General features: G+C 71.2%; 46 protein-coding genes and 1 pseudogene. 10 read left to right on the top strand and 37 right to left on the bottom strand.

Features of this window, described 5'->3' with window-relative positions:
- Positions 1 to 65: 65 nt before the first annotated feature.
- The 5 genes from IE241_RS00945 to IE241_RS00925 form a co-directional block, all read right to left on the bottom strand.
- Positions 66 to 1,307, bottom strand: coding sequence for a zinc metalloprotease (locus tag IE241_RS00945; RefSeq protein WP_190019616.1), 1,242 nt, complete (start codon positions 1,305 to 1,307; stop codon positions 66 to 68).
- 110 nt (positions 1,308 to 1,417) lie between these two features.
- Positions 1,418 to 1,762, bottom strand: a complete 345-nt coding sequence (locus tag IE241_RS00940; protein WP_190019615.1) for a hypothetical protein — start codon at positions 1,760 to 1,762, stop codon at positions 1,418 to 1,420.
- A 33-nt stretch (positions 1,763 to 1,795) separates the two neighbouring features.
- Positions 1,796 to 2,065, bottom strand: a complete 270-nt coding sequence (locus IE241_RS00935) for a hypothetical protein (RefSeq protein WP_190019614.1) — start codon at positions 2,063 to 2,065, stop codon at positions 1,796 to 1,798.
- Between the two features lie 350 nt (positions 2,066 to 2,415).
- Entirely contained in the window at positions 2,416 to 5,130 is a 2,715-nt protein-coding gene (gene acnA, locus IE241_RS00930) for an aconitate hydratase AcnA (RefSeq protein WP_190019613.1), read from the bottom strand.
- A gap of 219 nt (positions 5,131 to 5,349) precedes the next feature.
- Positions 5,350 to 6,297, bottom strand: a complete 948-nt coding sequence (locus IE241_RS00925) for an alpha/beta fold hydrolase (RefSeq protein WP_229898657.1) — start codon at positions 6,295 to 6,297, stop codon at positions 5,350 to 5,352.
- A gap of 143 nt (positions 6,298 to 6,440) precedes the next feature.
- Here IE241_RS00925 and IE241_RS00920 point away from each other — a divergent pair, with 143 nt between their 5' ends.
- On the top strand, positions 6,441 to 7,040 hold the full coding sequence (locus IE241_RS00920; protein WP_190019612.1) for a Uma2 family endonuclease: 600 nt from the start codon (positions 6,441 to 6,443) through the stop codon (positions 7,038 to 7,040).
- On the opposite strand, the gene IE241_RS00915 is transcribed toward IE241_RS00920, so the two are convergent.
- Both IE241_RS00915 and IE241_RS00910 read right to left on the bottom strand, forming a co-directional pair.
- Entirely contained in the window at positions 7,006 to 7,368 is a 363-nt protein-coding gene (locus IE241_RS00915; protein WP_190019611.1) for a GntR family transcriptional regulator, read from the bottom strand. The two genes, IE241_RS00920 and IE241_RS00915, sit on opposite strands and share 35 nt — an antisense overlap.
- Before the next feature lies 1 nt (position 7,369).
- Positions 7,370 to 8,401, bottom strand: a complete 1,032-nt coding sequence (locus tag IE241_RS00910) for a DUF1648 domain-containing protein (RefSeq protein WP_190019610.1) — start codon at positions 8,399 to 8,401, stop codon at positions 7,370 to 7,372.
- A gap of 103 nt (positions 8,402 to 8,504) precedes the next feature.
- Here IE241_RS00910 and IE241_RS00905 point away from each other — a divergent pair, with 103 nt between their 5' ends.
- The 5 genes from IE241_RS00905 (at position 8,505) to IE241_RS00885 (ending at position 15,723) form a co-directional block, all read left to right on the top strand.
- Positions 8,505 to 10,034 (top strand): helix-turn-helix domain-containing protein, encoded by a 1,530-nt coding sequence (locus IE241_RS00905; protein WP_190019609.1) that lies wholly within the window; start codon positions 8,505 to 8,507, stop codon positions 10,032 to 10,034.
- Positions 10,035 to 10,089: 55 nt separating this feature from the next.
- A complete protein-coding gene (locus IE241_RS00900) occupies positions 10,090 to 11,382 on the top strand; it encodes an arginine deiminase (protein WP_229898656.1) in 1,293 nt (430 codons plus the stop codon).
- Between the two features lie 94 nt (positions 11,383 to 11,476).
- On the top strand, positions 11,477 to 12,478 hold the full coding sequence (gene argF, locus IE241_RS00895) for an ornithine carbamoyltransferase (protein WP_190019608.1): 1,002 nt from the start codon (positions 11,477 to 11,479) through the stop codon (positions 12,476 to 12,478).
- A gap of 168 nt (positions 12,479 to 12,646) precedes the next feature.
- A complete protein-coding gene (locus IE241_RS00890; RefSeq protein WP_190019607.1) occupies positions 12,647 to 13,474 on the top strand; it encodes an enoyl-CoA hydratase family protein in 828 nt (275 codons plus the stop codon).
- Entirely contained in the window at positions 13,459 to 15,723 is a 2,265-nt protein-coding gene (locus IE241_RS00885) for a bifunctional salicylyl-CoA 5-hydroxylase/oxidoreductase (protein ID WP_190019606.1), read from the top strand. The genes IE241_RS00890 and IE241_RS00885 overlap by 16 nt, the downstream gene beginning before the upstream one ends.
- A gap of 1 nt (position 15,724) precedes the next feature.
- On the opposite strand, the gene IE241_RS00880 is transcribed toward IE241_RS00885, so the two are convergent.
- The gene (locus IE241_RS00880) at positions 15,725 to 16,564 is read right to left on the bottom strand and encodes a PaaX family transcriptional regulator (protein ID WP_190019605.1); all 840 of its coding nucleotides are present in this window, start codon (positions 16,562 to 16,564) and stop codon (positions 15,725 to 15,727) included.
- Entirely contained in the window at positions 16,557 to 18,218 is a 1,662-nt protein-coding gene (locus IE241_RS00875; RefSeq protein WP_308433600.1) for an AMP-binding protein, read from the bottom strand. The genes IE241_RS00880 and IE241_RS00875 overlap by 8 nt, the downstream gene beginning before the upstream one ends.
- Before the next feature lie 209 nt (positions 18,219 to 18,427).
- Between IE241_RS00875 and IE241_RS00870 the strand changes: the two genes are divergently transcribed.
- Positions 18,428 to 19,564 (top strand): acyl-CoA dehydrogenase family protein, encoded by a 1,137-nt coding sequence (locus IE241_RS00870; protein WP_190019603.1) that lies wholly within the window; start codon positions 18,428 to 18,430, stop codon positions 19,562 to 19,564.
- Entirely contained in the window at positions 19,561 to 20,028 is a 468-nt protein-coding gene (locus IE241_RS00865; protein ID WP_190019602.1) for a RidA family protein, read from the top strand. Before IE241_RS00870 ends, IE241_RS00865 begins: the two co-directional genes overlap by 4 nt.
- Positions 20,029 to 20,067: 39 nt before the next feature.
- Here the strand turns inward: IE241_RS00865 and IE241_RS00860 are convergent, their stop codons facing one another.
- The 8 genes from IE241_RS00860 to IE241_RS00825 form a co-directional block, all read right to left on the bottom strand.
- On the bottom strand, positions 20,068 to 20,523 hold the full coding sequence (locus tag IE241_RS00860) for a hypothetical protein (protein WP_190019601.1): 456 nt from the start codon (positions 20,521 to 20,523) through the stop codon (positions 20,068 to 20,070).
- Positions 20,524 to 20,754: 231 nt separating this feature from the next.
- Positions 20,755 to 23,445 (bottom strand): polynucleotide kinase-phosphatase, encoded by a 2,691-nt coding sequence (locus IE241_RS00855; RefSeq protein WP_190019600.1) that lies wholly within the window; start codon positions 23,443 to 23,445, stop codon positions 20,755 to 20,757.
- Positions 23,442 to 24,944 carry a 3' terminal RNA ribose 2'-O-methyltransferase Hen1 gene (locus tag IE241_RS00850; protein WP_190019599.1) on the bottom strand — a complete coding sequence of 501 codons (1,503 nt, stop codon included), beginning with the start codon at positions 24,942 to 24,944 and terminating at the stop codon, positions 23,442 to 23,444. Before IE241_RS00850 ends, IE241_RS00855 begins: the two co-directional genes overlap by 4 nt.
- Before the next feature lie 34 nt (positions 24,945 to 24,978).
- Positions 24,979 to 25,701 (bottom strand): NUDIX hydrolase, encoded by a 723-nt coding sequence (locus tag IE241_RS00845; protein ID WP_190019598.1) that lies wholly within the window; start codon positions 25,699 to 25,701, stop codon positions 24,979 to 24,981.
- Positions 25,702 to 25,748: 47 nt separating this feature from the next.
- The gene (locus IE241_RS00840; RefSeq protein WP_190019597.1) at positions 25,749 to 27,269 is read right to left on the bottom strand and encodes a hypothetical protein; all 1,521 of its coding nucleotides are present in this window, start codon (positions 27,267 to 27,269) and stop codon (positions 25,749 to 25,751) included.
- 150 nt (positions 27,270 to 27,419) lie between these two features.
- Positions 27,420 to 27,848: a nuclear transport factor 2 family protein gene (locus IE241_RS00835; RefSeq protein ID WP_190019596.1), complete on the bottom strand. Its 429-nt coding sequence runs from the start codon at positions 27,846 to 27,848 to the stop codon at positions 27,420 to 27,422.
- Positions 27,849 to 27,971: 123 nt separating this feature from the next.
- The gene (mmuM, locus tag IE241_RS00830) at positions 27,972 to 28,925 is read right to left on the bottom strand and encodes a homocysteine S-methyltransferase (protein WP_190019595.1); all 954 of its coding nucleotides are present in this window, start codon (positions 28,923 to 28,925) and stop codon (positions 27,972 to 27,974) included.
- Positions 28,926 to 28,993: 68 nt separating this feature from the next.
- Positions 28,994 to 29,917, bottom strand: coding sequence for an LLM class F420-dependent oxidoreductase (locus tag IE241_RS00825; protein WP_190019594.1), 924 nt, complete (start codon positions 29,915 to 29,917; stop codon positions 28,994 to 28,996).
- A gap of 248 nt (positions 29,918 to 30,165) precedes the next feature.
- Between IE241_RS00825 and IE241_RS00820 the strand changes: the two genes are divergently transcribed.
- The gene (locus IE241_RS00820; RefSeq protein ID WP_190019593.1) at positions 30,166 to 30,402 is read left to right on the top strand and encodes a hypothetical protein; all 237 of its coding nucleotides are present in this window, start codon (positions 30,166 to 30,168) and stop codon (positions 30,400 to 30,402) included.
- Positions 30,403 to 30,419: 17 nt separating this feature from the next.
- Here the strand turns inward: IE241_RS00820 and IE241_RS00815 are convergent, their stop codons facing one another.
- The 11 genes and pseudogenes from IE241_RS00815 to IE241_RS00765 form a co-directional block, all read right to left on the bottom strand.
- Positions 30,420 to 30,878: a DUF6099 family protein gene (locus IE241_RS00815; RefSeq protein WP_190019592.1), complete on the bottom strand. Its 459-nt coding sequence runs from the start codon at positions 30,876 to 30,878 to the stop codon at positions 30,420 to 30,422.
- A 353-nt stretch (positions 30,879 to 31,231) separates the two neighbouring features.
- Positions 31,232 to 31,585 (bottom strand): annotated as a pseudogene (locus IE241_RS00810) (nucleotide pyrophosphohydrolase); the annotation flags it as partial.
- Entirely contained in the window at positions 31,575 to 32,873 is a 1,299-nt protein-coding gene (locus IE241_RS00805; protein WP_229898655.1) for an AAA family ATPase, read from the bottom strand. The gene IE241_RS00805 and the pseudogene IE241_RS00810, both read right to left, overlap by 11 nt.
- A gap of 24 nt (positions 32,874 to 32,897) precedes the next feature.
- Positions 32,898 to 33,311, bottom strand: a complete 414-nt coding sequence (locus tag IE241_RS00800) for a cell division protein SepF (protein WP_190019591.1) — start codon at positions 33,309 to 33,311, stop codon at positions 32,898 to 32,900.
- Positions 33,312 to 33,519: 208 nt separating this feature from the next.
- Positions 33,520 to 33,933, bottom strand: coding sequence for a DUF2000 family protein (locus IE241_RS00795; RefSeq protein ID WP_190019590.1), 414 nt, complete (start codon positions 33,931 to 33,933; stop codon positions 33,520 to 33,522).
- A 4-nt stretch (positions 33,934 to 33,937) separates the two neighbouring features.
- Positions 33,938 to 34,519 carry a type 2 periplasmic-binding domain-containing protein gene (locus tag IE241_RS00790; RefSeq protein ID WP_190019589.1) on the bottom strand — a complete coding sequence of 194 codons (582 nt, stop codon included), beginning with the start codon at positions 34,517 to 34,519 and terminating at the stop codon, positions 33,938 to 33,940.
- Between the two features lie 168 nt (positions 34,520 to 34,687).
- Positions 34,688 to 35,983 carry an ATP-grasp domain-containing protein gene (locus IE241_RS00785; RefSeq protein ID WP_229898654.1) on the bottom strand — a complete coding sequence of 432 codons (1,296 nt, stop codon included), beginning with the start codon at positions 35,981 to 35,983 and terminating at the stop codon, positions 34,688 to 34,690.
- Positions 35,984 to 36,250: 267 nt separating this feature from the next.
- Positions 36,251 to 37,339: a histidinol-phosphate transaminase gene (gene hisC / locus IE241_RS00780; RefSeq protein WP_190020378.1), complete on the bottom strand. Its 1,089-nt coding sequence runs from the start codon at positions 37,337 to 37,339 to the stop codon at positions 36,251 to 36,253.
- A gap of 292 nt (positions 37,340 to 37,631) precedes the next feature.
- Positions 37,632 to 39,650, bottom strand: coding sequence for a glycosyltransferase family 2 protein (locus IE241_RS00775; protein ID WP_190019588.1), 2,019 nt, complete (start codon positions 39,648 to 39,650; stop codon positions 37,632 to 37,634).
- A gap of 2,265 nt (positions 39,651 to 41,915) precedes the next feature.
- Entirely contained in the window at positions 41,916 to 42,902 is a 987-nt protein-coding gene (locus IE241_RS00770) for a tyrosine-type recombinase/integrase (RefSeq protein ID WP_190019587.1), read from the bottom strand.
- 127 nt (positions 42,903 to 43,029) lie between these two features.
- Positions 43,030 to 43,296, bottom strand: a complete 267-nt coding sequence (locus IE241_RS00765; protein WP_190019586.1) for a helix-turn-helix domain-containing protein — start codon at positions 43,294 to 43,296, stop codon at positions 43,030 to 43,032.
- A gap of 935 nt (positions 43,297 to 44,231) precedes the next feature.
- Here IE241_RS00765 and IE241_RS00760 point away from each other — a divergent pair.
- Positions 44,232 to 45,269: a pentapeptide repeat-containing protein gene (locus IE241_RS00760; RefSeq protein WP_229898770.1), complete on the top strand. Its 1,038-nt coding sequence runs from the start codon at positions 44,232 to 44,234 to the stop codon at positions 45,267 to 45,269.
- A 610-nt stretch (positions 45,270 to 45,879) separates the two neighbouring features.
- Here IE241_RS00760 and IE241_RS00755 read toward each other — a convergent pair.
- The 9 genes from IE241_RS00755 to IE241_RS00715 all read right to left on the bottom strand — a co-directional run bounded on the left by IE241_RS00755 (position 45,880) and on the right by IE241_RS00715 (position 57,582).
- Positions 45,880 to 47,208 carry a class I SAM-dependent RNA methyltransferase gene (locus IE241_RS00755; protein ID WP_190019584.1) on the bottom strand — a complete coding sequence of 443 codons (1,329 nt, stop codon included), beginning with the start codon at positions 47,206 to 47,208 and terminating at the stop codon, positions 45,880 to 45,882.
- A gap of 121 nt (positions 47,209 to 47,329) precedes the next feature.
- On the bottom strand, positions 47,330 to 49,381 hold the full coding sequence (locus IE241_RS00750) for an APC family permease (protein ID WP_190019583.1): 2,052 nt from the start codon (positions 49,379 to 49,381) through the stop codon (positions 47,330 to 47,332).
- Between the two features lie 127 nt (positions 49,382 to 49,508).
- The gene (locus tag IE241_RS00745; protein WP_229898653.1) at positions 49,509 to 50,612 is read right to left on the bottom strand and encodes a cytochrome P450 family protein; all 1,104 of its coding nucleotides are present in this window, start codon (positions 50,610 to 50,612) and stop codon (positions 49,509 to 49,511) included.
- Positions 50,609 to 52,123 carry a cytochrome P450 gene (locus IE241_RS00740; RefSeq protein WP_229898769.1) on the bottom strand — a complete coding sequence of 505 codons (1,515 nt, stop codon included), beginning with the start codon at positions 52,121 to 52,123 and terminating at the stop codon, positions 50,609 to 50,611. The genes IE241_RS00745 and IE241_RS00740 overlap by 4 nt, the downstream gene beginning before the upstream one ends.
- Positions 52,124 to 52,626: 503 nt before the next feature.
- Entirely contained in the window at positions 52,627 to 53,244 is a 618-nt protein-coding gene (locus tag IE241_RS00735) for a GTP-binding protein (RefSeq protein WP_190019581.1), read from the bottom strand.
- Entirely contained in the window at positions 53,222 to 53,584 is a 363-nt protein-coding gene (locus IE241_RS00730; protein ID WP_058042179.1) for a DUF742 domain-containing protein, read from the bottom strand. The genes IE241_RS00735 and IE241_RS00730 overlap by 23 nt, the downstream gene beginning before the upstream one ends.
- The gene (locus IE241_RS00725; RefSeq protein WP_373300572.1) at positions 53,581 to 54,027 is read right to left on the bottom strand and encodes a roadblock/LC7 domain-containing protein; all 447 of its coding nucleotides are present in this window, start codon (positions 54,025 to 54,027) and stop codon (positions 53,581 to 53,583) included. Before IE241_RS00725 ends, IE241_RS00730 begins: the two co-directional genes overlap by 4 nt.
- Before the next feature lie 29 nt (positions 54,028 to 54,056).
- A complete protein-coding gene (locus IE241_RS34870; protein ID WP_373300529.1) occupies positions 54,057 to 55,970 on the bottom strand; it encodes an ATP-binding protein in 1,914 nt (637 codons plus the stop codon).
- 220 nt (positions 55,971 to 56,190) lie between these two features.
- The gene (locus tag IE241_RS00715) at positions 56,191 to 57,582 is read right to left on the bottom strand and encodes a nitrosuccinate lyase (RefSeq protein ID WP_190020377.1); all 1,392 of its coding nucleotides are present in this window, start codon (positions 57,580 to 57,582) and stop codon (positions 56,191 to 56,193) included.
- Between the last annotated feature and the right edge of the window lie 89 nt (positions 57,583 to 57,671).

The raw sequence follows: 57,671 nt of genomic DNA, 5'->3' as shown, positions 1-57,671 counted from the left end.
TGTTCGCCGGCAGAAAGCCCGGGGCTGAGGGAACAGCCCCGGGCGTTCTGCCGGCCATTCGGCGATCAGGAAAACCGGCGCCCGACGCCACGGGCGAGGGAGCGCAAAAGCCTCCCCAGAACCAGCGCCAGTCCGGCCAGCGGCAGCGTGAGCAGGACGATCTGCAGGCACGTCGCCACCGTGCCGAGGACGGGGTAGCCGGCCGTACCGGCGTTCTCCACCAGCAGGTTGACGGTGCGCCAGTCCGAGCGGAGCAGCTGCGGCAGGTTGGCCAGCACCATGCCCAGCTGCAGCGTGAGCGCGGGCACCAGGAACAGGACCCACGCCGCGACGACGATCTGCGGCCACCGCTTCAGGGCCTTCAGGCGCTCGTCCTCCGGGCGGCGCAGGACGACCCGCTTGAGGATCGGCCCGATGTACTTGAACAGATCGGGGATCCCCACCAGATCCGCCACGATGTAGTAGCCGTCGAACCGCAGCGTCGGCAGGAGCTGCTGGATCATCTCCAGGTGGACGGAGAAGATCGCCACCAGCAGCAACGGGCTGCCGGTCGCGCCGTACAAGGCCAGCAGGCCCAGCACGAACAGTGCGTTGAAGTAGACGCCGCCCAGGTCCGCGCGGATGCGCCCCCCGCGGCCGAGCCGGTACGAGCTGGTGATGTCGGTGTAGAAGGCGGGCCACACCAGGTAGATGCCGCAGCCCATCGCACCGGGCCGCACACCGCCGTAGCGGCAGGCCGCACCGTGGCCCATTTCGTGGAACACGCAGGAGGCGACGGCCAGCAGGACGACGAGGAGCACGTCAGGCGGGGACGAGAGCACGGCCCGCAGCGCGGCTCCCGTGTCCTGGGTCATCCACAGCCACACCTCGCCGAAGGCGAAGGCGCCCAGGGCGAGCAGGACCAGCACCGGCCGGAACAGCCACGCGAACAGGCCGGCCAGCAGCCACGTGGCGCGCTCCGGCAGAACGGCCAGCCGGAAGCGGAAGGCCAGGAACGGGTCCGCCTTCGCCGTGGGCGGAGGCGGCGAACCGTCGCTGTAGGTCGTCAGTCCCAGCGGTGCGAGCTTCTTGTCGATGAGGAAGACGACGTGCTCCGCGGCGAACTGCCGCCCTGTCTCCCGGCTGAGCTGCTCGGCGACCCGCTCCACGGGACGGCCGTCGAGCGCCCGGGCGACCTGGTAGAGCACGGCGGGGAGGCGGACGATCTGCCCGTCGGGGCGGCAGACCAGGTGCGGCGGCTCGCGGTAGCCGGAGTCCTCGAACTCGCCGACCAGTTCCGTACCGGCCACCAGGGCGGGCAGGGCCATGAACACTCTCCGTGGGGAGGGAGAAGAGGGGCAGGAGGGGACGAGGAGAAGGGCCGGACACGTCCGGCCCTTCCCAGGGTGCGTATGTCAGCTGACAGCGCGATACGCGGTCAGTGGCTGGCGACGGCCGCCGGGATGCACGTGATGCTCGTGGTGGGGTTGGTGGACGGCAGGCCGAGCGAGCCGAAGAGGCCCGGCGTGCCCTGACGGTCCACGGCCTGGCAGGCCGAGAGCGCCACGGTGCCGTGGTCGTGCGGAGCCGGGGCGTTCACCACGCCGCCGCCCGAGGACGCGGAGCTGCTGCTGGAGCTGCCGGCACCGGCGCCCGCGCCGCCGTCACCGTCCCCGGCGGGGCCGTAGGCGAGCGGGGCGGCCACGATGCCCATGACCGTACGCTCGGGCAGCACCTCGCCCGCGATGGCGTCGAGTTCCTCGAAGCTGATGGCGTTGTCCATTCCATTCCCCTTCTCTGATTGCGATTCAGTGCCTCAATGGCTGGAGATGGCCGCGGGAATGCACGTCGTCGTATAGCCGGGGTCCTGGGAGGCGAGTCCCAGGAAGACGAGGAGCGGAGGACTTCCCGCGTTCTGCCGGTACTGGCAGGCGTAGGCGACCGTGGTGCCGTGGTCGGTCTTCACCATCGCCGGGTAGACCGGCTGATCGGTACCCGCCGGCAACACGCTCGACAGCGCGAGTCGCGGGGGAAGCTCCTCGCCGGAAAGGCGTTCGAGCTCCCCGAAAGTGACGGCGGATCCCATGGTTGTTCCCTCCCTAGGGGACGACATCGTCCCGGCGTCGATCCCCGCCGGAGACTAACCAGGAACGGAAAGTCCGACACTTCGCCAATCCTCTGATCACCCGAATGGGTTGGAAACCGCCCCGGGAGGGTGCAGGGGCGAACGCGCGTCCCGGGCCAAGGGCACGCATGAGTCAATTGGCGTGAATAGCAACTTACTTACCACCTTGTTGAACTTGGCGGCTTCCGGCCCCTTTTGCAGACTCTGCTGCAGGCTCTTCTGCAGAATCGCGGCCCCACAATGCAGCAGGGCCGCACCCCGTACGAGACGGGGTGCGGCCCTGGACCGCTCGGCTGTGCCGCCGGAACCGCTTACTTGCGGATCAGCGAGCGCAGCACGTACTGCATGATGCCGCCGTTGCGGTAGTAGTCCGCCTCACCGGGGGTGTCGATGCGGACGACCGCGTCGAACTCCACGCCGGTGTCGGTGGTGACCTTGACCGTGCGGGGCGTGCGGCCCTCGTTGAGCTCGGTCACACCGGTGAAGGTGAAGGACTCCTCGCCGGTCAGGCCCAGCGACTCGGCCGAGGCACCCTCGGGGAACTGCAGCGGGAGGACGCCCATGCCGATGAGGTTCGAGCGGTGGATGCGCTCGTAGGACTCGGCGATGACGGCCTTGACGCCGAGGAGCGCGGTGCCCTTGGCGGCCCAGTCGCGGGACGAGCCGGAGCCGTACTCCTTGCCGGCCAGGACGACCAGCGGGATGCCCTGCTCGATGTAGTTGCGCGAGGCGTCGTAGATGAAGGAGACGGGAGCGTCTTCCTTCGTGAAGTCGCGGGTGAAGCCGCCCTCGGTGCCCGGCGCGATCTGGTTGCGCAGACGGATGTTGGCGAACGTACCGCGGATCATGACCTCGTGGTTGCCGCGGCGCGAGCCGTAGCTGTTGAAGTCACGACGCTCGACGCCGTGCTCGGTGAGGTACTTGCCGGCCGGGGTGTCGGCCTTGATGGCGCCGGCCGGGGAGATGTGGTCGGTGGTGACCGAGTCGCCCAGCTTCGCCAGGACGCGGGCGCCGGCGATGTCGGAGACCGGGGTGGTCTCCATCGTCATGCCCTCGAAGTAAGGGGGCTTACGGACGTAGGTGGACTCGGTGTCCCACTCGAAGGTGTTGCCGGTCGGGATCGGCAGCGCCTGCCACTGGGCGTCGCCCGCGAAGACGTCCTGGTAGGACTTGTTGAACATGTCCTCGCCGATGGCGTTGGCCACGACGTCGTTGACCTCGGCCTCGGACGGCCAGATGTCCTTCAGGAAGACCGGGTTGCCCTCGGTGTCCGTGCCCAGGGCGTCCCGCGTGATGTCCACCTTCATGGAGCCCGCGATGGCGTACGCGACGACCAGCGGCGGGGAGGCCAGGTAGTTCATCTTGACGTCGGGGTTGATGCGGCCCTCGAAGTTGCGGTTGCCCGACAGGACGGACGTGACCGCGAGGTCGTGCTCGTTGACGGCCTTGGAGACCTCCTCCGGCAGCGGGCCGGAGTTGCCGATGCAGGTGGTGCAGCCGTAGCCGACGAGGTTGAAGCCGACCTTGTCGAGGTAGGGGGTCAGGCCCGCCTTGTCGAAGTAGTCGGTGACGACCTTGGAGCCCGGGGCGAGGGTGGTCTTGACCCACGGCTTGCGGGTCAGGCCCTTCTCGACCGCCTTCTTGGCCACGAGCGCCGCGGCGACCATGACGTAGGGGTTCGAGGTGTTGGTGCAGGAGGTGATCGCGGCGACGGTGACGGCGCCGTGGTCGATCTCGTACGTCGTGCCGTCGGGGGCCGTGACCGTGGTCGGGCGGGTCGGCACGCCGTTGGCGGCGGCCGGGGCGTCGGAGGCCGGGAAGGACTCCTCGCCCGCCTCGTCGGCGGTGGAGACGTAGTTGAGGACGTCACGCTCGAACTGGGCCTTGGCGTCGGCCAGGACGATGCGGTCCTGCGGGCGCTTCGGGCCGGCGATGGAGGGGACGACCGTTGCGAGGTCGAGCTCCAGCTTCTCGGAGAAGTCGGGCTCGGCGGCCGGGTCCAGCCACAGGCCCTGCTCCTTGGCGTACGCCTCGACGAGCGCAACCTGCTGCTCGGAGCGGCCGGTGAGCTTGAGGTACTTCAGCGTCTCGCCGTCGATCGGGAACATCGCGGCGGTGGAGCCGAACTCCGGCGACATGTTGCCGATGGTGGCGCGGTTGGCCAGCGAGGTGGCGGCGACGCCCTCACCGTAGAACTCGACGAACTTGCCGACGACGCCGTGCTTGCGCAGCATCTCGGTGATCGTGAGGACCAGGTCGGTGGCGGTGGTGCCGGCCGGGAGCTCGCCGGTCAGCTTGAAGCCGACGACGCGCGGGATGAGCATGGAGACCGGCTGGCCGAGCATCGCGGCCTCGGCCTCGATGCCGCCGACGCCCCAGCCCAGCACGCCGAGGCCGTTGACCATCGTGGTGTGCGAGTCGGTGCCGACCAGGGTGTCGGGGTAGGCCTGGCCGCCCCGGACCATGACCGTGCGGGCCAGGTGCTCGATGTTCACCTGGTGGACGATGCCGGTGCCCGGGGGGACGACCTTGAACTCGTCGAAGGCGGTCTGGCCCCAGCGCAGGAACTGGTAGCGCTCCTTGTTGCGGCCGTACTCCAGCTCGACGTTCTGGCCGAAGGCGTCCTTCGTGCCGAACTTGTCGGCGATGACGGAGTGGTCGATGACCAGCTCGGCCGGGGCCAGCGGGTTGATCTTCGCCGGGTCGCCGCCGAGCTCCTTGACGGCCTCACGCATGGTGGCGAGGTCGACGACGCAGGGGACGCCGGTGAAGTCCTGCATGATCACGCGGGCCGGCGTGAACTGGATCTCCTGGCTGGGCTGGGCCTGCGAGTCCCAGTTGCCCAGCGCACGGATGTGATCGGCGGTGATGTTCGCGCCGTCCTCCGTGCGGAGCAGGTTCTCCAGCAGCACCTTCAGGCTGTAGGGAAGGCGCGCGGAGCCCTCGACCTTGTCCAGCCGGAAGATCTCGTACGACTCGTCGCCCACCTGCAGCGTGCTGCGGGCGTCGAAGCTGTTCGCCGACACGACAGTCTCCTTCATGCATGAATTCGCGTACTGCGGCCATCCTGCCGCCCCACGGTCCCGCCAATCCGATAAGGTGTGCCTTAGTTAGGCATGCCTTACTGGCGCGACAGCGGTACGCCTCTCGGCAGATATCTCGATGTCGAGATAACTCTAGTACATCGCCGGGGAACGGTCATGTCCTGACAGGGCCGTATCCCTCCGGGCCCCGGCAGGCGTGCCTCAGGCGCGCCCGCCCTGCGCGGCCTCCGCCTCGCGCCAGAACTCCGGCACGCGGCTGTTCAGCACCTTTACCGGGATGCCGTGCCCGGCGCCGGGCACGATCTCCGCCCGCACGTCCGGGATCAGGCGGCGCGCCCGCTCCGCGGCACGCGTGGAGTCCATGGCCCGGTTCGCCCCGCCGAGCAGGATCAGGGCGGGCGCCGTCACGGAGCGCAGTTCCTCGTCGGTCATGCGCGGCGGCGGCAGCAGGCGTACGCGGAAGCCGCGCAGGGCCTCCAGCGACAGGCGCATCTGCGCCTCGGCCTCCTCGGGGGCGGCGCCCGTGTCGCCGATGAGCCCGGTGAACCAGCGGCGCTGGAACTTCTCCGAGCCGCTGACCATGGCGGCGACGGCGCCCAGGAGGAAGCCCGGCCGCAGCGGGGCGAGGGCCCGGGGCGGCTCGTAGGCGGCGACCGAGGCGACGCGGGCGGGTCTGCGAGCCGCGTGATTGAGGGCGACCCAGCCGCCGTACGAGTGACCGACCAGGTGCGCCCGCTCCAGGCCGAGGCCCGCAAGGACCTCTTCCAGCCAGTTCGCGGTGTCCTGCGCCGTGGTGACGGGGGCGCTCTGCGTGCTGTACCCCGGGTCGCCGACGCGGTCGACGGCCAGCACGGGGCGCCCCTCGCCGAGCACGGCCACGTGCGGCGCCCATTCGGCGGGGGTCGCGCTCTGGCCGTGCAGCAGGACGACCGGGGTGCCCGGGCCGCCGCCGTAGGTGTGGACGCGGGTCGTCCCGAAGGACGTGCTGACGTCCCGCTGCCCGCGCGGCTCCGGCCAGAAGGCCATCGCCTTGTCGTAGGCGCCGAGTATCCGCGCCCGGGCGGCCTCGTCGGCGAAGGAACTGAGCTGCGCACCCATCGAGGCGACCTCCCCCTGCGACGGCACCCCCGGCCGCCGCGTTTCGATCATGGCAGGGGGCGGATCGCGGGGCACAAGCGGCCCTAGTTCACCAGTACGAGTGAGGGTTGGGCCGAATGGGCGGGTTGGCGGCGCCGATTGCCGTAGACCTTGGACGGTCGTCATGCTGCAGTCACGATCCGCGGGAGGACCGAATGAGCGCACGACCCCACGCTTACGCAGCCGACGACCCCGAAACCGCACTGAAGTACGCGGTCCAGTGCGTCAGGGGTCACCGGGCGCAGATCGTCGAGGGGGTCATCCAGCTCATGTCTGCGACATGGGGCCACGAAAAGGTCATCAAGAAGATCCGCAGGCAGATGGAGCCGACGACCGACAAGCTCGGCTGCGTGATCGGCGCCGGCAATGTCGACCTGCCAGGAACCCCCAACTGGTACATCCCCGATATGGCCGTCATCCCAGAGCACCTCGAAGACGCCAACGCGGTACTGGCCGACCAGACCCTGCTCGTCGTCGAAGTCACCTCCGAGTCCAGCGGGGACACCGACCGCATCGTCAAGCGCCGCCGCTACGCGGAGTTCGTCGCCCCGCTCTACCTTCTCGTGGACCGCCAGGAGCACTCCTGCACGCTCTTCAGCAAGCCGGGGAAACTCGGCTACACGCGCACAAACGGCCCCCTCCCCTTCGGAACTCCCGTCCGGCTCCCCGAGCCCTTCGACCTCGACATCGACACCTCCGAGTTCCGACCTGACCGCGGCCCTACGACCCCGCCAGCCCTCCCCGTACGAGGTTGACGACCTCCTCGTCCGACATGCCCAGTGCCCGCGCGTCCGCGACCAGGGCGCGGACGCCGTCCGTCAGGCGGGCGCGGCCGGGCGCGGCGGCGTCGGCCGTGACCACCGCGCCGCGGCCCCGCCGGAGTTCGATGAGGCCCTCCTCGCGCAACTGCTGGTAGCCGCGCAGCACGGTGTGGACGTTGACGCCGAGGGAGTCGGCGAGGGCGCGGGCGGCGGGGAGGCGTTCGCCCGGGTGGACGGTGGCGTCGGCTATGGCGCCGCGCACGGCGGCGGCGATCTGGTCGCCGAGCGGCACCGGGGAGCCGTGGTCGAGGCGGACGAGCATCTCAGCCTCCTCCGGGTGTCGTGCCGGCCGCCGCGTGCCGGCGCTCGCGCTCACGCTCGGCCAGGGCGCCGAGGAGCGCGGCGGCCGTCGCGGCGTCGTCGACGGTGACGATGAACTCGCTGCCGGTCGTCAGCCGGACCACCACGGCGGGGCCGGAGCGCAGGCCGAAGCCGCTGCGGCCGGGTACGGCACGGTAGCCCCAGCCGCCGAGGTCGCGCAGCGGTTCGACGTGGCGGTGCCCGGCCTCCGCGATCCGGTCGAGGGGGATGCGGACGCGCGGGCGGGGCAGGCCGAGCACGTTCACGGTGAGGCCGTGCCGGTCGACGGTGACGCGGACGGCGAAGCAGGCGCACAGCACCACTCCCCCGGCCGCGAGTCCCAGGCCCGCGGCCCAGCCGGCGAGCGGGACGAGGAGGGCGCCGGCCGCCAGGAGGGACGCGCCGCCGACGAGCACGGGGCGCGAGCCTGCGCCGCGGGTCCAGAGCGCGCTCTCGCCCTCGCGGAGCACGAAGCGGGGCGCCGGTTCCACGGTGGCATCCGGCTTCGCCTGCGGCGCCGCGGGGCCCCGGCCGCCGGCCGGCACGCCGAGGCCCGCGGCCGCGGCGGCGACGGCGAGGGCGGCGCCCAGCGTCCCCGGGCCGAGCCGGACCCCGTCGGCCGTCTCCGCCCCGGCGTTGTTCAGGACGACCGCCACGACCACGGTGCCGACGAGCCCCGCGACGGCGCAGCCGAGGCCGACGAGCACGCGGTGGCCGCGCGTCGCGTACACGAGCCCCGTGCAGAGCAGCGCCATGATGAGCAGGATGCCCAGCGCCCCGTACGGGAAGGCGTCGCGGGTCGTGAAGTCGTCGGCGCCGCCGGAGCCGGAGAAGTGGGTGGCGACGGGGTCGGGCAGGCGGTCGCGGTGGGTCAGAAAGACCGTCAGGAAGGCGGCGCAGGCCAGCAGATGGGCAGCGGCCACGACGAGGGGCGCACGAAGCCCGCTCGCCGGGCGCGGGGACACGGCCGGCGGCGCGGCCGGGGACACAGTCATGGCACCTCCGTGGCACCTCCGAGTTGTACGCATCGTAATAGAACAACCAATGGCCAGAACCGCCATGCGGATGAAATCTCATATGTGAGATAACGTTTAGGGCATGACAGACGCATACCTCGCCCGCATCGGCAAGCTGATCCGCGACGCCCGTCAGCACCGAGGCTGGACCCAGTCGCAGCTCGCGGAAGCCCTCGGCACCAGCCAGAGCGCCGTGAACCGCATTGAGCGAGGAAATCAGAACATCAGCCTTGATATGATCGCCAGGATCGGTGAGGCACTGGACAGCGAAATCGTCTCCCTCGGTTACGCGGGTCCCATGCACCTCAGGGTGGTCGGCGGACGCCGGCTCTCCGGCGCCATCGACGTCAAGACCAGCAAGAACGCGTGTGTCGCACTGCTCTGCGCCACCCTGCTCAACGCGGGCCGCACGACCCTGCGCAGGGTCGCCCGGATCGAGGAGGTCTACCGGATCCTGGAGGTGCTGGGCAGCATCGGCGTCCGCACCCGCTGGATCAACGACGGCAACGACCTGGAGATCGTGCCGCCGGCGGAGCTGAACCTGGCCGCCATGGACACCGAGGCCGCCCGCCGCACGCGCAGCGTCATCATGTTCCTGGGCCCGCTGCTGCACCGTATGGACCACTTCAAGATTCCGTACGCGGGCGGCTGCGACCTCGGCACCCGCACCGTGCAGCCCCACATGACGGCCCTGCGCCACTTCGGCCTGGAGGTCACCGCGACCGACGGGACGTACCACGCACAGGTCGACCGTTCGGTCGCACCCACTCGGGCGATTGTGCTGACCGAACGGGGTGACACCGTCACCGAGAACGCCCTCCTCGCGGCCGCCCGCCACGACGGCGTGACCGTCATCCGGAACGCCAGTTCGAACTACATGGTCCAGGACCTGTGCTTCTTCCTGGAGGAGCTCGGCGTGCGCGTCGAGGGCATCGGCACGACCACCCTCACCGTGCACGGCGTCGCCACCATCGACCGCGACGTGGACTACGCGCCCTCCGAGGACCCGGTGGAGGCCATGAGCCTGCTGGCCGCCGCCGTCGTCACCGAGTCCGAACTGACCATCCGGCGCGTGCCGGTGGAGTTCCTGGAGATCGAGCTCGCGGTCCTGGAGGAGATGGGCCTCGACCACGAGCGCAGCCCGGAGTACCCGGCGAACAACGGCCGCACGCGCCTGCTGGACCTGACCGTGCGCCCCTCCAAGCTGCGGGCCCCGATCGACAAGATCCACCCCATGCCGTTCCCGGGCCTGAACATCGACAACGTGCCCTTCTTCGCGGCCATCGCCGCGGCCGCCCAGGGCCAGACCCTCATCCACGACTGGGTCTACGACAACCGCGCCATCTACCTCACCGACCTCAACCGTCTCGGCGCGGACGTCAAGCTCCTCGACCCGCACCGCGTCCTGGTCGAGGGCCCCACCCGCTGGCGCTCCGCCGAGATGATGTGCCCGCCGGCGCTGCGGCCGGCCGTGGTCGTCCTGCTGGCCATGATGGCCGCCGAGGGCACGTCCGTCCTCCGTAACGTCTATGTCATCAACCGCGGTTACGAGGACCTTGCGGAGCGCCTCAACTCGATCGGCGCCCAGATCGAGATCTTCCGCGACATCTGACCCCGCAACCCTCCTGCTCCGGGTCATCGCGAGTGATCCGGGACAGGATGGGGGGATGGGATTCCATGTCGATTCCGAGGCCGGGCGGCTGCGCCGCGTCATACTGCACCGCCCCGGCCTGGAGCTGAAGCGGCTCACGCCCTCCAACAAGGACGCTCTCCTCTTCGACGACGTGCTGTGGGTGCGGCGGGCCCGCGCCGAGCACGACGGCTTCGCGGACGTGCTGCGCGAGCGCGGGGTCGAGGTGCACTTCTTCCAGGACCTGCTGGAGGAGAGCCTGACGGTGCCGGAGGCCCGGGCGCTGGTGCTGGACCGGGTCTTCGACGAGAAGGAGTACGGGCCGCTGGCCACCGGCCACCTGCGGGCCGCGTTCGAGCGGCTGCCGGCGGCGGAGCTGGGCGAGTGGCTGGTCGGCGGGATGACCAAGCGCGAGTTCCTGGAGCGCTGGAGCGAGCCGGTCTCCGTGCGCTTCCACGCCATGGAGCTGGACGACTTCCTGATCAACCCGCTGCCCAACCACCTGTTCACCCGGGACACCTCCGCCTGGGTCTACGACGGGGTGTGCGTCAACGCGATGCGCTGGCCCGCGCGTTGGCACGAGACCGTGCACTACGAGGCCCTCTACCGCTACCACCCGCTCTTCTCGGACGGCGGCTTCCACGTCTGGTCGGAGGGCCAGGCCGCCTACCCGTCCACGATCGAGGGCGGCGACGTGCTCGTCATCGGCGAGGGCGCGGTGCTGATCGGAATGAGCGAGCGGACCACGCCGCAGGCGGTGGAGATGCTCGCCCACCGGCTCTTCGCGGCCGGCTCGGCCCGCACGATCGTGGCGCTGGACATGCCCAAGCGGCGCGCGTTCATGCACCTGGACACCGTGATGACCATGGTGGACGGGGACACCTTCACCCAGTACGCCGGGCTGGGGATGCTCCGCTCGTACACGATCGAGCCGGGCGTGGGCGAGCGCGAGCTGAAGGTCACCGACCATCCGCCGGAGCACATGCACCGCGCGATCGCCGCAGCTCTCGGCCTGGACTCGGTGCGGGTGCTGACCGCGACGCAGGACGTGCACGCGGCGGAGCGGGAGCAGTGGGACGACGGCTGCAACGTGCTGGCCATCGAGCCGGGCGTGGTGGTGGCCTACGAGCGCAACGTCACGACCAACACCCACCTGCGCAAGAACGGCATCGAGGTGATCACGATCCCGGGCAGCGAGCTGGGCCGGGGGCGGGGCGGGCCGCGCTGTATGAGCTGTCCGATCGAGCGGGATCCGGTGGCCGGCCGGCCTCCGGGGCCCGCCGCGGCGCCCTTCGCAGCCCCCGCCGAGGGTGGCCCTTCGCACACTTGATTGCATAGCAATGCGGAAGCATGTATAGAATTCCATCTTTCCGCAGTCATGAGCACGCGAGCCAGAGCGCCAGAGCCAGCTAGGAGTCCATCCCATGACGACAGACCTCAAGGGCCGTCACTTCCTCAAGGAGACGGACTTCACCGCCGAGGAGTTCCACAGCCTCGTCGAGCTGGCGGCCGAACTCAAGGCGGCCCGGCAGACCGGCACCGAGGAGCAGCGCCTCCTCGGGCGGCACATCGCCCTCGTCTTCGAGAAGACCTCGACACGGACCCGCTGCGCCTTCGAGGTCGCGGCCGGCGACCAGGGCGCCCGCACGACCTACCTCGACCCGGCGGGCTCCCAGATCGGGCACAAGGAGTCGGTCAAGGACACCGCGCGCGTCCTCGGCCGGATGTTCGACGCCATCGAGTACCGGGGCCACGGCCAGGACGTCGTCGAAGAGCTCGCCGCGCACGCCGGGGTGCCCGTCTACAACGGCCTGACCGACGAGTGGCACCCCACCCAGATGCTCGCCGACATCCTCACCATGTCCGAGCACACCGCCAAGTCCCTGGACCACGTCGCCTTCGCCTACCTCGGTGACGCCCGCTACAACATGGGCAACTCCTACCTCGTCACCGGCGCCCTCCTCGGCATGGACGTGCGCATCGTGGCCCCGGAGGAGCTGTGGCCCGACGCGGAGATCGTCGCGATGGCGCGGCAGCTCGCCGAGGTGAGCGGGGCGCGGATCGCCCTCACCCCGGACGTCGCCGAGGGCGTGAAGGGCGCGGACTTCGTCGCCACCGACGTGTGGGTGTCCATGGGCGAGCCCAAGGAGGTGTGGGACGCCCGCATCGCGCTGCTCGCACCGTACGCCGTGACCATGGACGTGCTGCGCGCGACCGGCAATCCGGCGGTGAAGTTCCTGCACTGCCTGCCCGCCTTCCACGACCTGGAGACCACGGTCGCCCGCGAGATCCACGAGCGGCACGGGCTGACGTCCCTGGAGGTCACCGACGAGGTCTTCGAGTCGCAGCACTCGGTCGTCTTCGACCAGGCCGAGAACCGGATGCACACGATCAAGGCGGTGCTGGTGGCGACGCTCGCCGGCTGACGGCGCAGTCGCCCCGGGCGGGCGGCGGGCCCCGGGACGGCCGCCGGCCGCCGACCGCCCCGGGGCAACTCCCCTTCTATCGCGCACTCGTGACGACAGTCACGCACCGGTGATAACTTCACAGCGCAGGCACGCACCAGCCCCACCGGCTGAAGGAGGCCGCGCTCCATGAGTCCGTTCACCGGCTCCGCGTCCCGTACCGAGGAGTGGCGGCACCTGCGCCTGACCCTCGACGCGGGCGTCGCGACCGTCACCCTCGCCCGCCCCGGCAAGCTCAACGCCCTCACCTTCGGCGCCTACGCCGACCTGCGCGACCTCCTGCCCGAGCTGGCCCGCGACGGCTCCGTGCGCGCCCTCGTGCTCGGCGGCGAGGGCCGCGGCTTCTGCTCCGGCGGCGACGTCGACGAGATCATCGGCGCGACCCTGGCCATGGACACCGGGCAGCTCCTCGACTTCAACCGGATGACCGGCCAGACCGTACGGGCCCTGCGCGAGTGCCCCTTCCCCGTCGTCGCCGCCGTGCACGGGGTCGCCGCGGGCGCCGGGGCCGTCCTCGCGCTCGCCGCCGACTTCCGCGTGGCCGACCCGACCGCCCGCTTCGCCTTCCTCTTCACCCGCGTCGGCCTCTCCGGCGGGGACATGGGCGCCGCCTACCTGCTCCCCCGCGTCGTGGGCCTCGGTCACGCCACGCGGCTGCTGATGCTCGGCGAGCCCGTACGCGCCGACGAGGCGGAACGCATCGGTCTGATCAGCCAGTTGACGGAGGAGGGCCGGGCGGGTGACGCGGCGCAGGCCCTCGCCCGCCGCCTCGCCGACGGGCCCGCCCTCGCCCACGCGCAGACCAAGGCCCTGCTCACCGCCGAGCTCGACATGCCGCTCGCGGCCGCCGTCGAACTCGACGCCGCCACCCAGGCCCTGCTCATGAACAGCGCCGACTACGCCGAGTTCCACGCCGCCTTCACCGAGAAGCGGCCCCCGAAGTGGCGCGGCCGGTGACCGCCGCCGAGCGGGTCGCCGTCATCGGCGGCGGGCCCGGCGGCCTCTACGCCGCGGCCCTGCTGAAACGTCTCTCCCCGGAGCGCGACGTCACCCTCTGGGAACGCAACGCCCCCGACGACACCTTCGGCTTCGGCGTCGTCCTCTCCGACGAGACCCTCGGCGGCATCGAGAGCGCCGACCCCGAGGTCTACGCCGCCCTGCGCCGCGAATTCGTCCGCTGGGACGACATCGACGTCGTCCACCGCGGCACCGCCCTGCGCTCCGGAGGCCACGGCTTCGCCGCCCTCGGCCGCCGCCGGCTCCTGGAGATCCTCCACGAGCGCTGCGCCGGGCTCGGCGTCCGGCTCCGCTTCCGCGCGGAGGCGCCGCCCGCCGAAGAGCTCGCCCGCACCCACGACCTCGTCATCGCCGCCGACGGCGTCCACAGCCGCACCCGCGACGCCCACGCCGACCACTTCCGCCCCACCGTCACCGCCCACCGCTGCCGCTACATCTGGCTCTCCGCCGGCTTCGCCTTCGACGCCTTCCGCTTCGAGATCGCAGCGACCGAGCACGGCCTGATGCAGCTCCACGGCTACCCGTACCGGCGCGACGCCAGCACCGTCGTCGTCGAGATGCGCGAGGAGGTGTGGCGCCGCGCCGGTCTCGACCGCGCCGACGAGGACGGCACGCTGGAAGCCTGCGGCAAGTACTTCGCCGACGCCCTCGGCGGCCGCCCCCTGCGCTCCAACCGCTCCGCCTGGACGGCCTTCCGCACCGTCGTCAACGAGCAGTGGCACCACGGCCGTACGGTCCTCCTCGGCGACGCCGCCCACACCGCCCATTTCTCCATCGGCTCCGGCACCAAGCTCGCCGTCGAGGACGCCCTCGCACTGGCCCGGAGCCTGGAGCGGCACCCGGACGTCCCGGATGCGCTCGCCGCCTACGAGGCCGAACGGCGCCCGGCCGTCGCCTCCACCCAGCGCGCCGCCCGCGCCAGCCTGGAGTGGTTCGAGGACCTCGCCGTGCACGTGGACCAGCCGCCGCGCCGGTTCGCCTTCAACCTCCTCACCCGCAGCCGCCGCGTCACCCACGCCAACCTCCGCCTGCGCGACGCGGACTTCGTCGCCTCCGTGGAGGACGAGGCCGGCGTCCCGCCCGGCACGCCCCCCATGTTCACCCCCTTCCGGCTGCGCGGCCTGACCCTGCGCAACCGCGTCGTCGTCTCCCCCATGGACATGTACTCCGCCGTCGACGGCACTCCCGGCGACTTCCACCTCGTCCACCTCGGCGCGCGCGCCCTCGGCGGGGCCGGGCTCGTCATGGCCGAAATGGTCTGCGTGAGCGCACAGGGCCGGATCACGCCCGGGTGCTCGGGAATGTACGCGCCCGGACACGAGCGGGCCTGGCGCCGCATCACCGATTTCGTACACGCCCAGGCGCCGGGCACGGCGATCGGCCTCCAGCTGGGGCACGCGGGCCGCAAGGGCTCCACCCGCCGCATGTGGGAGGGCATCGACCAGCCGCTCCCGGAGGGCAACTGGCCGCTCGTCGCCCCGTCCCCGCTCCCGTACCGCCCCGGCGTCAGCCAGACGCCGCACGCGCTGTCGGTGGCTGAAATGACTGCCATACGCGATCAGTTCGTACGGTCGGCCGAGGCCGCCGCCCGCGCCGGATTCGACCTGCTCGAACTCCACTGCGCCCACGGCTACCTGCTGTCCGGCTTCCTCTCCCCGCTGACCAACCGCCGCGACGACGCCTACGGGGGCGCCCTGGACGGGCGGCTGCGCTACCCCCTGGAGGTCTTCGACGCGGTACGGGCCGTGTGGCCCGCCGACCGGCCCATGACCGTACGGATCTCCGCGACCGACTGGGCCGACGGCGGCACCACCGCGCAGGACGCCGTCGCCGTCGCGCGCGCCTTCGCCGCCCACGGGGCCGACGCGCTCGACGTCTCCACCGGCCAGGTCGTCGCCGACGAGCGGCCCGCCTTCGGCCGCTCGTACCAGACGCCCTTCGCCGACCGCATCCGCCACGAGGCGGGCGTCCCCGTGATCGCCGTGGGCGCGATCTCCTCCTGGGACGACGTCAACTCCCTGATCCTGGCGGGCCGCGCCGACCTCTGCGCGCTCGGGCGGCCGCACCTGTACGACCCGCACTGGACGCTCCACGCGGCGGCCGAGCAGGAGTACGCGGGGCCGGGGGTGTGGTGGCCCGCACCGTACCGGGCGGGGAGCCGGCGGCCGCCGACCGGGCGGGGGGCTTAGGTCACGCCAACTCCCCCGCCACAAACCGCGCCCCCGCCTCCCGCAACCGCGAATGCAGCGCCCCGAACACCCGCGCCGCCCGCACCCCGGGCCAGTCGGCCGGCAGCAGGCCGCCCGGCAGGCCGGGGTCCGCGTACGGCAGGTGCCGCCACGAGTCCAGCGCGAGGAGATAGTCGCGGTAGGCGTCGCGCGGCGGCACCACCCGCCGCCGCGCCCAGCGCCGCAGCACCGGCTCGTGGGCGGCCAGGAAGGCGCGGTGCTGCCCGGCCAGGGCATCGAGGTCCCACCAGCGGCCCACGGCCTCCGCGGTCGGCTCGAAGCCGAGGTGGGAGCCCTTGAACAGGTCGACGTACGAGGCGAGTCCGAGCCGCTGCAGCGTGTGCCGCGTCTCGTCGTGGACGTGGGCGGGAGCGATCCACACCCCGGGGGCCGCGGTCCCGAAGCCGAGCCGGGCCAGCCGCGAGCGCAGCAGGTGCCGCTTGTGGCGCTCCTCCTCGGGCACGGAGAACACGGCCAGCAGCCAGCCGCCGGCCGTCCGCGTGGCGGCCCGGCCGTAGATGCGCCGGTCGCCGTCGTCGAGGAGCTGCCGGGCGGCTTCCGAGAGCCCGTAGCCCGCGGCGCCGTCGGGCGTACGGTCCGCGACGAGCAGGCCGCGCCGTTTGAGGCGCGAGACGGCCGACCGCACCGAGGGCGAGTCCACGCCCACGGCACCCAGCAACCGGATCAGGGACGCGATCGGCACGGGCCGTCCGCCCGTATGGCGGGCGCCGCCGCGGCCGTACGCGCCGTAGAAAGTGACGATGAGGGACCGAGGAGTATGGAGTGGTTGCTGGTCAGTCACGGGGAAACTGTAAAGCGCCGTGACGCAGCCGGAAGCGCTGCAGCTTGCCGGTGGGCGTGCGGGGAAGGGCCTTTGGGAACTCGATCTCGCGAGGGCACTTGTAGGGAACGATCTCCTTTTTGGTGAACTCCCGCAGCGCCGCCGCCGTTTCCGCGGTGCGCGGCACCCCCGCCCGGAGCACCACGTAGGCGACGACGATCTCGCCGCGCCGCTCGTCCGGGCGCCCGACGACGGCCGCCTCCAGGACGTCGGGGTGGCGCAGCAGGGCCTCTTCCACCTCCGGCCCGGCGATGTTGTACCCGGCCGAGATGATCATGTCGTCGGCGCGGGCGACGTAGCGGAAGTGGCCGCCGGGCTCGCGGACATAGGTGTCTCCGGTGAGGTTCCAGCCGTCGCGAACGTACGCGCGCTGCCGTTCGTCGGCGAGGTAGCGGCAGCCCGTGGGGCCGCGCACGGCCAGCAGCCCCGGTTCGCCGTCCGGCAGCGGCCGGCCGTCGGGGCCGACGACGCGTGCCTCGTAGCCGGGGACGGGAAGGCCGGTGGTGCCGGGGCGGATCGCGTCGTCGGCGGCGGAGATGAAGATGTGCAGCATCTCGGTCGCGCCGATGCCGTTGATGACGCGCAGCCCGGTGGCCTGCCGCCAGGCGTGCCAGAGGCCCGCGGGCAGGTGTTCGCCGGCGGAGACGCAGCGGCGCAGCGACGAGACGTCGTACGTGGCGGGCTCGGTGTCGAGCCGCTCCAGCATCGAGCGGTAGGCGGTGGGTGCGGTGAAGAGCACGGAGACGCGGTGGCGCCGGACGTCGGCGAGGAGCTGTTCGGGGCCGCGCCAGTCGGTCAGCAGGGTGGCGGCGCCCGCCCGCAGGGGGAAGATCACCAGGCCGCCGAGGCCGAAGGTGAACCCCAGGGGCGGGCTGCCGGCGAAGACGTCGTCGGGGCGGGGCCGCAGGACGTGCGCCGAGAAGGTGTCGGCTATGGCGAGGACGTCGCGGTGGAAGTGCATGCAGCCCTTGGGGCGTCCGGTGGTGCCGGAGGTGAAGGCGATGAGGGCGACGTCGTCCGCGGAGGTGTCCACCGCCGCATACGATGAGGGTTTGTCCGCGGCCAGGTGCAGCAGGTCGCCCGGGGTGTCGCCGCCGTACGGGGTGACGCGCAGGGGCTCCGGGGCCTGCGCGAGGGCGTCGAGGCCGTCGAGCGACCGGGCGTCGCACAAGGCGTGCCGTATGCGGGCGAGTTCGCAGATCGTGGCGAGTTCCTGCGGGCGCTGGGCCGCCAGGACGGTGACGGCCACGGCCCCGGCCTTCATCACGGCGAGCCAGCAGGCGGCGAGCCAGGGGGTGGTGGGGCCGCGCAGCAGGACGCGGTTGCCGGGGACGACGCCGAGGTCGTCGGTGAGGGTGTGGGCGATGCGGTCGACGTGGGCGGCGAGCCGGCCGTAGGTCCACAGACCGCCGGCGCCGTCGTGCACGGCGGGGCGGTCCGGGCCCAGCCGGGCCACGGTGGCGTCGAGGAGCTCGGCGCCGCAGTTGAGGCGGGGCGGGTAGGCCGGCAGGGCGCCGCTCCGGTGCTGCAGGTCGGGCCATTGGTCTGCGGGCGGGAGGTGGTCGCGCGGGAAGGTGTCGACGTGGGCCGACGGCTGAAGCTCGGTCGCTGCCATCGCTGATGCGCCCCCTCGCGCCGGTGACATGGAGGTGAACGGGGGTCTTGCCAGCCGTGCGGATCCGCTGTCAGCGTAGCGACTTGGTGACGGCAGTCAACAGATCGCGATAAGCACGCCACGCGGCCGCGAGCGTCCACGAACACCACCGTGGACACGGCCGCGAACACGACCGCGCGAGACCACGAAGGACCACGAAGGGGCCGCCCATGGTCACCCCGTTCGCCCTCGACCCGCAACAACGCGCCTGGTGCGCGGATCTGCGCACGCTCACGGCGGAGCGGCTGCGCCCGCTGGCGGCCGGCGGTGAGCCGGGCCGTGTCAACCGGCCCCTCGTCGCCGCCCTCGGCGAACACGGCCTGCTGGCCCGGCTCTTCCCCGCGGACGAACCGGTGCGCGCCATGGACCTGTGCCTGCTGCGGGAGTCCCTCGCGCGGGAGTGCACGGAGGCCGAGACCGCGCTCGCCCTGCAGGGGCTCGGCGCGTACCCCGTCGTGCAGTCCGGCTCCGCGCGGCAGCGCGCCCGCTGGATGCCGGAGGTCGTCGCGGGCCGGGCCGTGGCCGCGTTCGCGCTGAGCGAGCCGGCGGCCGGGTCCGACGCGGCGGCGCTGGAGCTGTGCGCCGAGCCGGACCCGTCCGGCGCCGGGGACGGCTGGCGGCTCTCGGGCGAGAAGACGTGGATCTCCAACGCCCCCGAGGCCGACGTCTACACCGTCTTCGCCCGCACGGGGCAGGCGCCCGGCTCGCGGGGCGTGACCGCGTTCCTCGTGCCGGGCGACAGTGCGGGGCTCTCCGGCCGGAGCCTGGACATGCTCAGCCCGCACCCCATCGGCACGCTGACGTTCGACGGCGTGCCGGTCGGCGCAGGGGACGTGCTCGGCGTGCCGGGCGGCGGCTTCCGCGTCGCCATGCGCACGCTCGACCTCTTCCGGCCGAGCGTGGGGGCCTTCGCCGTCGGCATGGCGCGCGCCGCCCTCGCCGCGGCCGTCGCCCACGCCGGGGAGCGGCGCGCGTTCGGCGGCCCCCTGAAGGACCTGCAGGCCGTCTCCCACCAGCTCGCCGAGATGGCCACCCGCACGGAGGCCGCGGCGCTGCTGGTGTACGCGGCGGCCGCGGCGTACGACGCGGGCGAGCCCGGCATCGCGGCCCGCTCGGCGATGGCCAAGCTCTTCGCCACCGAGACCGCGCAGTACGTCGTGGACGCGGCCGTCCAGCTGCACGGCGCCCGCGCCCTGCGCCGGGGTCACCTGCTGGAGCACCTGTACCGGGAGGTACGTGCGCCGCGGATCTACGAGGGCGCGAGCGAGGTCCAGCGCACGATCATCGCGAAGGAGCTGTACCGGTGAACGAGACGACTGCGCCGGGCCGCGAGGAGAGCGGGAGCACGGCGGCGCCGGGCGGGACCGGAGAGCTCCGGCGGGTCAACCCGCCGGAGCTCTCCCCGCCCACCGGCTTCTCGCACGCGGTCACGGCCGGCGTCACCGGAGGCCGGCTCGTCTTCCTCGCCGGGCAGACAGCACTCGACAGCGCCGGCCGTATCGTGCCCGGAGGCATGCCGGAGCAGTTCGAGCGGGCCCTGGGCAATCTGCTGGCCGCCCTGCGCGCCGCGGGCGGCACTCCGCAGCACCTCGCACGCGTCACCGTCTACACCACCGACGTCGCCGCCTACCGGACGCACTCGCGGGAACTGGGCGCCATCTGGCGGCGGCTGGCCGGGCGGGACTACCCGGCCATGGCCGTCATCGGCGCGGTGCGGCTGTGGGACGAGGAGGCGCTGGTGGAGCTGGACGGCATCGCGATGCTGCCGTGAGCTCCGTCCCGCGCCCGCCGAGCTCCCTACCGGGCCCGCTCAGAAGCCCGAGCAGGTCGCCGTCGCCTCCGGGCCGGACGCCGTGGCGGTCCACGGCCTGCGGTCGTTCACCGTCACGGAGCAGGAGACCGTACCACCGCCCTTCCCCGTCGTGACGGCCAGCAGCCCGCCCTTCACGAAGCCCTTCGTCTCCAGCTCCTTGCGCCAGGGCAGCTCCCGGTGGCTCTCCTTCTGCGTCACCAGGGCCCCGCCCTGCCAGGTGGTGTACGCGATGGCCACGTCCTTGGCGCTGCCGGTGACCTCGTACCGCACCCGGACCGTCTTGTCGCTCTCGCCGGCGAGCCCGACGACGAGCGCCGCGCACCCGCCGGCCAGCAGGAGCACGGCGGCGAGCAGCACCCACGGCCACTTGCGGCGCCCCTTGCGGGCGTGGGCATGCGGCGGCGCCCACTGGCCGTGCGCAGGCTCGCCGCCGCCCGGATGCGGGGTACTCATGCGGCCAGCATGCCGTCGCCCCTGCGGGGTGGCGAGCGGAGGCCGCCCGTACGGGCGGAAACCCGGAACTGCCCCGGGCGCGGCCCCCCGCCCCGGGCGCAATCGCCGTCCCCGCCTGCGGGTGCCGTTGTGCCCACCCGTGCCGCCCCAGCGGCACGATTGCCCACAACGCGGGAAAGGCGGGGCCGTAAACACCCGGCCCCGGACCCCGGGCGCACCCGGCCCGCGGCGCTACAGCCGCGGGTCGACCGGCTCCGACTCCAGGGCGAGGACCCCGAAGACCGCCTCGTGCACCCGCCACAGCGGCTCGCCCTCCGCCAGCCGGTCCAGCGCCTCCAGCCCGAGCGCGTACTCGCGCAGGGCCAGCGAGCGCTTGTGGCCGAGGTGGCGTGCGCGCAGCCGCGTCAGGTTGTCCGGGCGGGTGTACTCCGGACCGTAGATGATCCGCAGGTACTCCCGGCCGCGGCACTTGACGCCGGGCTGCACGAGCCGCCCGCCTTCCGTCCGTACGAGCGCCTGCAGCGGCTTGACGACCATGCCCTCGCCGCCGGCGCCGGTCAGGTCCAGCCACCACTGCACGCCGGCGGCCACCGACGCCTCGTCCTCGGTGTCGACGACGAGCCGGCGGGTCGGGGCGAGCAGGCGGTTCATGTACACCGGGGTGTACGCGCAGAGGCCGTTGTTCGCCTCCGTGCCGTGCGTCTCCGCCTTGATCATCCGGTCGATCAGGGCGAGCTGCTGGTCGTGCGGAAGTGCGGCCAGGCTGCGGCCCTGCACCGCCAGGATCTGGAACGGCGCCATCCGGATGCCGTCCAGGCCGTCCGTGCCCCTGGCGCCGACCCGGCGCAGGGAGTGCGTCTCCGCCTGCTCCCCCGGCCAGCCCTGCGCGCTGTCGCCGGTGGTCCAGCAGTAGCGGCGGTACGCCTCGGTGAAGGCGGCGGCGTCCGCGGCCCGCTCGCGCTGCCGGTCCAGCAGCCCGGACACGTCCACCCCGCGCTCCGCCGCCGACTCCAGCGCGGCGATCGCACCCGGGAAGACCGCACCGGACGCGGCCCCCACGGCCGCGTACTGGTGGCGCAGGAGCCCCTGTGCCTTGAGGGACCAGGGCATGAGCTCGGTGTCCAGCAGCAGCCAGTCGGTCTCCAGCTCCTCCCACAGCCCGGCCGCACCGGCCGTCGTGCTCAGCCGGCGCAGGATGCGCTCGGTCATCGCGGGGTCGTCGAAGAACGGCCGGCCGGTACGGGTGTACAGCGCGCCGCTCACCCCGCCGCCGACGCCGAAACGCTCCCGGGCGACATCCGCGTCACGGCACACCAGCACCACGGCCCGCGAGCCCATGTGCTTCTCCTCGCAGACCACCTGCCGCACCCCGTCGGCCCGGTAGGCGGCGAAGGCCTCCGCCGGGTGCTCCAGGTAGCCCTCCTCCTGGGAGGTCGCGCACGGCGCCATGGTCGGCGGGAGGTAGGGCAGCAGCCGCGGGTCGACGGAGAAGCGGCTCATGACCTCCAGCGCTGCCGCGGCGTTCTCCTCCTTCACGGCGACGCGGCCCATGTGCCGGGTCTCGACGACGCGGCGGCCGGTGACGTCGGACAGGTCGAGCGGACGGCCGTCCTCCCCGCCGGGCGCCTCGCTCGCCAGGGGCCGCGCCGGCTCGTACCAGACCTGCTCGGCCGGTACGTCCACCAGCTCGCGCTCGGGCCAGCGCAGCGCGGTCATCTTCCCGCCGAAGACGGCGCCGGTGTCCAGGCAGATGGTGTTGTTCAGCCATGTGGCCGACGGGTTGGGGGTGTGGCCGTAGACCACGGCGGCGCTGCCGCGGTAGTCCTCGGCCCAGGGGTAGCGCACGGGCAGGCCGAACTCGTCGGTCTCGCCCGTCGTGTCCCCGTACAGCGCGTGCGAGCGGACGCGGCCCGAGGTGCGGCCGTGGTACTTCTCCGGCAGGCCCGCGTGGCAGACCACCAGCTTGCCGCCGTCGAGCACGTAATGGCTGACGAGCTCTTCGATGAACTCCTGGACCTGCGCGCGGAAGGCGGGGTCGCGGGCGTCCTCGCGCTCCAGCTGCTCGATGGTCTCGGCCAGCCCGTGGGTCGGCTGGACCTTCTTGCCCTTGAGCCAGCGGCCGAGCTTGTTCTCGTGGTTGCCGGGCACGCACAGGGCGTTGCCGGAGGCGACCATGCCCATGACGCGGCGCAGCACGCCGGGGCTGTCGGGGCCGCGGTCGACGAGGTCGCCGACGAAGACGGCCGTGCGGCCCGCGGGGTGGACGCCGTCCTCGTACCCCAGCGTCGCGAGGAGCGTCTCCAGCTCGGAGCTGCAGCCGTGGATGTCGCCGATGATGTCGAAGGGGCCGGTGAGGTGCCTGAGGTCGTTGTAGCGGCGCTCCAGGACGACCTCGGCGGACTCGACCTCCTCGACGCTGCGCAGGACGTGCACCTTGCGGAAGCCCTCGCGCTCCAGGCCGCGCAGCGAGCGGCGCAGCTCGCGGCGGTGGCGCTGGATGACGTGGCGGGGCAGGTGGGCGCGGTCCGGGCGGGCGGCGTTGCGCGCGGCGCACACGCCCTCGGGCAGGTCGAGGACGATCGCGATGGGCAGCACGTCGTGCTCCCGGGCGACGCGGACCAGCTGACGGCGGGCCTCGGCCTGGACGTTGGTCGCGTCGATCACGGTGAGACGGCCCGCGGCGAGGCGCTTGCCCGCGATGTAGTGCAGCACGTCGAAGGCGTCGCCGCTGGCGCTCTGGTCGTTCTCGTCGTCGGCGACGAGGCCGCGGCAGAAGTCCGAGGAGAGCACCTCGGTGGGCTTGAAGTGCTTGCGGGCGAAGGTCGACTTGCCCGAGCCCGTCGGGCCGACCAGCACCACGAGGGAGAGGTCGGTGACGGGGAGAGTGCGCTTGGCGGCCGCGGGGGCGGTTGCTGTGGTCATGCGGCCTTCTCCTGCCTCTTGTCGTTCTTTTCTGCGTGCTTCTCTGCGTGCTTCTCTGCGTGCTCGGTGCGGGTGAAGACACCCATCTGGGTCGGCGGCCCGACCTCCGGGTCGTCCGGCCCCACGGGCGCGTACGTCACCTCGTAGCCGTACTGCTGCGCGATGCGCGAGGCCCAGGCGCGGAACTCCTCACGGGTCCACTCGAAACGGTGGTCCGCGTGGCGCACGTGCCCGGCGGGGAGGGTCTCCCAGCGCACGTTGTACTCGACGTTGGGGGTCGTCACGACGACCGTCGCGGGGCGGGCCGCGCCGAACACCGCGTGCTCCAGGGCGGGCAGACGGGGCAGGTCGACGTGCTCGATCACCTCGCTGAGCACCGCCGCGTCGTACCCGGCCAGCCTGCGGTCGGTGTACGCGAGCGAGCCCTGGAACAGCGCGACCCGCGCCGCCTGGCGCTCGGTCATGCGGTCCAGGCGCAGCCGCCGCGCGGCCACCGCGAGGGCGCGCGCCGAGACGTCCATGCCGGCCACCTCGGTGAACCGCGGGTCCTTCAGCAGCTCGCCCACGAGCTGGCCCTGGCCGCAGCCGAGGTCGAGTACGCGCGCGGCGCCCGAGGCGCGCAGGGCGCCCAGGATCGCCTCGCGGCGCTGGACGGCCAGCGGGGTGGGCCGCTCCTCGGTGTCCGTCTCCTCGTCGACGGCGTTGTCGAGCTCCTCGGCCTCGCTGTCGTCGGCCTCGGCGAGGCGGGCGAGGGCCAGGCGCTCCAGGGCGTCGCGCGTCAGCGACCAGCGGCGGCCGAGGTAGCGGCCGGCGATCAGGCGCTGCTCGGGGTGGCCCTCCAGCCAGCCCTCGCCGGAGCGCAGGAGCTTCTCCACCTCGTCGGGCGCGACCCAGTAGTGCTTGGAGTCGTCCAGCACCGGCAGGAGGACGTAGAGGTGGCGCAGGGCGTCGGCGAGCCGCTGCTCGCCCTCCAGCACCAGCCGTACGTAGCGCGAGTCGCCCCACTGCGGGAAGTGCTCGTCCAGCGCGACCGGCTCGGCGGACACCGTCCAGCCCAGCGGTGCGAACAGCCGCTCCACGAGCGCCGCGCCGCCGCGGGCGGGCAGCACGGGCACCTCGATGCGCAGCGGGCGTGCCGCTTCGGGCAGCTCGGGCCGGGCGGCGCACTGGCCCTTGAGAGCGGTGGAGAAGACGCTGCTGAGGGCGACGGCGAGCAGCGAGCACGCCGCGTACGGGCGGTCGTTGACGTATTGCGCGAGGGCGGAGTCCGGCGCGCCGCCGCGGCCCTTGCCCTTGGAGCGCCGCACCAGCGCGACCGGATCGATCTCCAGCAGCAGCGCGGCGGTGCAGCGCTCGGCCGTGGCCTCGGGGTAGAGGACGTGCGCGGTGCCGTGGGAGGTCGAGAACCGCTGCGCCTTGTCGGGATGCTTGTGCAGCAGGAATCCGAGGTCGGTCGCGGGGGATCCGGTCGTGCCGGTGGTGGATATCGTCAGGAACACGCGATCGAGTATCCCCGGTGACGTGCACCCGCTGCTAATTCTTTTCGCCCGCCGTATTCCCCTTCTCCCTTCCCGGGTTTCCCAGGAGCCCCTTCAGGAGGGCGCGGGTGAGGACGGCGATGGTGAACGCGCAGGTGATCGACCCTTCCGCAATCATCTCGGCCACCTCGGGCCAGGGGCGGGTGACGATTTTGCGGATGCCTTCGGAGGTCTCCGGGGAACCGAAGCCGTCGATACGGGCGGCGAACAGCTCGACATGGTCCCCGAGCAGACCGCTGTCGGGGTGCAGCCGGCCCAGGGAAATCAATTCGGCGGCCTCCGCGCCGATTTCCTCCGCGAGTTCCCGGACGGCGTTCTCCGCGCCGGTGGCGCCCGGCGAACCCATGCCGCGGGGCACCTCCCAGTGCCAGGAGCGGGTGGCGTGCCGGTAGTGCTCGACGAGGACGACATCGCCTGCGCGGGTGAGGGGGAGGACGACGGCGCCGGGGCTCGCGGTGGTGGACAGCATGCGGACATAGAGCCCCAGGGCGCCGCCGGGGAAGCGGACGGCGTCACGGACGAGGGTGACGAAGCGGTCGGCGTAGACGACGCCGACCGGCGGCTCCGGGTCCTCCGCGGCCGCGGTGCGCCGGGCCTCCTCGACCTCCGCCGGGTCGAGGAGGATGTCGATGCCGCCCGGGGAGTTGCCGAACAGCTCGGGGCGGGCGGCGCGCAGGCGGTCGTAGTCATGGGGGGTCGGTGCGGTCTCTTCTGGCACTGCCTCGTACTCCGGTCTCCGGTCTCAGCACTCCGGGAGCTCGTCTCTCAGTACTCCGGGAGCTCGTCCTGGACGGTGGCGGAGCCGGTGGCGGCCGGGGAGCCGCCCTCCTCCCGGTACCCGGGCAGCTTGCGCACCATGTCGTGGAACCTTTCCCACTCCCGTGTGCCGTCGAACCGGACCGCGGCCATCTCGCGGGCGAACTTCTGCTCGCGCCGGCCCTCCAGCCTGTTGCGGAGCACCAGCTGCACGGAGCCGCCGTACTTGGCCGAGACCCCGCCGAGGCTGCCGGCCACGCTCCAGGCCTCGTCGCCGGTGACGGCGGTGAAGACGGCGCCGCCGACGGTGACGACGACCTCGATGACGGGCAGCCACTTGTTGGCGCGGGCCCGGCGGTCGCCGCGGGCCCCGGCGAGGCGGACGATCTCGGAGTTGAGCCGGACGTAGCGGGCGAAGACGGGGCCGACGCGCTCGTGGAAGGAGGCCGGGTCGGCGGTCAGCTCGTCGAAGGCGCGTATGTAGGCGTTCCACGGGTCGCTCTGCCGCAGGCTGCAGATGTCCTCCAGGGCGAGGGTGTCGACCGCGGCGGGGGTCAGGGCGAGCCGGTCCTGGACCGTGGAGAACGCCTGCCGCTGCAGGAACAGCAGGAGCTGCTCGGGGTCGGTGACCGTCCCGGCGGGTGTCGTACGGATGTCGCGCCACTCCTGGAGGGCCACCCTGCGCAGGCTGCCGGCCGGGGTCAGCGGATACATGCCTAGGGCGTCGGCGAGGTTGACGTTGTAGATGAGGTCGAGGAGCTGCTTGATCTCCCCGGCGAACGGCTTGTTCCTGTCGTACCTGCCTTCGGATACGGGCGTGCCCGGCACGGACACGAACTCCTCGTAGAGCACGTTCCGCGTGACGAGGTCGCCGCGGATGCTGCGCTCGTTGCTGAGCTGGACCACTTCGCCGATCCGGGCGGCGAACGCCGCGTGCTGCCGCCGCGGGAGGCCCACCTGCGCGGCGAGCAGGGGGATGTCCTTCGCGGTCAGCCCCTGCACCCGTGCGGCGAAGGCGTTGAAGAGGGCACTCCTGGTGGCGTCCCGGTTCTCCTGGTCCTCCCAGGAGAACCGGACGCACTTGACGTGCTCGCCGGCCGGCATCCCTTCGAGCGTCTCCTGCCAGGCGGCGAAGGCCCTCTCGTCGAAGTCCAGGCCGGTGCTCGGGCGCTCGGCGGGATCGCGCTCGTTCAGCAGGTAGGGCACGAGGGCCGCCTGCGCCAGCAGCTTCTGGTGGGCGCGGCGGGCCGCGCCGCCCGCCACGAGGTCGCGGCTGACGGCGGTGTTGTTGTAGAAGAACACGCGGTTGGCCACCACTTGGCGGGTGTTGATCAGGCTGCGGAAGTACTCGGCCCGCACCTCCTTCTCCCGCGCGCCCCCGACCTCGCCGAGCGATCTTCCCCTCGCGACCATCTCCCTGGTCAGCTCCGCGGTCGCCCACTGGTTGTCCAGGGACTGGGCGATCACCGCCCCCGGCGCCAGATCCGGCGGCCGCACTCTGACTGTCGTCTCCGTGGATTCCTGGGACATTTCCCCACCCCCGGTCCTGGACCCCCTGGGACGCACATTGCACGTCCGTGTCCGCTGTGTCCACGCTAGTGGTGAACCCGTGGCCCGGGCGTGAGGTTGCGCCAACTGGCGGTGTGTGCAGTGACGTTGGGCGGGCCGCGACGGAGACGGTCAGCGGTAGAACATCCGCCCGCCGACCCCACCGGACACCGACCACACCTCCGTGATCAAGCCGCCCGACACTCCGAGCATGTCGATGCCGCTCCGGGCCACCGTGCTCCCGTCCGCCTCGGTGAAGGCCGCCCGGTAGGGCCGCGCCACCCGGCCCGACGGCGCGCCGTCGGCCAGGACGAGGTCGACGGCCGCCACCCCTTCGGCAGCGAAGCGCAGCCCGGGGCGCGCGCGGTGCCACCCCGCGATAACCTCCACGAGCTGCGCGGGCCGGCGGACGTCGTCGAAGGACTCGGTGCCCGCCTGGGCGTAGCGGAGCCGGAATTCGGGAGCCATGATCCGGTCGGCCAAGGCGCTGTCCCCGTTCCACATGGCCGTCCATTGCTCGAACAGCCCGATCCCGAACTCCCGCATGTCTGCTGTGCTCATCTGCTCCCCCGCGCTTTCGTCACCGGCGTCGTCCCGCGTCCCCGGCCGGAAGGACTGCCAAGGCTGCGAGGACTACGAGTACTACGAGGACTGTAGGGGGAGGGTCTGACAACGCCTGGGGGCTCAGCGGACGTCCGTGGAAGACCGGCCCTGCCCGGGACCGGCGCCGAGGGCGCGGGCCAGGGCTGCGATCTCGGCCGGGCCCACGCGGCAGCAGCCGCCTATGAGACGGGCGCCTGCCGCGCGCCATTCGGTGACGCGCTCGGGGGCGAAGGCCGGACGGCCCGTCCAGGACCGGGTCGCGGCATCCCACTGCTCGCCGCTGTTGGGGTAGACCACGACGGGCTTCCCGGCGGCCTCCGCCGCCAGCGGCACGGCGCGGTCGGCGTCGGCGGGGGTGCAGCAGTTGACGCCGACGGCGACGACCTGGTCGTTCCCGGCGGCCAGCGCGAACGCCTCGCGCAGCGGCTGGCCGGCGCGGGTGTGCCCGCCCGCCGCGCTGTAGGACAGCCAGACGGGCACCCCGCAGCCCTCCACGACCCGCAGCAGGGCCTCCGCCTCGTCGACGTCGGGCACGGTCTCCAGCGCGAGGACGTCGGGCCCGGCCTCCAGCAGGGTCTCGATCCGCGGCCGGTGAAAACGCTCCAGCTCGGCGATGCTCAGGCCGTAACGCCCGCGGTACTCACTGCCGTCGGCAAGGAAGGCGCCGTAAGGGCCGACGGACGCCGCGACCCACACCTCCTTCCCGGGGGCTTCGCGCTCCGCGGCACCGCGCGCCAGCTCCACGCTGCGCCGCAGCAGTGCCGCGGCCTCCTCCCGGCCCAGGCCGCGGCGCGCGAACCCCTCGAACGTGGCCTGATAGCTGGAGGTGATGAGGACCTGGGCGCCCGCCCGCACATAGGCGGCGTGCGCCTGCTCGATCTGCCTCGGGCCGTCGGCGAGCAGCCGGGCCGACCACAGGGCGTCGGACAGATCGCAGCCCTGCGCCGCCAGCTGGTTGGACAGCCCGCCGTCGAGGACGAGCGGACCGCGCGCCGCCGCTTCGGCGAACGGGGTGGTGGTGGGGACGGGCGTCACAGGTGCTCCTAGATTGTTCCTCGATTGCTCCTCGGTCGTGCGGCGGCGCCGGGGCACCGGGGCCGGCTTCAGCCCAGCTGGGACTGGACCTCCGAGGAGATCAGCTCCAGGTGGTCGAGGTCGTCCAGGTCCAGGATCTGGAAGTAGACCCGGGAGGAGCCGATCGCCGCATAGCGGCCGATCTTGTCGACGACCTCCGCGGGCGAGCCGGCCAGGCCGTTCTCCTTGAGCTCGGCCACATCGCGCCCGATGACCGCCGCACGCCGCGCGACCTCTGCGTCATCCTTGCCGACGCAGGCGACGAGCACGTTGGAGTAGACGAGCTCGTCGCCCTTGCGGCCGGCCTCCTCCGCGGCCGCCCGCACCCTGCCGAACTGCCGCTCGCTGTCCTCGACCGAGGCGAAGGGGATGTTGAACTCGTCGGCGTACTTCGCAGCGAGCCGCGGCGTGCGCTTCGCTCCGTGGCCGCCGACGAGCACGGGCACCTTCCGCTGCGCGGGCTTGGGCAGCGCGGGGCACTCGGTGAGCTGGTAGTACATGCCGTCGAAGTCGAAGGTCCGGCCGGCCTCCGTCTCCCACAGGCCCGTCACGATCGCGAGCTGCTCCTCCAGGCGCCCGAACTTCTCCTTGGGGAAGGGGATGCCGTACGCCTTGTGCTCCTCCTCGAACCAGCCGGCGCCGAGGCCGAGCTCGACCCGCCCGCCCGACATCTGGTCCACCTGGGCCACCTGGATGGCGAGCACGCCGGGCAGCCGGAACGTACCGGCGGTCATCAGGGTGCCCAGCCGGATGCGGCTCGTCTCACGGGCGAGCCCCGCCAGGGTGATCCAGGCATCCGTCGGCCCGGGCAGGCCGTCCGCGGAGCCCATGGCCAGATAGTGGTCGGAGCGGAAGAAGGCGTCGAAGCCGAGGTCCTCGGTGGCCTTGGCGACCGTCAGCAGGGTGTCATAGCTCGCCCCTTGCTGGGGCTCGGTGAAGATTCGCAGATCCATGCCTCCCATCCTGCACTGCCCCACGCGCGTCAACCGACCGTGCCCTGCCCCGGTCCACCCACCCCGGTCGGGTGAAATTCCGCCGCCCCCGCCGGACGGGTGAGCCCCGGCCAGTGTCCGCCGCGGCCGGTGGTCGTTGGCTCGGGCGGAGCCGGACCGCCCGGCCCGCGCACCGGTGTGCTCTGCCGGAGGCGACGACCGCAACACCGCTCTCCCGCACCGGGAGGGCCGGGGCCGAGGAGGCCGCGATGACCCAGGAAGCCGTGCCCGAAGAGACGGCGCCCGCTGAAACGGTGCCGGACGAGGTGCCGGACGAAACGGCACCCGCCGCGCCCGCCGCCCGGCAGCCCGGCGCACCCAAGGGCCTGCTGCAGCAGATGGAGGAGCTGATGGCAGCGCTCAACGCCGATCTGTCGCAGCTCGACGCCGATCTGCAGCCGCGCGACGAACGCCCGGCGTCCGTCGACGGAGGGGATGCCCGCTGACCGCCCGCGCCCGCGCCTCACGCGGCACCACCCTCCCGCTCGCGCGACGCGAGCCGTCTTTGTAACCAGCGGACTCTGTCGCTCGTCTCATCGGCGGCGTCGATCGCCTCTATGCACTGCCAGTACATGGCGTCCTCGCCGGAGGAGCAGGCCACGCCCACCAGGGCGATGCCCACTTCGCCGAGGAGCCCGCAGAGCCCCGCCAACGCGCCCCAGGGGTCGCGCACTTCGGTGAGCTGCCCGGCCCGTATCGCTCCGGCGCGCAGCGTATGACGCAGCGCGCCGGACGCCCGGGTGCCGGCCTCGCTCAGACTTCCCGCGGCGGCGCGGGCCTCGAAGGGCCCGTGCACCGCGAGATGGCCGCCGACCGCTCCCGCCAGCGCCTGCGTCTGCCATGCCTCGGTGACGATGTCGTGGACGGCCCTGGCCTGCGCCAGGGCCGCCCGGGTGGCTCCGATGAGCCGCACTGCATCCATGGCCTGAATCCCCCATCTTCCCGACTGCGCCTTCGCCTGCGCTTCCGACTGCGCCGTGCCCACACCTGTTCACTACCCAGAGTGATGACTAACCGCCGGAAACGCCAGGGGAATTCAGAAATCTGTGGATACCAGATGGGGTGTGGATAACTCAATCACTCCGGAGAGTGACGACCGGGTGTATCCGGAGCGTCGTGGTCCGGGCGGCCGGGCCGAGACGGCCGGTCCGGCTCAACCGACCGGTCCGGCTCAATCGACCGGCCCGGCTCAACCGACCGGTCCGGCTCAACCGACCGGTCCGGCTCAACCGACCGGTCCGGCTCAACCGACCGGTCCGGCTCAACCGGCTGGTCCGGCAGCGGGAACCGCTTCTCGTTGCGCTCGATCTTCGCGGCGAGCGCGGCCGCCGCGTCGATGCCCAGCACCTCGCAGAACTGCAGGAGATACGCCAGGACGTCCGCGACCTCGTCCTCGACCCGGGCGGCGGTCCCCGGCCGGTCCATCACCTGCGCCGACTCCTCCGGCGTCAACCACTGGAAGATCTCGACGAGTTCGGACGCCTCGACGCTCAGGGCCGCAACGAGGTTCTTGGGCGTGTGATAGGGAAGCCAGCGGCGTGCCGCCGCGAAGTCGGCCAGGCGGCGCTGCAGGACCCGAAGCTCGCCCTCTCCGCCGCCGGTCCCCTCTTCTCGGTGTTCAGGATTCACCCCCAAGATCTACCACCGACACTCCTTCCACGGCCGGACCGGCATCCGGGCCGGCGGCCGGGTAGGCATCCGGGTCGGCGGCCCGGCCTGCGGCCGGACCTGCGGCCGGGCGCACTGCCGGATCCGCGGCCCCCCGCACCGCCCCCACCAGCCGGACGTGCCCCCGCTCCCCCATCCGCACGGCCAGGGCGAGCAGCTCGCGCGCCTGCCGGGGATCCAGGCAGCGGTCGAAGTCGTCCGCCAGGACGGTGAGGGTCTGCCGCGCCTGCAGCACCTCGGCGGCAGGATCCATGTCCAGCACCCCCGGGCCGGTCATCAGCACGAGGCAGAGGGCGAGGTAGCGCAACTCCCCGTCCCCGAGCCGCTCCAGGGGCATCGCCGCCCCGGACCCGGACCTCCGCTCCAGCATGGCCCGTACGAGACCGTCGCCCTGCTCCCGTACCGCCAGTTCGTGCACGGGCACCCGGCACCCCGCGTCCACCGCCGCCACAAGCGCCGCATGGCGGGTCGCGCACTCGTGGCGCGTACGGCCGAGGACCGCGGCGACGTTGTCGCAGGAGCCGCGCAGCCGCCCGTCGCCGGCAGCGGCGGGCGCCCGCATGAGCTCGGGGCGGGGGTCACAGGCGAAGACGGAGCGCAGCGCCACGACGACCTGCTCGGCGGCGTCGAGGACGAGGCGCTGACCGGCGGTCTTGCCCGCGACGCGCAGGGGCAGCAGGGCGGTCCCGAGGCGGTCGTCCGGCAGGGGTGCGCGGGTGACGGGGACGGCGCCGGCCGTGTGCCAGGCGGCCTCCACCGCGCGGCGGCCGGGATCGCGCAGGGCCGTGGAGAGCAGGGTGCGGCCGGAGGCCGTCATCCGCTCGCCCACGATGCGCAGCTCGGGTTCGGCCTGGACGGCGATGTCGAGGTGGACGGGGCCCACGGGCCCCTCCACGGTGCAGCCGATGCGGAAGCCGCGCCGGCCCTGTGCGTCGGGACGGGCCTGCTGCGGGACGCAGGCCGCGGGGCCGCCGTCGACCGCGGCGAGGGCTTCGTCGAGGGTGTCGCCTCCGGCGAGCCGGGCGAGGGCCCCGTAGGCCTGGAGGGCGCTGGACTTGCCGCTGCCGCTCGGACCCCGGAAGAGGGTGAGCGGGCCGAGCGCGAAGACGGCGTTGCGGTGGGATTTGAAGGCGGAGAGCCGTAACTCGCTCACCGCGGGGCGCTGCCCGCCGGGAGGAACGGGGGCAGGAGCGGAAGAGACGGGAGCGACGGCGGGAAGGGCGTCCGGTCGGGCACAGCGTGTGTCCATGCCCGGACCGTATGTGACAGATATTCAGCCAAACCGTTTCGGCTGATCACTTTTCCTACGATCGGGGTATCCCGACGCCACCTCCGTCCCTTCGGGGGCCAGCAGGAAGACGTTCGTGTCGACCCGGTGCATGCCGCTGCCCAGGCCGAAGACGACGCCACTGGAGAAGTCGAGGATGCGCTTGGCGACATCCGTGTCGGCGCTGGTGAGGTCCAGCAGGACCGGCACCCGGGCCATCAGGTGCTCGGCGACCTCGCGGGCGTCCGCGAAGACCTGGACCCGCAGCACGACCATGCGCCTCTGGTTGGGATCGGGCTCCTGCTCGTCCTCGGGCAGGGCCCGGTGGTTGGGCCATGACGGCCATGCGTGGTGACCACGGAGCGGGACGACCTCGGCCAGACCCTCCCACTGCTCGTCGGTGGCCTCGGACCTGTTCACCGGCTCACCCCTCCGGGGAACGTGCTCGCTATATGCATCCCACAATCCTAGGGACAATCGTCACCCGTCAGGACCAATGACACGCCTGAGGGCCGGAGGGCCGCAACCGCGGTCCTCCGGCGCTCCTGTCTCCCCACGCGCGCGTGGGGAGCGTGGCCCGCAGGGCTTCCGGTCTCGGCCCTTGTACCGGTCTCAGCCTGTACCGGGCTCAGCCCTTGTAGACGCTGAAGCGCTTGGTCAGCGCCCGGATGCCGGCGTCCTCGCCGACGACGCCCACCGCGCAGATGCCGAGCTCCCCGGAGGGGGCCCCGGCGACCATGGCCCGGTAGTCGTCGAAGCTGTTGCTGAGCGCCTGCCCGCGGGTGGTGAAGACCACCGGGCTGAGCCCCTCCGCCCGGGCGGACTCGGCCAGTTGCAGCAAGTGGCTGGTACGACCCGAGAGGACGACGGTGTTGAAGCGGATGCCGGCGTGGTGCACCCCGTCGCCGTCGCGCACGTCGTCCGCGTAGATCCTGGAGTCGATCCGGGCCAGCTGGCCCATGACGATGGCGGCCGCGTTGGCGACGGCGCCGGCTTCCAGGGACTTGTCGACGGCGATCACCGTACGGAGGAGTTCTGACATCCGGTTATTTTCTCCGCTCGAAGACGACGAAGCTCATGGGGGTGCCCTCGGAGAGCACCTCGATGACCTTCAACCCGTAGTGCTCCGCACACGTGGCGTTGGTGATGGCGGCGGCGCGGTCGCCGTGGGCCAGGGCGGCCTTGCAGGCGGCGCTGTTGGAGGTGGCGTGGAAGGACTCCGTGGTCCGGTCGCTCACGCGCGACTCGAAGAGCTTCCTGGTCGCCGGGTGGTAATGGACGACGTCGAACCGGTCCAGGTCCGCGTCCTGCGGCGAGGCGGCGAAGACCATGTCCGGCAGCGGGCCGACGAAGGCCTCCACGGCCCGCAGTTCGGGGTCGAAGAAGAACGTGCGGATCTCCGGGTAGGCGCCGGCCACGAGGAGCGCCTCGTTCCGCCCGTCCTTCACCGATGCGGCGGCCGCCTCGAAGGAGGGGTAGCCGAGCAGCCGGCTGGCCTTGCCCGTCGCCGCCCAGCGCGTGCCGACGGTGACGCTGCAGGTGAGCCCCGCCGGGTCGTCGGCGAGCGTGGCCACGGACGCGTAGCGGGTGGCGGTGTCGATGTAGGCGCTGAAAGGAGCGGCCGCCATCAGTTCGTCAACGTCTGCGCCTGCACTTACAGCACTTACAGCATTCAGAGCTGAATTCAGGTCTACGGTCTGCGTGGTCACGGCGTGCGCTCCTCGGGGACGTCGTTCAGATGAACCGGCGGACGGAAGACCGGCGGACGGAGAACCGGCGTACGGAACCGGTGGCCTTCACCCCTCGAGTTCATAGAATCCCGCCCCGTCCAGATATCGAATCGTTCCCATGTCGCGCTGCACAACTTCTTCCACCTCGTGCATCAGATTGATGATCACGGGGTATGTCGTGTCGTCCACGGTCGGCACAATCTCCTCCCCCGGCCGGACCAGCTCCCACATTTCGCGGAAGCTCTCCAGTGAACGGATTTCCTCGATGTTCCGGTACTGCTTGAGCCGGCCGGCGGCCGGTGAGATCAGCGCCACCCAGGCGAAGTACCGGTCTATCTCGTACGGCTCCCCCCGGCGCGCCAGGAAGCGCTTGGGCCGTACGTAGGCGTCGACGGCCCAGTCGAGCTGGGACTCGCCCGCCGCCAGCCGCGCGTAGTGCGGCAGGTCGCCGCCGGACAGCCGGGCGCCGGCCTCGATGAGGCACGGGCCGTCCGGGGTCATCTTGAGTTCCACGTGCGCCGGACCGTGCCGGACGCCCAGCGCGTCGAGCACCCCGAAGGCGTACTCGACCAGCTGGTCCTGCACCTCGCCGCGGCGCGGGACGATGTAGCACGCGCCCGACAGGTCGCGGATGCCGTTGACGCTGAAGCGCGAGCTGCGCCAGATCTCGGCGGCGTGGTGGAGGCCGTCCAGACTCGCCGTGTTGACGATGTACTCGGTGCCGACCAGGTACTCCTGGGCCAGCACGGCGGTGTTGGGCCGCGAGAAGATGTCATCCGCCCCGACGATGCGGCGGAACGCCGCGGCCGACTGCTCGGGGGTGTCGCAGAAGGCGACCCCGTCGCCGCCGGCGCTGGAGAGCGGCTTGACGACGATCCGGCCGCCGAGCTTGCGGTGCCAGTCCACGAGCTCCTGCTCGCTCTCCGCCCGCAGCTGCTCCGCCGCGCGCAGGCCCGCCCGCCGTACGGCCTCCGCCATCTCGGCCTTGTCCCGGCGGGCCCGGCTGAGGGCGGTCCCGTTGGTGGGCAACCCGAGGGCCTCGCTCAGCACGTCGGCGAACGCCACGCCGTACTCGCCGCCGGGCACCACGGCCACCGGGTCGTACGCCCGCAGCTCCGCCACCGTGCGGGCGAGGTCGCCGTCGTGCACGAGGTTGGCGACGTAGTTCTCCAGCGCCGGGCGCGAGGACGCATAGACGCCGGGCGGCTGCGCGGAACTCTGGACGCGTACGCAGGAATATCCGGCACGGATAAAGGCCGGGGCGATGTGGCGGGCCGTCTGCGGAACTCCGTGCTCGGCGGTCTCGTAACTGTCGACCAGAATCACGTTCCGCTGCCGGCGCACATCCTGCTGGGTGCCCAAAAGAATCCTCCCGTGCCAATCTCCGCAATCTCCGTGTATTCGCCAATCCTTGATCGATCAGCCGGGATCAGTCAACGGTGTCGGACGTCACAACGGGAGTGCTCTTCTTCTGATTTCGGGCAGGGGCATTCCGGCCTGCGGCAAAGAGAGCACGCAGCAGGCCGGAACATTGCGAGGGGAAAGGAATTCCCGGGGAATGCGGGTCTGATGCAGGCCTGAAGCAGGCCTGAAGCAGGCCTGAAGCCGGTCTGATGCAAGGTCTGCCTGCTACAGACCCTGCGACTCCTTACGAAAACGCTCGGCGACGTAAAGGAACCGATCGTTCGCGGCGGGCTCCCCCAGACTGATGCGCGCGCCCTCACCGCTGAAGGCACGCACCAGGATCCCCTCCTGCTCGCACAGCGCGGCGAAGTCGTCCGTACGGCCCCCGGTGCGCAGCCAGACGAAGTTGGCGTGCGACGGCTCCGGGGCCCAACCCTGCTCCGTCAACGCCGCGCTCACCCGCTCCCGTTCGGCGGTGAGCGCCGCTACGCGCTCCCGCATCCCGGCCTCGGCCCGCAGCGACGCGACGGCGGCGTCCTGCGCGAACTGCGTCACACCGAAGGGGACGGCCGTCTTCCGCAGGGCGGCGGCCACGGGCTCGTGCGCGACGGCGAAACCGACGCGCATGCCGGCCAGGCCGTACGCCTTGGAGAAGGTCCGCAGGACGCAGACGTTGGGGCGGTCGCGGTAGACCTCGATGCCGTCCGGGAAATCCTCGTCCGTGTCCGCGACGAACTCGATGTAGGCCTCGTCCAGGACGACGAGGACGTCGGACGGCACTCGGTCGAGGAAACGCTCCAGCTCCGCCCTGCGCACAATGGTGCCGGTCGGGTTGTTGGGGTTGCAGACGAAGATGAGGCGGGTGCGATCGGTGATGGCTGCGGCCATGGCGTCGAGGTCGTGCACCTCGCCCGCGGCCAGCGGCACCTCGACGGGGCTCGCACCCACGATGTGGGTGAGGACGGGGTACGCCTCGAAGGAGCGCCAGGCGTAGAGGACTTCGTCACCGGGCTGCGCGGTGATCTGCAACAGCTGCTGGGTGACGCCGACCGAACCGGTGCCGGTCGCGATGTGCGCCTCCGGCACGTCGAAGCGCGCGGCGAGCTCGCGCGTCAGCTCTCCGCACCACAGGTCCGGATAGCGGTTGATCCCCTGCGCGCCGGCCACGGCCCGCTCTATCACGCCGGGCAGCGGCGGATACGGATTCTCGTTCGCGGACAGCTTGTACACCGGCTGCGCCGCAGGACCTCTCGCGGAGCTCCGCGGCCTGCTCGCAGGCACCCCCTCCAGCGCCGCCCGCAGCTTGGGCCCCAGCCCTAACTCCCCCACGTGCTTCCCCCTTCTCGGACACGACGTGATCCCGGCCGCCGCTCGCCCGGCACGAGGCACGGGGCGGGGCCGAAGGATCACCCGACCAAGATCAAGATTACGTGAGCACGGAGCGTGACCGAGGCCCGGGCACCCCTCCGGCAACGCAAAGAACCGTAAAGATCTGCAGGTCAGCGAATGAGAGCGGCATTTGCGAGCGAAAACCGAGCCGCCGGAAGCCTCCGGTCCGCGGGCTCGCGCCGACCCGTTAGGGGGCGCCGAGGGTCCTCGGCGCCCCCTAACGCCGCTTCAGCCGCCCCCGTACGGCCTTCAGGAGCTCCACCCGCCCGACGCGCAGGGTCAGCACGTCACGCCCGGGCAGCGGCTTCGCGTACCAGGGCATGCCGAGCCGCTGCCAGCGCGCCGGCTTCAGCGACGGCTGCGGCGGTACGGGGACGGACCACTCCTTGCCGGCTGCGGCGAGGCGGAGCGTGAACTCCCACTCGCCGCCGGTCGTGCAGGGCACCTGCACCGTGAAGGTGCCGTCGGAGGACGAGGGTTCGACCGGGACCGTCTTTTCGGCGCCGTCCGGGTCCGGACCCTTGGCCCGCACCGTCAGCGCGCCCCGGGGCCAGCTCTCCAGCGTGCAGCGGCCGCTCACGGCGAGGGTGGCGGGGCCGTCGGGCGACCACGCTGCGCCGGTGACGCGCAGGCGCGGCAGCACGCGGTGACGGGTCTCGCCGACGTCCAGCGTGAGGTTGCCGTAGGGCTTGGTGGTGAAGAGGGCGACCGCCTTGCCCTCGTCCGTCACGAGCGTGGTCGTCGCCGTGGTCACGGACTCCGCACGGCTGCTGCCGAGGCGAGCTTCCTTGACGATGCCTTGGGCGCCGACGGCGAGCGAGATGTCCCAGAAGCCGGCGGTCAGCGAGGCGAGGTCGATCGTGGCGTCGAACCCGGCGGTGTCGTACTCATGGAGACCGCCGTCTTCCTCGGCCCCCAGCCCCGGGGTGGCAATGTGGTGAACAGGAAGCCGGAACTCCGTGTCCGTGCCGCGCTTGCGGAGGATGAGCTCGGTGGTGACGTCGCGCGTGGCGATGCGGTGGATGTACGCGTGGCCCGTGAGGCGCAGCCCGGCGGCGTTGATCTCCGCGGAGTCGACACGGTGGCGGGCGCGCAGCTCGTCCGTGATGTCGTAGCAGTCGTCGGGGATGTTGAGCGTGGAGTCGCGGAAGTAGGGGTGGAGGGCGTAGGCGCGCCCGCCCTCGATCTGCAGGTCGGGGAGCATGGCGGCGGTGGCGGCGAGGGTGGTGATGCCGTAGCTGGCGGCACCCCGGTCGAGCTCCCAGCGGACGAGGGTGAGAAGTTCGTCGAGGAGCCGGTGGCGGATGAGGTGGCAGCGCAGGCGCACCACGGCGGGCAGGCGGACGGCCAGGCCCTCGCTCCAGTGCAGCGCGACCAGGTCGGCCAGCTCGTGCAGCAGCTTGTCCTGGACGTCGCGCTGCGGCTCGCGGCTCAACTGGAGGACGGCATCGCGCAGTTCGACGGCGAAGTGCCGGTGCATCAGCGTGTCGCGGTCGGAGCCGGCCGGCACGTGCTCGGCGACGAGCCCGGCCATCATGCGGAAGAGGTCTATTCGCATCCGCGCGCCGTGCTCCTGCGCGGTGATGTTGTTGCCATCCTCGCGCGCGACCCAGTAGAGGCAGTCATAGTCGGCGACGACGGATATCGCGGCGGCCTGGAGGTAGGCGGTGGCGACGAACGGCTGGTCCTCGCCGATCGACAGCCCGGTGTCGAAGCGCAGCCCGAGCCGGTCTATCAGCTCGCGGCGGAACAGCTTCATGGGATTGAGCGTCCAGTAGACCCGGGACGAGAAAACATCCGTTTTGGGCTGATTCCGCCGAAACATCGACTGAGGCGCCCGACGCCCGCCCTCCCCCACGATCCGCCCGAGCACGACGTCGGAGCCGTTCTCGTCGGCCGCGGCAACCATCCGCTCCAGGGCCTCGGGCCCGATCCGGTCGTCCGCGTCGAGGAAGTAGACGTAGCGCCCGGTGGCCTGCTCAAGCCCAAGATTCCGAGGCCCCGCCGGCCCGCCGGAGTTCGCCTGATGCACCACCCGCATCCCCGACCCGGCCCGCTCCGCGATCCGGTCCAACTCGGCAGCCGTACCGTCCGTGGACCCGTCATCGACGACTATCAGCTCGATCCGGTCGGCCCCCAGCGACTGATCGAGTACGGAGCCGACGCTGCCGGTCACGTACGGCATGGCGTTGTACGCGGCGATGATGACCGTGACGTCAGGCCGAGGCCGAGGCATGGCGTAGTGCTCCGTTCCTGCAGTCCAGGGTGTCGTTTCAGGGTATAGGAGACATCGAACCGGAGTTCGTTGAAGATTGCCCGAAGACTACTGAAGGGGCCGGGGACAGGCAGCTGCCCGTTCCCGGCCCCTCCAGTGATCCACAGGTCAGGCGTCCTTCGCCACCGGCTTCAGGATGGCCACGCACTCCACGTGGTGCGTCATCGGGAAGAGGTCGAGAAGCAGAGAACAAGAAAGACTGCAGGTCAAAGGCGTAATGGTATGGCTCTAAGTGAACCGATGTATGCCCAGAGCGTCACACGAGCGTCACCCAGCTCCTACCCCTGCTCAACGCGGTTCCACCAGTGAAAGGCCGCATCGGCCACCCCCGCCGGAAACCGACTCGCTCGTCGCCGACCACGATTACGACCGCGACATCAACCGGGACTGCGTACGTGAACAACGGATCGAGCCTGTCGTCGCCAGGTCGGAGCCGAGTCATCCGGCGGCTAGGGCACCCCCGAACCGCGCTTCTTCCTTCACCGCACCAGGCCGGTTCAGCACAAATCGGTAACGTGCCCACGAACGTGACCTACTCCTTGCGGTAGCGATGCGACATCATGGAGGTAGGGCCTCCGATCAGGAGGTGAGCGAAATGAGCACGAACTACTACGGAGTCCTGGACACCGTACGCTTCACCGGCGAACTTCCAGAAGCCACCCTTAATCAACGCGAATTTGGCGCACTAGGCGTCATGATGCTTGACATGCTGATCAGCAATGCACACCCAATACTTTCCCAGAGTCAAGCATTCGACAACAGTGCTCTACTAGCTCAGCTGGCCGCATGCGACAAGCAGTCAGACGCACTTCGCAAGCTATTTTGGGATGGCCGAATACTTGTAAAATTCCACCCACCCTCGCTGCGGACGCCAGCACCAGGCAATGAGCGTTGCACTATCCTAAACGCCTTCTGCAGCACAATAGATAAGCCATATTCGATCCTTTCAGCCTGGCCTGAGATAACCAACAATTACGAACTTCGGCGACACATCATAGACTGTCTCGATGGACATCAGGAAGGCATATTGAACATCGGGGACACAAGTCTAGAGAATCGGCTTGAAGGCCTTTGTGAGCTAGACAGAGTGGTCCAACATCAGCCTCTTCAGATAACCGAACCGGTAGCCTGGAGTCTATATGATCGAGTGAGGGATAGGCTATTTAGCCTAATCGGCCAAGAAGAGGCAACGGATGCATTGATCGATTGCTTGCTGAACCGTTCAACCAGCATGGAAAATAGTAACCGAGATCAAAGGGCCGCCTGGTACCGGCTCGTCCGTGACTACGAATCAGGCCACCCAGACACTGACAGCTATCGAGCCTCGCGCAACGCGACTGACGTCATCGACGGTGTATATAATTCGCGAGTTGCCGAGTCACTGAGGGCGAGCGGCGTGTTCCTTAACTGCGCAGACAGAGGCGTTGCTCAGGATATCGCAGATTCTCTACCATATAACTCATCCGTCGGAGCGTCGTTCGTTAGCCTGTCTGCCGACAGGCGACTCAGCGACTGGCTGACGTGGAGTTACCTTAGCGACACTCTTCCCCACCTGGATGTGATGAGTCCGAGCAGAAGGATGCATCGGGCGCTCGATGAACACAAAAATTGCATTGGGCTGTCGACGGTTGACGGTAAGATCTTTTTGTGCATAAACGCAAACTTGCACGCACTCTCAGTCAGAAGTGGCGCTGCGGTGAGCGCTGGGGCCATGGGCGCATTGGTCGCTAGTACGATTGGCCCACTTGGCAGCGCTATAGCTAGTGGCGCCCTTGCTACCCTCCTGGGCCAGATGGCGGAATTGCCGCTCATTAAAAGAAGGCACGAAGCCCGCCAAAAGAGGCTAATCGCTAAAGCAGGAGAACGCTGGCGAGAGACAGTAAGGGGGGGCTCTGCGTCCCTGGCAGAGGAAGACACCTAGCCTGACGCAGTTACTGCCGCGCAGCGTAGTACGAAGCCCCATGTTCGACTGCCGAAGATACTATCTGCGGCGGTCGCGCCGGATATCGAGAACTGCTCATGAGGCAAGGATCCAAAGAAACCGCAGGTTAAAAGGTACCTAACTATGCCTCTAGGTGAACCGCCGTATGCCCTGAGCATCAGACCGGATCGTGGGCCTCGGCAAGCCCCGTAGGTGAGGCGACAGCCAGATCCTACGATCCCCGTTCATTTGCCGTCGTCTGCCCGCCAGGGGCCATTTCGTGCACCCTGGCGGGTGAGGCGAACTTACGCAGCGATGGTCAGCGGGGTATCCAGCCTGTCCCAGGCGCCAAGGACAGCTCTGTGGGCGTCCGGTTGGAGGTGCGCGTAGCGCTGGGTGTTCTGGAAGCTCTCGTGGCCGAGGAGGTGCTGCACCTCATACAGAGGAACTCCTTTCTGGACGAGCCAGGAGGCGCAGGTGTGCCGCATGGTGTGCGGCGGGTACTGCGGGACGAGCCGCCTTTCGGCGTCGGTGTCGACGTAGTAGGCACTGGTGACGGCTGGCCACCAGGTTTGCCGTCTCCAGTTGCCGTCGTCGAGCCGGCGGCCTGCCCGGCCCTTCGTGATGGTGGTGAACACCAGCGCATCGGGGTCGAGCCGATGGAGGTGGCGGTCGAGGGCCTCCAGGACGTGAGGGGGGAGCGGGACTTCCCGGCGGCTCTTGGAGCTCTTGGGGTATTCCTTGATCCCGCTCTTGGTGTTGACCTCGACTACGAACAGGCGTGACCGGCGGTGGTCGACACGGCGCCGGTGGAGTCCGGTTAGCTCACCCCAGCGCAGCCCGGTGTAGAAGTCAAGCAGAAACATCGTCCGCCACGGAGTTGCCAGTTCGTCCCGGATGCTCTGGGCCTGGTCGATGGTGAACCACCGTGGTGGCTGGACTGCAATGGTGGGCAGGTCGATGTGGCGACAGGGATTCACCGCGAGTATGTCGTCATCGACGGCTGCTCGCAGCATGGAGGAGGTCAGGTTGTAGGCCCGCTTGATCGCAGAGGCTCCCACACCCTTCTCCATCAGGGACCGAATCCAGCTCTGGACGTCCATGCGGGTGATGTCGCAGATCTCCCACTTGAACCAGTACGGAAGGACGTGGTTCCTGATGCTGGACGCATCGCCGCGCAGAGTGTGCGGTTCCGCGACACGGGCCTTCCACCACCGCTCGTGCCAGCCATGGAAGGCGATCTTGCTCGCCCGCGGATCCCGTAGCCGGCCGCGCGCGAATTGGGTCTCCATGTCCACGCCCCAGGCGCGTGCCTGCGTCTTGAGCGGGAACGACTCACTGAACCGGTCGCCATACCGGTTTCGTACCGTCGCTTGCCAGTTGCAGGACTTAAGCCTACGCAGGTACAGGACTCCTCCTTCAGCAGCGGGGCGTGGCGGACCTGGGCCGGCGACGGGCCGGCGGCAGAGTGACGGTCCGGCCGGCTACGAACTCTTCGAAGGCAGCGGCAGGGATGCGAAGGCGGGATCGTCGCGGGCCAGTGCGCAGGTCTACGACAGGCATGGCACCGCCTTCGATGAGGCGGTAGAGGGTGCGGCGGTCGACGTCCAGAGCGGCGGCGACGGTGGGAATGGACAGTAGGCGGGTAGGTGTTACCGGCTGGCCGGATGTGGTGGTGGCCTTCATGGCGTGCCCCCCTCGGCGTCGGGTATGGCGGGCGTGCAGGCGGGGTGTGCGAGGTGCCCGGCTGCGGTGAGTGCGGGGTTCATGGGCTGGCCGCAGCGGGCGCAGCGAAGGTGGAGTCCAGAGATGGGCTGCAAATCGCTGTCCGTGCCGTCCGTGCTGTCCGCGGGTCGGTGTTTTTGCAGGTCATCGGTGGGTGGGGGTGCGGACAGCGATTTGGGTTCGCTGTCCGCGGCGCTGTCCGCACTGTCCGCGGGGCCGTCGTGCGGACAGCGATCGGACGGCGTGCGGACAGAGGCGGCGTCATCGCTGTCCGCAGGTTCTTGCTGGTCAGCAAGGCTTGCGGACGGCGCGGACATTGCGGACAGCGATTTACACGCCGTCTCTGCCGGGGTGAGCTGGACGATGCGTCCGCGGTTGCGTCCGGTGTCGCGCGTTTCCTTGAAGGTCAGGCCAGCTGCTCGGAGAGCGGGGGCGGAGAAAACGCGGACCCCAAGGGAACCTCCCGTCTGTGCAGTGGCGCAGACGGGAGGTTCCGACCGGGTCGAGGTCGGGCAAGGTCATGCGGGGTGACGCCGGGCACCGAGGGCCACCAGCTGCTGAACCGACTCCGGTCCTGCGTGGTGGAGGCGCTCGTGCGAGGGACGTGCCGGGTCGGAGGCGCAGGCGGGGGGCGCGCGTGCGCGGGCACCGAACGTTCGGTTCGAGGCGCTGCTCTTGTAGGGCTGGGTAGATGGGGAAGTGCCGCCTCAGTCGCTGGTGCGTCGGCTCGCATGGCGATGTTGGCGGGCTGGGTGTGCCATGGAGGAATGAGCAGACGACGACTCCGTGGGCATTTGCCTGTCCATCTCCGAAATGCCAAGGCGCACCGGACGGGTGGTCCTCGTTCGACGGGCCGTCGTGGGGAGCCGCTGACTCGCCCGCAGACTGCCGCGTTGGTGGCCTCGGCGTTGCCTGGTGTAGCCGCCCTGGTTGCTCTGTTGTTCACGTGGATGCAGGTGAGTCAGAACACCAAGGAAGTTCGCATTTCAGAGCACGGCGAGGTCACTAATCGACTCAACAGTGCCGTCCAGAACCTGGCATCAGCTAATCCAGATATACGCTTGGGTGGCATTTATGCCCTGGATCGAATTATGCAGGATTCGCCTCGCGATGAACCTGCCGTCGTCTCGATCCTTTCTGCGTACATGCACAAGATTTCTCCGCGCAACCCTCAGAGCAAGGAGCCTGCGATCTCCAGCGACCTGAAGGCCGCTGTCTCCGTCATGGGCGACCGGCCAGAAGGTAGCCGCGCCGGACCTTTGGTCAATCTGGAAAATGTCGACCTCCATAAACTGGATGCAGATGAGCTGGTAACGCTTAAAGCCCAGACCCGCATTAACTTTCGCGACGCACGTCTCACTTCGGTCGACCTGAAAGACGCAAAACTCGGGCAGATCGATTTTACGGGTGCCGCAATGGAGAGGGCGGACCTCTCGGGTTCTGAGCTTAATGAAACACCCTTCAAAAAATCCGACCTCCCGGGTTCCAACATGAAGAACATCCAATGCGTCGGCTCCGACTTCACCGGGGCGCTACTTTTTGACGCCGACCTAAGCGGGGCCAACTTCAACCCTGCTTCCGATGAAACTGGATGCAAACTAACTGATGTGGATCTCAGTTACGCGAAACTCACTAAGGCTCGCCTGCTCAGCGTGCCTCTCAATGGAACAAATCTCTCTGGAGCGAATCTCGCTCAGGCGGATTTCACGGGGTCGGACTTGCGCGACGTCAACTTGGGTGGCACCGAGCAAAAGGCCGTCCTTGTGGGCACAAAGTTCAGCCATGCCGACTTGAGGGGAGCGAATTTGCAGAGGCTGGACTTGAGCAGCTGCGACTTGGAGGGCGCGGACCTGCGCGGCGCGCACCTTGACGGGGCTCGACTAAAGGGTGCCAAGCTCGACGGAGCTCGCGGCGTTCCTGCCGGGCATGGGTGAGGCAGCGCGACCAAGCCGCACAGCCCCTGACGAGGCGCCGCGGGACCGATTAGTCCCGAGGCGCCCTACTCCTTGCCGGACCGGATCCCGAGAAGTACACGCTCGTCGCTGCAGCCGGGCAGCGTCCGCGAAAGCGCAGGGCCTTGTCGTGGCAGGTACGGCAGACGTGGCGGTCCGGCCAGCGGACGGCGAACCAGCCGTGGCGTCCGCAGTGGGCGCAGGTCCGCTTGTGCCAGCGTTCGCACTGCTCAGGGGTGGTGTAGGCGGGGCTCATGCGTCGGGCGGGATCCGGGCTCGGCGGGGCCGCAGTGGTGTCGCGGTTGACGGGGCCCGGAGGTCGCCGGTGGCGGTCTTGCGGACGCTGGCGCGCGGGGCCGGAGACTGGGAAACGATCTCCAGTCGATCGGGAAGTGATCTTCACCCCATTCCATCGCCGCACGTCACGGGTACTCGTGAACACCCGGTGATTTCACGGACGGCCGTACCTGAAGCACAGAGCTGACACATCGTCAGAGCGAGCGTCAAATGAGCGTCGCGAGCGTCATTTCAGCGTCAAGATATCGCCCGTACCGCACGTAACGCCCATAGCGCACATCGACAAAAGCGCAGGTCAGGCGTCCTTCGCCACCGGCTTCAGGATGGCCACACACTCCACGTGGTGCGTCATCGGGAAGAGGTCGAAGGCGCGCAGCTTTACCGGCTTGTAGCCGGCCTCTGCGAAGTAGTTGAGGTCGCGGGCCAGGGCGGCCGGGTCGCAAGCCACGTAGGCGATGCGGCGGGCGCCGAGGGAGGCCAGGTGCTGGACCGTCTGCTTGCCGGCGCCGGCGCGGGGCGGGTCGAGGACGATGATGTCGGCCTCCTTGATGCCCGTGCGCGGGAGGACCTGTTCGACCTTGCCCTGTTCGATGCGGACGCGGTCGAGGTCCTGGAGGTTGTGGCGGGCGTCTTCGACGGCGCGCTTGCCGGATTCGATGCCGAGGACCGCGCCCTTCTCGCCGATGCGCTCGCCGAGGGCGCCGGCGAAGAGGCCCACGCCGCAGTAGAGGTCGAGGGCCATGTCGCCCTTGCGGGGCATGAGGCCCTGCATGACGGCCTTCACCAGCATGTCGGCCGCCTGCGGGTGGACCTGCCAGAAGCCGCCTTCGCCGACGCGGTACGTGCGCTCGTCGGCGCGCTCGCGGACGAAGGGGCGGCCGTGGACGCGGTGGACCTGCTTGTCCTTCTCGCCGATGCGGAGCACCGAGACCGGCTTGTCGAGTTCTACGATCGGGAGGCGGCCGCCCGGCTTGGGCGTCAGGATGACCTGGCGGTCGGCGGAGCCCGAAGCAGCGATGGCCTCGACCGTCGCGATCTGCGGCCACTCGCGCTTCTCGATGCCCAGCTCGCTCACGCCCTGGGCGGCGATCATGCAGTGGTCGATGACCTGGACCTCGTGCGAGCGGTGCTTGCGCAGGCCCGCGTGGCCCTCGGCGTCGATCGCGTACTGGACGCGGGTGCGCCAGGCGGGGACCTGGCCCGCGGGGAGCTTGTCGCCCTCGGCCGGCATCACGGTGCCGTCCCAGCCGGCCTCCTCGGGGGTGAGGCCCGCGAGGCGCTGGAGCTGCTCGGCGATGACCTCGCCCTTGAAGCGGCGCTGGGCGCCGGGCTTGGCGTGCTGCCAGTCGCAGCCGCCGCACTTGCCCGGGCCGGAGAAGGGGCAGGGGGCCGGCACGCGGTCCTTGGACGGGGAAAGGATCTCCACCGCGTCCGCGCGCAGGAAGCGGGACGTCGACTCGCCCTCCGTCACCCTCGCGATCACGCGCTCGCCGGGCAGCGTGTGGCGGACGAAGAGGACGCGGCCCGACTCCGTACGGGCTACGCAGTGGCCGCCGTGGGCCACCGGGCCGACCTCGACCTCGTACTCCTCGCCGACCAGCGAATCCTGCGGTGCGTTCTGCATGGTGGTCGGCTCCAGAGACGTAAGGAAAAGGGTGAGGCGGGACAGCCGTCCAGTCTACGGGCCGTCCCGCCCCACCTGCGAATTCGCCGATCGGCGGATCCGCTGCGTCGCTACGTGACTACTACTTCTTCGTCGACGCCTTTTCCTTCTTCTGCTCCGTCACCGGGCCCCGCCGCACCGAACCCGGCGCGTTCCACTCCGCGCGCTTGCGGGCCCGCAGCTTGGCGGCCTCGGAGGAGTCCAGCTGCCAGGGCACCGAGGTGACCATCACGCCCGGTGTGAAGAGCAGGCGGCCCTTCAGGCGCAGGGCGCTCTGGTTGTGCAGCAGGTGCTCGTACCAGTGGCCGACCACATACTCGGGGATGTAGACGCTGACGACGTCGCGCGGGCTCTCCTTGCGGAGGCTCTTGACGTAGTCGATGACGGGCCGCGTGATCTCGCGGTAGGGCGAGTCGAGGACCTTCAGCGGGACGTCGATGCTGCGGTGCTGCCACTCCTCGCGCAGCGCCTTGGTCTCGGCGGCGTCGACGCTGATGCTGAGCGCTTCGAGGGTGTCGGAGCGCATGAGCTTGGCGTAGGCCAGGGCCCGCAGCGTCGGCTTGTGGATCTTGGAGACCAGGACGATCGAGTGGACGCGCGAGGGGCGGACGGTCTCGTCGCCCGGGCCCTCGTCGGCGGCGATCTCCTCGGCCACCCGGTCGTAGTGCTTCCGGATCGCCGTCATCGTGGCGTAGAAGATCACCATGCCGAGCAGGGCGACCCATGCGCCGTGGGTGAACTTCGTCAGGAGGACGACGACGAGGACGAGGCCGGTGAGGAAGGCGCCGAACATGTTGATCGCCCGGGAGCGGACCATGTGGCGGCGCTTGGCCGGGTCGGTCTCCGTGCGCAGGTGGCGGTTCCAGTGCCGGACCATGCCGGTCTGGCTCAGGGTGAAGGAGACGAAGACGCCGACGATGTAGAGCTGGATCAGCTTCGTCGAGTCGGCCCCGTAGATGTACGTGAGGACCGCGGCCGCTCCCGCGAGCAGCACGATGCCGTTCGAGAACGCCAGGCGGTCGCCGCGCGTGTGCAGCTGGCGCGGCAGGTAGCGGTCCTGGGCGAGGATCGAGCCGAGCAGCGGGAAGCCGTTGTACGCGGTGTTGGCCGCGAGGAACAGCACGAGCGCGGTGGCCGCCGCGAGGATGACGAAGAGGAACGATCCGCTGCCGAAGACGGCCTCGGCGACCTGCGAGATCACCGGGTTCTGGGTGTAGTCCTCGCCGACCGGGATGCCGTTCTTGAGCAGGTCCGTGGCCGGGTTCTCGGCCATCCGGACGTTGGTCGCCATGGCCAGGCCGATGATGCCGCAGAACATGGTGACGGCGAGGCCGCCCATCAGGGCGAGCGTCGTGGCGGCGTTCTTCGACTTCGGCTTGCGGAAGGCGGGGACGCCGTTGCTGATGGCCTCGACGCCGGTGAGGGCGGCACAGCCGGAGGAGAAGGCGCGCAGCAGCAGGAAGACGAGGGCGAAGCCCGCGAGGCCCTGGTGCTCGGCGTGGATGGTGTAGTCGGCGGTGGGGGCCTTCATCGTCTCGTCCATGAAGAGGCCGCGGGCGGCACCCCAGATGATCATGATGAAGACGCCGCCGACGAAGACGTACGTCGGGATCGCGAAGAGCTTTCCGGACTCCTTGACGCCGCGCAGGTTCATCAGCGTGAGCAGCACGATCACGCCGATGGCGCAGGCCGTCTTGTGCTCGATGACGAAGGGGATGGCGGAGCCGAGGTTCTCGATGCCGGAGGCGATGGAGACCGCGACGGTCAGGACGTAGTCGACGAGCAGGGCGCTCGCGACGGTGAGGCCGGCCTTCGGGCCGAGGTTGACGTTGGCGACCTCGTAGTCGCCGCCGCCGCTGGGGTAGGCGTGGACGTTCTGGCGGTACGAGGCGACCACCGTGAACATCAGCACCACGACCGCGACGGCGATCCAGGGGCTGAAGTGGTAGGCCGACACGCCTGCCGCGGAGAGCACGAGGAGCACTTCGCCCGGCGCGTACGCCACGGAGGAGAGCGGGTCGGAGGCGAAGACGGGCAGGGCGATGCGCTTGGGGAGAAGGGTTTCTCCCAGCTTGCTGCTGTGCAGCGCCCGGCCGATGAGGATCCGTTTCGGCAGGTCGGTCAGTTTGGACACAACAGAGGATCGTAAGCGCTCCCCCGGACGGCCGCCCACCCGCCACCCGCCGGAAAGGAAATGTGGCGTACGCCGCATCCCCGATCCGGCGTGCGCCGCGGCCCGATCCGGCGCACGCCGTAGCAGGTCAGCCGTGCAGCAGCGTGGGCAGCGCCCGGTGGCCGTTGGAGATGAAGGACTCCACGGGCTGCAGGTCGCCCGGCTCTACGGCGAGCCGCATCCGGGGGAAGCGGTCGAAGAGGGCGGGCAGCGCGATGGCGGCCTCCAGACGGGCGAGGGGGGCGCCGAGGCAGAAGTGGACGCCGTGGCCGAAGGCGAGGTGGTCCTTGACTGCCCGGGTGACGTCGAAGCGGTCCGGGTCCGAGCCGTGCAGCTGCGGGTCACGGCCGGCCGCGGCGTAGGCGGCGAGGATCGCGTCGCCCTGCCGCAGCACGGTGCCGTCGGGGAGGGCGATGTCCTCGGTGGCGTAGCGCAGCGGGAGGCTCGCGACGGGGGCCCGGTTGCGCAGGGTCTCCTCGATCACGTCGTCCCAGCCGGCCGTGCCCGCGCGGACGAGGGCCAGCTGGTCGGGGTGGGTGAGCAGGGCGTGGATGGCGTTGTCGAGGAGGTTGACGGTCGTCTCGTGCCCGGCGCTGATCACCAGCAGCAGGGTGTCGAGGAGCTCCTGTTCGCTCAGGCGCGAGCCGTCCTCCTCGCGGGCGGAGATCAGCACGCTGGTCATGTCGTCGCCGGGGGCGGTCCGCTTGGCGGCGACGAGGGCGCCGAGGAGCTCGTAGATCCGCGCGTACGTGGCGGTGACCTCGGCCGGGTCGGCGGAGGTGTGGAAGATGCTGTCGACGCAGTCCCGCAGGCCGTCGCGGAGGTCGGGGTCGGTGACGCCGTAGAGCTCGCAGATGACCTGGATGGGGATCGGGTACGCGTACGCCGCGCGCAGGTCGACGGGCTCGCCGGGGGCCCTGGCCGCCAGGCCGTCGAGGAGGTCCGCGGCCATCGCCTCGATGCGCGGGCGCAGGGCGGCGGTGCGGCGGGCGGTGAAGGCCTTGGCGACGAGGGCGCGCAGCCGCTTGTGGTCGGTGCCGTAGGCGGTGAACATGTTCCGCACGGCGACCCAGGTGAACAGGGGCCACTCGGGGGAGATCTCACCGTTGATCCAGGCCGGCCAGTGCCGGTGGGGGTCCTTCGAGACGCGCGGGTCGGTCAGGAGCTCCTTCAGCAGCGGCTGGGTGGTCACTGCCCACGCCACCACTCCGCCAGGAAGCTCCACGGGCGTCGCTGCGCCCCGGGTCCGGATGCGGGCTGCCTCGCCGTGAATGTCGCTGCCGGTGGCGTCGATGCGGACCGGGGCGGGCTGAGCCGGGACGGTGCTGGACTTGAGTTCCATCGGCTGTCTCCAGTGGGGTCGGCCTGCTGAAGGGGCTGCGAGAGCTGGGAGGGATGCGAGAGCTGGGAGGGATGGGAGAGCTGGGAAAGCTGCGGGGACGGGGCGGACTGATCGGGGCGGGGCTGCTCGTACGGCGGTACGGGGCCGCGTACCGCGGAGGCCGAGAGGTCGTGGACGGGCGCGGGCCGGGCGCCGGACGGCGGCGCCGGCGGGAAGCGCACAGGCAGGGCCGTCAGCGCGCGGTGGAAGGGGCCGGGGCGCCAGACGAGGCGGTCGGCGGGGATCGCGAGCTCCAGGTCCGGCAGGCGGTCGAGGAGCTTCTCGACGGCGACGGCGGCGATCAGGCGGGCCGAGTCCTTGGCCGGGCAGTGGTGGGGGCCCGCGCTCCAGGCGAGGTGGGCGCGGTTGCCGGTGCGCCGGGTGGTGAGCAGCGCGGGGTCGGTGTTGGCGGCGGCGAAGCTGACGACGACGGGCTCGCCTGCGGCCAGCGGCACACCGCCGAAGTCGACGTCCTGCACGGGGTAGTGGACGGCGTAGTTGGCCATCGGCGGGTCGAGCCAGAGCACCTCGTCCAGGGCGTCCTCGACCGGCATGCTGCCGCCCGCGAGGTCGCCCGCGAAGCGGTCGTCGGAGAGCAGCAGCCGCAGGGCGTTGGCGATGAGGTTCTGCTGGGGCTCGGTGCCGGCGCCGATGAGGACGACGTGCTGGTGGATCAGCTCCTCGTCGCTCAGGCGGGCGTGGTGGGCCATGAGCCAGGAGGTCATGTCCGCGCCGGGCTGCTCGCGCTTGAGGGCGATGAGTTCGACGAGGCTGCTGGTGATGAGGGCGTCGGCGCGCTCGGCGTCGACGCCGTCGAAGATGCCGGAGAAGCCCTCGACCAGCCGGTCGCCGAGCTCGGGCGGGCAGCCGAAGAGCTGCTGGAAGACCAGCAGCGGCAGCACCTTGGCGTACGCGCCGAGGAGGTCGGCCTCGCCCAGGCCGGCGAAGCGGTCGATGAGGGTGTCGGCGCTGCGCTCGACGTAGCCGCGCAGGGCGTTGGGGTCGATGCGCGAGAGGGAGTCCGTGACGGCCTGGCGCAGCCGCGTGTGGGCCTCGCCGTCGGAGAACAGGCAGTTGGGCCGGTAGGCCATCATCGGCACGACGGGGTTGTCCGGGGCGACCCTGCCGTCGGCGAGGGCGCGCCAGCGGCGGGCGTCCTTGCCGAAGATCTCGGGGGTGCGGAGCACTTCGAGGGCGGCCCGGTAGTCGGTGACGAGGGTCGCGTGGGCCCCGGGCGCCAGCTCCACGGGGGCGGCCGGGCCCTGGGTGCGCAGCCGGGCGTAGACGGCGTGCGGGTCGGCGGCGAAGTCGGGCCCGTACATGGGGGTGGGGGCGTGCCGGTGGTACGCGGGGGCCGGGGCGGCGTGGCCCTGGTGCGGGGTGGCGTGGCCCTGGTCCTGCGCCGCGTAGCCCTGGGGCGGAGCCGCGTAGCCCTGGGGCGGAGCCGCGTAGCCCTGGGGCGGAGCCGCGTAGCCCTGGTCCTGGGCCGCGTAGCCCTGGTGCGCGGGGCAGCCGGGCGGCGGCACGGCGCCGGGCGGGGGTCCTCCTCCGGCTCCGGGGTCGGCTCCGAGGCCGGAGCCGAGGCCGGGGTCGGCTCCGAGGCCGGGGTCGGCTCCGAGGCCGACTTCGTGTTCGGTGCCGGGGCCGGTGCCGGTGCCGGATGCGGCACCGGGGCCGAAAGCGGGTGCGGCGCCGGGGCCGAAAGCGGGTGCGGCGCCGGGGCCGAAAGCGGGTGCGGCCCCCGGTGCGGCGCCGGGCGTGGCCCCGGGCGCGGCTCCCCCTTCGGCTCCCCAGCCGGGGGATCCCCAGTCGTCGGGACGGTGGTTCACACGTGCTCCCGTACTACGGTCCGCCGCTGCAGGTACTCGACGAGGGAGATGAGCGCGCGGGTGGAGGAGACGCGGTCACGGGCGTCGCAGGTGACCAGCGGGGTCTCGGGCAGCAGGTCGAGGGCCTCGCGGATCTCCTCCTCCGGGTACACGGGGGCGCCGTCGAAGTGGTTGACGGCGACCGCGTAGGGCAGGCCGAGCTCCTCCAGGAGGCCCATGACGTCGAAGGACTGCTCCAGGCGGCGGGTGTCGGCGAGGACGAGGGCGCCGAGCGCGCCGTGCGTCATGTCCTGCCACAGGCGGGTGAAGCGCTGCTGGCCGGGGGCTCCGAAGAGGTAGAGCACGAGGCTGTCGCTGAGGGTGAGGCGGCCGAAGTCCATGGCGACCGTGGTGGTGGTCTTGCCCTCGATGCCGGCGAGGTCGTCGACGCTCGCGCCGGCCTGGGTCATGGTCTCCTCGGTGCGCAGCGGCCGGATCTCCGACAGCGAGCCGACGAACGTGGTCTTGCCCACCGCGAAGTGGCCGACGACGAGGAGTTTCGCGGCGGTGCTCACGGTACGGCGCAGATAGAGGTCTCCGTCGGGAGCTGGCTCAGAGGCGAGCGCGGAGTCCATCCAGCACCTCCTGCAGGATCTGGGCCTCGGGGAGTTGAGCCGAGGGGATGGGGGCCCGGGTGATGAGGTGGCCGCTGTCGACGAGGTCGCCGAGCAGCACCTTGGTGACGCTGACGGGCAGCATGAGGTGCCCGGCGATCTCGGCGACCGACAGCGGGCCGCCGAGGCAGAGTTCCATGAGCCGGCGCTTTTCGGGGCTGAGCCCGGTGAGCGGCCGGTCGTACTGGGCCAGGACCAGGGTGACCAGGTCGAAGGTGTTGCGGGTCGGGTGGGCGCGGCCGTCGGTGACGACGTACGGGCGCACTAACCCTCGCTCGTGCCTCGGCGTGGGCGGGGTCATGCCGGGGCGCCCGAGCCCTGCCAGTTGCCGACGTTGCCCGCGTTGCCTGCGCTGCCCACGTTGCCTGCGCTGCCTGCGCGGGGCGGGCTGGTCAGCTCCTTGCCGAGCCGGTCGACGAGCTTCTGCATGCGGTACGTGACCGCTTCCATGTCGACGTGCTCGGTGGCGGAGACGGCGAGGTAGGCGCCGGGGCCTGCGGCGATGAGGAAGACGTAGCCGTGGGCGAACTCGACGAGCGTCTGCCGCCACGGGTTGTCCTGCTGCGCCTGGTGGGTGCAGAACTCGGAGGTGGAGCGGCTGATGGACTGCAGGCCGGACAGGGCCGCGGCCTGACGCTCGGCCTCGTCGCGCTCGATGCCCTGGGAGCGGGCGCGCAGCATGCCGTCCGAGGACAGGAGGATCGCGTGCCGGGCTTCGGGCATCTTGACGACCTCGTCCAGCATCCAGCCGAGCTCGTTGTTGAGGTGGTCGTTCACGCGTGGGGGTTCCCTTCGTCGTCTACGGGGGCGGGGGCCTGGGCAAAGGGGTGGGCGGCGTCCGGTTCCGGGGCCCCGTGCAGCGGGCCTACGGGAGTGCCTGCGGCGGGGGTGCGGCCCGCGCGGGTGCCGCGCGCGAAGGCGCCCATGCGGCGGGCGGTCTCCTCGGCGCTGCGCTCGGGGACGGCGACTCCGCTGCCGGGGGCGTTCGGTGCGGGCGTCTCGGCGGGCAGGGGCCCGGGCCGGTCGCGGCGGGCGCCGGGGGCGGGCTGCCGGCGGCGGCGCTTGGGGAGGCCTCCGGCGGTGGACCCGACGGAGCCGGGGACCCCTCCGGGGAGGGAGCCACCATCGGTGCCGGTGCCGGTGTCGGCGCCTGTGCCCGTGCCTGCGCCTGTGCCTGCGCCTGCGCCTGTGCCTGCGCCTGTGCCTGCGCCTGCGCCTGCGCCGACGGACGGGGCGGCGCCCAGGGCGGTGCCGGTTCCGGTGCCCGGGACTGAGCCGGTGCCGAAGGTCCCGGGGCCGCCTGCGCGCGCCCCGGGGAAGCCACCGTGGGCGTCGAGGAAGCCGTCGGGTGCCTCGGGGCTACGGGCGGACGTTTCCGGGAACCCATCGCGGGCTTGGGGGTTACGGGCGGAGGCGTCCGGGAAGCCGCCAGGTGCAGCCTGGGGGTTACGGGCAGAGGTCTCCGGGAAGCCGCCAGGTGCAGCCTGGGGGTTACGGGCAGAGGCGTCCGGGAAGCCGCCAGGTGCAGCCTGGGGGTTACGGGCAGAGGTCTCCGGGAAGCCGGCCGAGGCTTCCGGGAAGTCGGGGAAGTCCGGTACGGGTGCCTGCCCCGGGGGCCGTGTCGCGGCGGTACGGTCCGCCGCGTGCCCGCCCGCAGACCGCAGCGGGGTGGTGTCGGGCCCGTCGATGTCGATCTGGGTGAGCAGGGCGCTGGGGAGGAACAGCACGGCCCGGACGCCGCCGTAGGGCGAGCGGGTGTCGACGGAGACGCTGAACCCGTAGCGCGCGGCGAGCACGCCGATGACGGGGAAGCCGAACTGCGGCGGGTCGCCGAGGCGCGAGACGTCGACGGCGGCGCGGCCGGTGAGCAGGGCACCGGCCCGCTGGATCTCCTGGCCGTCCATGCCGACGCCCGCGTCGTCGATGACGATGCAGGCGCCGTTGTGCACGGGCTGCAGGCCGACCTCGACGGTGGTGTTGGGCTGGGAGTGACGGGCGGCGTTGTCGAGGAGCTCGGCGACGGCGAGGACGACGGGCTCCACGGCGCGGCTGACGACGGCGAGGTCGGCCTGGCTGTGGACCTGGACGCGCCGGTAGTCGCGGATGCGGGAGGTGGCGCCGCGGACGACGTCGGTGAGCGGGGAGGCGGCGCGCTGCCGGCCCGGCCAGGAGCCGCACAGGACGGCGATGGCCTGGGCGCGGCGGCCGAACTGGGAGTTGGCGTGGTCGATCTGCAGCAGGTCGCGCAGCACGTCGGGGTTGTCGTGCCGGTCCTGCATGTCGGAGATGGCCAGCTGCTGCTCGTGGGCGAGGCCCTGGAGGGCGCGCATGGAGGCCTTGAGGGCGGCCTTCGCGGACTGGTCGGCGCGGGCCTGCGCCTTGTCGACGGCCTGGGTGAAGGTGTCCATCACCGACTGCAGGCCGTGGGCGAAGACGGTACCCGTGAGCTGTTCGTCGAGCAGGCCGGGCAGCGGCACGGGCTGGTGCATGGAGGCCGTGACGGCGGGGAGCCGGACGGCGACCAGGTGGCCGAGCTCGCTGTCGCGCGCCCGCTGCCCCTCCTCCAGCGTGGCGGCGCGCAGCCGCAGGGCCGCGGCGATCCCCCGCTGGCGCACCAGCAGGACCGCGACGGCGATCAGTGCGGCGGCCAGGCACCAGGTCACTACGTCCGGTATGTGATGTGACATCAATTCCTCGTGGACGCAGGGGGCATGCGGACGGCTGGACGAGGCCGTTGTCCCTGACGTCCCGTCCAGAAGCGGAATACGCCGATCATCCTAACCACGGCGCTCCCCGCTTGGCCGATCTTCGCCCCTGGATGACCGAACATGCATCCGGCTTCCGCGGGGCCTCGGGTGAGGGTACGGAAGGCGAAAGAAAAGCGCAGGTGGTTCGCGTGAGATGTTGTCAGGGCCACAGTGCCCGGTCGACCAGCGGGCCTGCGGCGCCGGCGTAGCCGGCGGGGTCACACAGGGCGGCCAGTTCGGCCGCGGTGAAGTGACCATCCAGTAACGGCTGCTCGGCGAGGATCGCCTGCAGTTCCCGGCCACCGGCGGCCGCTTCGGCCGACGCCTCCGTCAACAGGCGCTCGGCCTCGTCCCGGCCGATGCGCGGCGCGAGGACGGCCGCGAGCCGCTCGGAGACGATCTGCGCGCCCGTGAGACGGAGGTTGGCGCGCATGCGGTCCGCCCGGACGTCCAGGCCGGAGGCCGGCTCGGCGGCGGTGCGGACGGCTCCGCCGGTGAGGCGGAGGCACTCGCGCAGCAGCTGCCACTCCGCGTGCCAGGCGCCGGCGGACCGCTCGTCCTCGGCGGCCAGGCACTGCGTCAGGGCGCCGGCCAGCGCGGGGACCTGGAGCGCCGCGCTGCGGATCAGTGTGGCGAGGACGGGGTTGCGCTTGTGCGGCATGGCGGAGGAGCCGCCGCGCCCGGCGGGGCCCGGCTCGGCGACCTCGCCGACCTCGGTGCGGGCCAGCGACTGCACGTCGGCCGCGATCTTGCCGAGGGCGCCCGCGGTGAAGGCGAGGGCGGCGGCCAGGTCGGCGACGGGGGTGCGCAGCGCGTGCCAGGGCAGGGCGGGGCGGGCCAGGCCCGTCTCGGCGGCGAAGGCGTCCACGAGACGCTCGGCGTAGCTGCCGGCGGAAGCGTCTGTGCCGGCGTCCGCGTCGGCATCGGTGGCCTGGGCTCCTTCGAGCCGGGCGTGCTCCAGGTAGCCGGAGAGTGTGCCCGCCGCGCCGCCCAGCGACACCGGCAGGCTCACGTGCACCCTCGCGAGTCGCTGCTCCGCGTCGAGGACGAGCTGCCGCCAGCCGGCCGCCTTCAGCCCGAAGGTGATCGGCACGGCGTGCAGGGTGAGCGTACGGCCCGCCATGAGGGTGTCGCGGTGCCGTGCGGCGAGGACGGCGAGCGCCTCGGCGGTACGGGTCAGGTCGGAGCGGACGGTACGCAGGGTGCGGTGCGCGACCAGCATGGCGCCGGTGTCGAGGATGTCCTGACTGGTGGAGCCGCGGTGCACGTACGGGGCGGCGGCGGGGGTGTCGGCGGCGACGAGGCGGGTGAGCGCCCGCACGAGGGCGACGACGGGGTTGGCGGTCTCGCGGGCGGCCAGCGCGAGGGCCCGGACGTCGAGCCGCTCGGCACGCGCGCACCGTGTGACGGCCTCCGCGGCCGGGGCGGACACGGTACCGAGGCGGGCCTGAGCGCGGGCGAGGGCGGCCTCGGCGTCGAGCATGGCCTGCAGCCAGGCGGTATCGGTGGTGGCCTCCTCGGCGGGGGTGCCGACGCGAACGGGTGAGAGCAGACCGGCATCGGGGCGGGCGCCTCTCGGCCGCTGTGCGCCGCGCTTCCTCCACCGCGAGGGCGATCAGCCGCGGCGGAGCCGCCGTCGGG

The organism is Streptomyces hiroshimensis (genome assembly GCF_014650335.1).
Lineage (GTDB): Bacteria > Actinomycetota > Actinomycetes > Streptomycetales > Streptomycetaceae > Streptomyces > Streptomyces hiroshimensis.
The sequence above is the reverse complement of the archived record's forward strand: the minus strand, read 5'-3'. Positions and strand labels throughout refer to the sequence as shown.

Bases quoted from the DNA above. Each gene is read 5' to 3' on its own strand.
- IE241_RS00915 (WP_190019611.1), bottom strand. From the start codon at position 7,368: ATGCTCGTCCGCCTCGACCACGGCTCCCCGGTGCCGCTCGGCGACCAG.
- IE241_RS00945 (WP_190019616.1), bottom strand. From the start codon at position 1,307: ATGGCCCTGCCCGCCCTGGTGGCCGGTACGGAACTGGTCGGCGAGTTC.
- IE241_RS00840 (WP_190019597.1), bottom strand. From the start codon at position 27,269: ATGTCCCAGGAATCCACGGAGACGACAGTCAGAGTGCGGCCGCCGGAT.
- IE241_RS00790 (WP_190019589.1), bottom strand. From the start codon at position 34,519: ATGGCGGCCGCTCCTTTCAGCGCCTACATCGACACCGCCACCCGCTAC.
- IE241_RS00795 (WP_190019590.1), bottom strand. From the start codon at position 33,933: ATGTCAGAACTCCTCCGTACGGTGATCGCCGTCGACAAGTCCCTGGAA.
- IE241_RS00775 (WP_190019588.1), bottom strand. From the start codon at position 39,650: ATGCCTCGGCCTCGGCCTGACGTCACGGTCATCATCGCCGCGTACAAC.
- IE241_RS00820 (WP_190019593.1), top strand. From the start codon at position 30,166: ATGACCCAGGAAGCCGTGCCCGAAGAGACGGCGCCCGCTGAAACGGTG.
- IE241_RS00925 (WP_229898657.1), bottom strand. From the start codon at position 6,297: ATGATCGAAACGCGGCGGCCGGGGGTGCCGTCGCAGGGGGAGGTCGCC.
- IE241_RS00740 (WP_229898769.1), bottom strand. From the start codon at position 52,123: ATGTACGGGCCCGACTTCGCCGCCGACCCGCACGCCGTCTACGCCCGG.
- IE241_RS00940 (WP_190019615.1), bottom strand. From the start codon at position 1,762: ATGGACAACGCCATCAGCTTCGAGGAACTCGACGCCATCGCGGGCGAG.
- IE241_RS00875 (WP_308433600.1), bottom strand. From the start codon at position 18,218: ATGGCAGCGACCGAGCTTCAGCCGTCGGCCCACGTCGACACCTTCCCG.
- IE241_RS00835 (WP_190019596.1), bottom strand. From the start codon at position 27,848: ATGAGCACAGCAGACATGCGGGAGTTCGGGATCGGGCTGTTCGAGCAA.
- IE241_RS00815 (WP_190019592.1), bottom strand. From the start codon at position 30,878: ATGGATGCAGTGCGGCTCATCGGAGCCACCCGGGCGGCCCTGGCGCAG.
- IE241_RS00910 (WP_190019610.1), bottom strand. From the start codon at position 8,401: ATGACTGTGTCCCCGGCCGCGCCGCCGGCCGTGTCCCCGCGCCCGGCG.
- IE241_RS00755 (WP_190019584.1), bottom strand. From the start codon at position 47,208: ATGCAGAACGCACCGCAGGATTCGCTGGTCGGCGAGGAGTACGAGGTC.
- IE241_RS00920 (WP_190019612.1), top strand. From the start codon at position 6,441: ATGAGCGCACGACCCCACGCTTACGCAGCCGACGACCCCGAAACCGCA.
- IE241_RS00870 (WP_190019603.1), top strand. From the start codon at position 18,428: ATGGTCACCCCGTTCGCCCTCGACCCGCAACAACGCGCCTGGTGCGCG.
- IE241_RS00855 (WP_190019600.1), bottom strand. From the start codon at position 23,445: ATGACCACAGCAACCGCCCCCGCGGCCGCCAAGCGCACTCTCCCCGTC.
- IE241_RS00905 (WP_190019609.1), top strand. From the start codon at position 8,505: ATGACAGACGCATACCTCGCCCGCATCGGCAAGCTGATCCGCGACGCC.
- IE241_RS00730 (WP_058042179.1), bottom strand. From the start codon at position 53,584: ATGACCCCGCCCACGCCGAGGCACGAGCGAGGGTTAGTGCGCCCGTAC.
- IE241_RS00890 (WP_190019607.1), top strand. From the start codon at position 12,647: ATGAGTCCGTTCACCGGCTCCGCGTCCCGTACCGAGGAGTGGCGGCAC.
- IE241_RS34870 (WP_373300529.1), bottom strand. From the start codon at position 55,970: ATGTCACATCACATACCGGACGTAGTGACCTGGTGCCTGGCCGCCGCA.
- IE241_RS00805 (WP_229898655.1), bottom strand. From the start codon at position 32,873: ATGGACACACGCTGTGCCCGACCGGACGCCCTTCCCGCCGTCGCTCCC.
- IE241_RS00735 (WP_190019581.1), bottom strand. From the start codon at position 53,244: ATGGACTCCGCGCTCGCCTCTGAGCCAGCTCCCGACGGAGACCTCTAT.
- IE241_RS00900 (WP_229898656.1), top strand. From the start codon at position 10,090: ATGGGATTCCATGTCGATTCCGAGGCCGGGCGGCTGCGCCGCGTCATA.
- IE241_RS00770 (WP_190019587.1), bottom strand. From the start codon at position 42,902: ATGGAGACCCAATTCGCGCGCGGCCGGCTACGGGATCCGCGGGCGAGC.
- IE241_RS00765 (WP_190019586.1), bottom strand. From the start codon at position 43,296: ATGAAGGCCACCACCACATCCGGCCAGCCGGTAACACCTACCCGCCTA.
- IE241_RS00825 (WP_190019594.1), bottom strand. From the start codon at position 29,917: ATGGATCTGCGAATCTTCACCGAGCCCCAGCAAGGGGCGAGCTATGAC.
- argF (WP_190019608.1), top strand. From the start codon at position 11,477: ATGACGACAGACCTCAAGGGCCGTCACTTCCTCAAGGAGACGGACTTC.
- IE241_RS00725 (WP_373300572.1), bottom strand. From the start codon at position 54,027: ATGCTGGACGAGGTCGTCAAGATGCCCGAAGCCCGGCACGCGATCCTC.
- IE241_RS00935 (WP_190019614.1), bottom strand. From the start codon at position 2,065: ATGGGATCCGCCGTCACTTTCGGGGAGCTCGAACGCCTTTCCGGCGAG.
- IE241_RS00860 (WP_190019601.1), bottom strand. From the start codon at position 20,523: ATGAGTACCCCGCATCCGGGCGGCGGCGAGCCTGCGCACGGCCAGTGG.